This window comes from Microbispora sp. H13382 (assembly GCF_014161445.1).
Classification (GTDB): Bacteria; Actinomycetota; Actinomycetes; order Streptosporangiales; family Streptosporangiaceae; genus Microbispora.
The window spans coordinates 1-57123 of record NZ_JABBXA010000011.1; the positions used below are offsets into that span (position 1 = coordinate 1).

Genomic DNA, 57123 nt, shown 5'->3' on the forward strand with positions numbered 1-57123 from the left:
CTCGCTGGTCCGTGAACTCGCCGACGACGGTATCCCGGTCGCGGTGGCCTGCCGAGTCCTCAACGTATCGACATCGGGATATTACGACTGGCGGGGCCGGCCCGAGCCACCGCGACAGCTGCGCAACGAAGAACTGACGAAGATGATTCACCGCATCCACGCCGAATCGCGGGGCAGCTACGGGTCTCCGCGGGTGCATGCCGAACTGACGTTGGGTCTGGGCGAGAAGGTCAACCGCAAGCGCGTCGAGCGGCTGATGCGGGCGGCCGGCCTGCAGGGCGTCTACCGGCGCAAGGGCCGCCGCAACCTGGTGAACCAGGCCACCGAGGAGGACCTGGTGCAGCGCCGCTTCACCGTCGAGGCCCCCGATGTGCTGTGGCTGACCGACATCATCGAACATCCCAGCCGCGAGGGAAGGCTGTTCTGCGCGGCCGTCATGGACGCCTATTCACGGCGCATCATCGGCTGGTCCATCGATTCGCGTCAGGATACCGATCTGGTAGTCGGAGCGCTCGCGATGGCCGTGGCGAGGCGTAATCCGAACCGGGAATCGACTATTCTGCATTCCGACCACGGCACGCAGTACACGTCCTGGGCGTTTGGAAAGCGTCTGCGGGACGCCGGGCTGCTCGGCTCGATGGGCACGGTCGGCGATTGTTACGACAATGCCATGATGGAATCGTTCTGGGGGACGATGCAGCTCGAACTGCTCGATACCCGGACCTGGGAAACCCGCGAAGAGCTCGCCAACGCCATATTCGAATGGATCGAATGCTGGTATAATCCATACCGTCGTCATTCCAGTATCGGAATGCACAGCCCCGTCACGTTCGAGAGCCTCTACCTGCACTCAGACACCATCGAGTGACCACACCACAGGTGTCCGTGCTACGGGGGGAACCTCATACAAGGCCAGGTGTGTGGGACACGGCCACATACGACAGGTGGGACAGGTCTTCAGGTCGACGAATGCGCAGTCGTCGCAGCCGCGGGGCATTCGCCTGTGCGTGACATGGCGAGAGCAAGGACGCCACTCGAGTCGCGACGACGCTCGGTCTGCGCTCTCGGTCAGGCCGCGCGGTGGCGCCGGGGAGAGCCCGGCCCTACCGAGGCCGAGCCGGGCCCGTCATAGTGGAGCGCCGCCGAACCCGATCTCGTTCCCGTCGGGATCGCGGTACGTGGTCTTGCGCACGCCGTTCGAGTAGGTCTCCTGCTCCACCGGGTCCAGTCCTCGATCGGCGATTCGCGCGACGAGCGCATCGAGGTCATCGACGATGATCGTGTGCATGGCGTAGCCGGCACGCTCGGGCCGCTGCTCGATGAACATGTATCGATGCTCCGCCAGCTCCCACACAGCCTCCGTGTCGTTCGGGAAGAACCCAGGCGGGGAACCCAGCAGCTGTTCATACCACCTCAGGGCCACCGCGTAGTCGGCCACCGGGATTCCTGCGAACAGATCAAGGGTCATGACGTCATCCTATGAATAACACCTCGGGTCAATAGCGCCGAACTTTGATCACCGTCCTTGACTATTGAGTTCGTCGCCGGCCCTGCGCGCTCGCTGACACTGGTGCCGTGATTACAGTCGGTGGATAGGTCGCGTCGAAAGCGATGTGCAGGCGCTGAGAGCGGCATTTCGCTGGGATGACCCACTATGGTTGGCCTGCTCGACGAGCATTGCCCAGGCCTCGCCGAGATGGGACCCTCCGGCTTCTTCACGGGAGCCGGCCTGCGCGATATGGCCGCGGTTTTGCCCCGCGTGCTCCGCGTGTCGGCGGGTAGAGCGTAGGCAGTGATGGACCGGAAGAAGGCAGGGCGGCGATGATGCGGCATCTGCCGAGCGCGTATGGCCATGTCGGGCTACCCGATCAGAGGTTGCTGCAGGCGGCCTTCGACAGCGCGGGGGCGGGTATCTATATTGCTGATCATGCCGGGCGTATCACTATGGCGAATCGGCAGGCCGCGGCGTTGCTGGGCCGTCCCGTGGCGGAAATGCTGGGCGCCAATGCCCACGATCTGCTGCACAGGAGCGCTGACGACGGGCTGACTCCTCGCTCCACCTGTCGGCTGATGGGGGTGCTGGTGCACCATCGTCCGGCGCGTGGCGAAGAGTCGACTTTCTTACGGGGTGACGGCAGCCTGCTGCCGGTCTCCTTGTCGGCCGCTCCGATACTGCAGGGCGGACAGGTACTCGGGTTGATCGTCGTCTTCACCGACATCACCGAGCGGCTGAACCTCTCTCGTCAGCAGGCCGGCCATCTGGCGATGTTGGAGGACTTCAACGCCCGCCTGACGCTGGTCACCGAGATCACCTCTGTGCTGACCCAGACTCTGGAAGTCGACGAGGCCTTGCAACGGCTGGGCAGGCTGATCGTCCCGCGACTGGCCGACTGGGCGGTGGTGGATCTGCGTATCGATCATGACGAGGTGGAGCGGGTGGTGGTGATCCCTCCTGCGAATGAGGCGCAGGGCTTCCCGCTGCCCGAGCCCTCCAGTTCCCTGCTGGCGCGGGTGCTGGATCGGGGCGAGACCGTCTTGCTGGGGCCCGGCGACATCGCCGGCAAACCAGACTCCGGCATGGCCGCCGCGCAGCGTGAGCTGTTCGCTGCCCGGGGGGCGGTCTCGGCGATCATCACGCCGTTACGCACCCAGCGGCAGGTGCTGGGGGCTCTCACCGTGGCGCGCACCGACCCGGCCCGCCCCTTCGACGCCACCGATGTGACGCTGGTCGCCGACATCGGACGGCGCGCGGGGTTGGCAGTGGGCAATGCGCGCCTGTTCGGCCGGCAACGCGAGGTGGCCGAAATGATGCAACGTCACCTGTTGGCCCCGCTGCCGCAGGTGGGCCACCTTGAGATGGCCGCGCGCTACCTGCCGGCCCCGGTGGGGTCTCAGGTCGGGGGTGATTGGTACGACGCATTCCTGCTGCCCGACGGCGTCACCGCCCTGGTCATCGGTGACGTGGTCGGCCACGACATCACGGCCGCCGCTGAGATGGCCCAGTTGCGCAGCATGGTGCGCACGCTGGCGTGGGACCGCTGCGTGTCGCCCAGCCTGGTCGTCAACCGCGTGGATGAGGCGATGTCGGCTGTGACGGACGTGCCCATGGCGACGATGATCTTGGCGCGTGTGGAGGGCACCGAAGACGGTCCCTGGCAGTTGCGCTGGAGCAACGCCGGGCATCCGCCGCCCCTGCTGGTCACCCCTGACGGGCATGCCCGCTATCTGGAACACAGGCAGGACCTACTGCTCGGGCTCCGGCTGGGTATCGAGTCGACCAGGCGCGACGCCGTCGAGCCGATGCCCGCTGGGAGCACCCTCGTGCTCTACACCGACGGCCTCGTCGAAAGTCCCGGCAGCGACCTGGCCACCGGACTGGCCCGGCTGCGGGCGCAGGCGGCGGCCATAGCCCACCTCCCACTGGAGGACGTGTGCGACGAGATCGTACGACGCATACCCCACGGGACCACCGACGACGTCGCCCTTCTCGCGTTGCGCTTTCCCACGGTCGGCGCCGGCGGCTGATCGTGTACGGGCCCGGCCTACGGCCTGCTCCCGGTATCCGACGGCCATCCGGCCCCGACTCTGGCCGGCCTCGGGGCTTTGTCATGCCACAGGTTGAACCGCCCGCGCTCACGCCGCAGCCTTGAGCATCCTCGCCGGCGGTTCGGCCGCCGATGGCCCGCCCGGCCCCGGCAGGGCCATCCGCAGGACACGCTTCCAGACCGAGCCGGCCTGCCGGGCCAGTGAGCCGGACGTGTAGGGGAGGCCGAACCGCTCGCACAGCGCGCGGACCCGCGGCGCGATCTCCGCGTACCGGTTGCTGGGCAGATCGGGGAACAGATGGTGCTCGATCTGGTGGCTGAGGTTGCCGCTCATGATGTGGAGGAGGCGTCCGCCGTCGATGTTGCACGAGCCGAGCAGTTGGCGGACGTACCACTCGCCGCGGGTCTCGTTCTCGAGCCGGTCCTCGGTGAAGACCTCCGCGCCCTCAGGGAAGTGGCCGCAGAAGATGATGGTGTGCGCCCATACGTTGCGTGCCATGTTCGCGGTCAGGTTGCCGAGCAGGACGGGCAGGAAGGCCGGACCGGCGAGCAGCGGGAAGGCGACGTAGTCCTTGACGATCTGACGTCGTATCTTGGCCGCCACGGCGCGGAGTTGGGCCAGCGCCTCCTTCGGATCCTTTCTTCCCGACGGGATGCGCTCCAGCTCCAGATCGTAGATCGCTATGCCGTACTCGAAGAAGAGGGCCAGCAGCGCGTTGTAGAACGGCTGGGCGAGATAGATCGGATGCCATCGCTGCTCCGGGCTGATTCTCACCACCGAATAGCCGATGTCGCGATCCTTGCCGAGGACGTTCGTCCAGGTGTGGTGGACGAAGTTGTGGGAGTGTTTCCACTGGTCGGCGGGGGAGGCGGTGTCCCACTCCCATGTGGTCGAATGGATTTTCGGGTCCCGCATCCAGTCCCATTGGCCGTGCAGGACGTTGTGACCGATTTCCATGTTCTCCAGGATCTTCGCGGCCGCCAGCGCCGCCGTCCCGACGGCCCAGGCGGGAGGCAACCAGGAGGCGAACAACAGCGCTCTTCCGCCCAGCTCCAGCTTGCGCTGGACGGCGATGAGACCCCGGATGTAAGCCGCGTCCCGCTCGCCGAGGCTCGCGAGCACCTCGTCGCGGATCTTGTCCAGCTCGCGGCCGAACCTTTCGGTGTCGGCAGAGGCCGGATGGAATGTGGCAGACATGTCTGTTCCCTTCACAGCTCGATCTCGACAGGGCCGGCCGCCACCGATACGCAGGGCTGGATCATCTCCCCTGCGTCTCCGTGCACCTGGCCGGTTCGTACGTCACGTACCTGACCGGAGCGAAGGCGCGCGACGCATCCGTAGCAGATGCCCATGCGACAGCCGCTCGGCATGAGCACCCCCGCGCTCTCACCGACGGCCAGCAAGGGCGTCTCGCCGTCGGCCTCGGCTTCTCGGCCGCTCCTGGTGAATCGGACGCGTCCCCCCGAACCCGCTGCCGCCGCCGGCACCGGACTGAAGCGCTCGACATGGAGCCCGCCCGCGGGCCCGGTCCAGTACGCGGCGATGTCATCGAGCATGGCCGGCGGCCCGCACGCCCAGACGGACCGCTCCGTCCAGTCCGGGCAGAGCCGGGCCAGATCCGCGGGCCGCAGCCGTCCCTCAGAGCGCGTGTGCCGTTCGTACAGGCGCAGCCGCGGACACCGTGCGGCCAGGCTCCGAAGCCGCCCGCCGAAGATGACGTCACCGGGTGTCGGCGCCGAATGGACCAGCACGACGTCCGGCCCCGTCACGGCCGGAAAACCGGGCAGCAGGCTGTCCAGCATGGCCATCACGGGGGTGACGCCGCTCCCGGCGGTCACGAACAGCAGGCGCGGGGGCGGTGGCTCCGGGAGGACGAACGTCCCCTCGGGCCGGCCCAGCCTGAGCACCGTCCCTGGCGCCGTCCGCTGTACGAGGTGACTGGAGACGAGCCCGCCGCGTACGGCCTTGACCGTGACGGTGACGCGACCACCGGATCTGCCTGGGGCCGACGACAGGGAGAAGGTGCGCCAGTGACGCCGCCCGTCGATGTCGACGCCGATCCGGACCCACTGGCCGGGGCGGTGCGTGACCCAGCCCCGCCCCGGGCGGATCACCAGGGTCACCGTATCGGCGGTTTCCGCATGCACCACCTCGACCCGGCCGCACAACTCCCCGGCCGCCCAGAGCGGATTGATCAACTCGAAGTAGTCTTCGGGAAGCAGTGGCGACGTCAGCCAGTGCGCGGCTGTCGCCAGCCGGCGCAGGAGGACCGCAGGGGATGCGGACGCACGCATAAGGATCACAGACAGAGCCTTCCGAGGGAACGGCAACGATCGAGGACCCAGGCCACGAACGGCTATCCGTACGACGTGTACCCGGTGCCCGCGTCCGGGACCCGCAGACAGGGGCCACGAAGGCACAGCAAGCGATCCAGGACAGGTAACGGACTGGTAGGCGGCCGGGTCCCGGTGCCCGAACCTGTGACGCGCGGCTCCAGAAGCCTGGGAAGCGGCGACGCGGATTCCCGTCGCAGGCACGGCGCTGGGATCCGGCTACGCCCGGGGAATCGCGGGAATACCGATGCGGACCGGGCCGCCGTCCCTGATTCAAGGAGGATCGTATGGCCATGGACGCCCCCTCGGGGCTGCTCTACTTACTCAGCGTCGGCAAGGAAAAGGAACTGATCCTCCGCGTGCACGGCACGATGCCCACAGCCGAGAAACTCATCAGCTGGATGGAACAGGGCACTGTGGTGTCCCTCCAGATTTCCCACGAGGGAGAGCCGGGCACATTCACCTACTTGGTCAACTTCAGGCATGTGGTGGCGGCTCGGCTCGCCCCGTACACCACGACACGGATCAGCAGCTTCTGAGCCATCGCGAAGGGCCCTGTTTGAACCTGTAGCTGCGCGGCGGCGGATGACCAGGGGCCGGACCGGCAGGTAGCGCACCCCGTGCTGGAGCGCGACTCATCCAGGCGGACAGCGGCGGGGTATGCGTATCACGCCTCACGTGTGCTAGCTTGGACGCAGTTGCAGTTGTGGTACCCATAATGAACTTGTGTGCACCTGACGGTATGTAGCCTCAGGTGCATTTTTTGTTTGCCGGTCTTCTCCGGGTGTGGGCCTATCGCGACAACGCGGAATTCGTGACAGTGCGGATTCCGGCTACGCCTATCAAGAGGAGATCGAAATGGCTACTGGCACCGTGAAGTGGTTCAACGCCGAAAAGGGCTTCGGCTTCATCGAGCAGGACGGCGGCGGCGCCGACGTCTTCGCGCACTACTCGAACATCATCTCTCAGGGCGGCTACCGCGAGCTGCGCGATGGCCAGAGGGTGGCCTTCGATGTCACCCAGGGCCAGAAGGGCCCGCAGGCCGAGAACATCGTTCCCGAATGACAAATAGCGCGACGTATCAGGGCTCGCACCTTCACTGGTGCGGGCCCTGATTCGTTTCCGGCTGCTGCATCCCCTGCTGCACGAGAATCGGCAGCAGGGGATGGCAACCACAGCCGCACAGCTCCTCGCTACCGGTGATCGACAGCGTGTGAGACGACATCACGCCTGGTAGAAGGCGCAAAATCCCGGAAAGCGAGGCCGGCGGCAGAAGGCGCGACCACCCTGATCACCTAACAAAGCACTACTGGTGTCCGACCGGACGGTCGCGCCCGTTGTTGATGCGCAGCGCCTCGGCGAGCTGGTCTTCCAAGATGATGATCCGGCAGGCGGCTTCCACAGGAGTGCCCTGATCGACGAGTTCCCGGGCGCGCGCGGCCAGCCGCAGCTGGTAGCGGGAGTAGCGGCGATGGCCGCCGCTGGAGCGTTTCGGCTCGATCAGTTTCGCGGCGCCCAGTGCCCGCAGGAACGCGGGGCTGACACCGAGCATCTCCGCGGCCGCGCCCATGCTGTAGGCGGGGTAGTCCTCATCGTCGAACCGGTCTTCGGCCCTCAATCCAGCACTGGAGCCGGCCGTGTCCGCAGTCCTGCCGTGAGCGAGTGTGTCATCCTCGGGAGCCGAGCGAGGTTGATCCATACATTCCTTTCCATCACGCGCACAGGGGGCCCCGGCACCTGTCGCGCCGGGGCCCCGAAGAGTTCAACACCATCTACCGGCCATCTGGCCGGCTCACTGTTTTCCGCATCCGCCGTACTGAGCGGCGGTGATGCGGGGATCGCGGATGCGTGACCGTAGACCACCTTCCTATCTGTGGAACTGCGGTACCCGAGCGGCGAGACTCAGCCGGCAACGGGCGATCCCGATGGCGTCAACACTCCCTTCATTCTGTCCTCGACTTCCAACTTCGTCTTGTTCCGGGCAGTTCATCGTGGTGCCAGTACTTCCGCTGCCCGGCCGAACCCTTCCTTACGATGCGAGAAACAGTAGCCTCAGCGACCACGATTGTCTACTGCGGTGAACACAGATTTTCGGTGTCGGGCGCGGCAGGCTTCCGGTGGCGCCGTCGACGAGCGGGAACGCCGCGGACGCCGGGCCTTGTTTCTGCCGCCCTCGCCTCTTGTGCTGATGGGCGGTCCCCACCACGTTCTGCGGGCCAACGCAATGGACCAGATCGACACCGTCACGGTGCCCAACACGCTGCCCCGCTCCGCCGCAGCGGCGGACATCGGCAAGGTGCTGGCCGCGATCTGCACCCGACGGCCCCGAAAGGACGTGCCGCTGGACCGGATGTGTGATCGAGTGCTGTTCGAGACCGCCTACGTCTGCGCGCCCGCGCATCCGAGGTGTGCAGGTTGTACGTGGAGGACTAGACCTTGCGCCTGGACGACAAGCACGCGCGGGTCCACGGCAGGGGCGGCAGCGTGCGCACCGTGCTGTTGGATGACCGCGGCCACGCCACGCTGTGAACGACAAAGTCGCTGACGCCGAGATCCGCGTGCTCCCCGCAAGGCCCATCTCAACCCAGAAACCTCAGGTCAGATGGGGTGTTAAGTGGTGGGGCGCCAGGGACTCGAACCCTGAACCGACGGATTAAAAGCTCGGCTGATCATGGTTCCAGACAGTTCAATGCAGGTCAGCGGGCCTACGTGGTCCGTCTAGAACCGTCCTGGACGGCCTCGTACTGCAACTCAAAGTGCAACCAACGGCGCTCCGTTGGGCCGGGGCTGAGGAACGAGGCCCCGGACCGCCGATCGCCCCCAGCCACCGCACATCATCAGCCACTTAACAGGCGATCGTGACACGGAACCCCATGACTGACATCCTGCTTGCAAAGACGCACGCCAATCTCGCTCGATCTGCGGGAACGCTGCTTACGGCGTTGATCGTGTGCCCTGTGGCTTCCCGCTGTTTCCCCTCCTCTCCCGCCTCATCGGGCATAGTGATGTCCTCACTGAGGCGGTCTTCGGTAGAGCGCCGCGCCTCCCCACATGAGTACAGCTTTGTTCAGCCATGCCGCTCACGCGGCCGGTGACCGCTGGCCGCCGGGACCGGGTCCCAGGCCGATGCCCGGCCGTTAACGGGATTTGGCTGCCGGATGATGGAAGCCGCCACTGTCGCCATGCAACCCACGGGTCACCGCGGTGCAACCATTGAGTATCAAGGATGTCACGGCTTAGCCCGGGGGCGAGGGTTACTCGGACAGGTTGTCCCGGAAGTCAAGGCAACCTATATTTAGGGGAGGCATGGAGTTCGGAATTGGGTCTGAGCCACCGCCGACATGCTTGAAGACGCTGGTCTCGTCATGCGCGGCCAGGCACCGCATCCTCTTCTCCCCGAGCCGATTGGACCTGATGCGTCCTTTCTGGCGAAAGGACGCATCCCTATGACTATCTACTCCCAGCACTCGAATCGCGGAAAAGTGCAGATCCTGGCCACCTATCGCGCGCCGGCCGGCGTCCGGTCGGTGACTGTGACGAGCGTGGAGAACATCGCGCTTGCTGCACCTTTGGTGAGTGCACTCAACGACATCTCCGCCTACGCTGCCGTCCCGATCGCTGTGCGGGACGAGCGCGGAGCGCGTGTGGCGCGCTACCCCGTCGACCACCTTGCCGTGCTCGTCGATCAGGGCGCGCGAGAGAATCTGCTGAAGGGCGCGCACAGCCTCTGGTATGAGTACGTGAAGCTGCTGCTTCACCAGGCGCTGATCGATCTGGACGCTGCAATGTCTTCGGTGCCCGTACCGGTTCGGACGGCAGTAAGAGCCGAGATCGAAACGGAGGGGTACGCACTGATCAGGGCTGCAGAGAATCTCGACCCTGAGGAGGCGGAAGACGCGCGCTTGTGCGAGTTCGACAATCCGTTCGTCACTTTCGAAAGCCGACGTGGGAACGTCTACCTTGGCGATCCCTACTGCCTAAAAGGTGAACGCTACCGTCTGGATCGCCTCGAACAAGGCGCTTCCCGCAGACGGCTTGAACAGGCAGTCGATGATCTACGGCTTCTCTACGACGCCTATGCTCGATGCAACAACGGGCGGGCGAACCTGATCATCGACAGCTCGCTCTTCATCGAGTATGAGCCAGAGGACGAGCTGGGCCGCTACTTCCTCAGTATCTTCGCCCCTATGCCTAGCGATGATGACGACGCGTGGCAGTTGGAAATCGCGCAATGGATACCCGAGGACCCAGAGGAGGAGGACGGTCCCGCAACTGGAGAACCAGTCCTTCGCTGCGTTCGAGCAGCCCCACCTAAGGCCTCAGAGCTCATCGAAGTGCTGAATCTTAGCCAAGCGCGAGCCCAACTGGCTGATTGGGCGGTAACTCCCATTGGCGAGGCGCTCGACGGTACGACGTTCATGGTGACCCGTCGCTATGACGACCAGTAGAGAGTCGGGTGACGAGCTTCGTTGATGCTCCGACGGGATCACCCGGGATTCGTCATCTCGCTGCTCGGCGGTTTCGTGAACACTCTGGGGCGCAAGCGGTCTCCGTCGGCTGTATTAGCTGCTTTCTCGTTGGTTGCCCGTGAGCATCCGCGATTCCTCCCGTGTTCCCGTGGCATCTGGCACGGGAACACGGGCTGTTGCCCCTGCGGACGCACGCACCTCTCTCGAAGGGAAGAGTCGGCCGCCCTAGCGGACTGGCCAGGGGAAGCTTGTCGTGATCACCGCGTAGCCAGGGTCCCCGAATGTTGCAGTAGGTCTTCGGACCCCGCACACCACCAGGGAAGCGACAACTAAGGCGTCTTGTCGGAGATCCCTAGTTACAGAAACAGTCTCCGTGAGATGATGCCTTAGCCCGACGAAGAGAGGTTTCTATGATGGCCAAGTCGCCCAGTAACGCACAGACGCTATTGATGCGCATTTTCGACACTTGGCACGCAGAAAATCTGCCCGGCGCGTCAAGCGGAACTGCGTTTGAAGTATTTGCTTCAGAGCTCGTCCTCCGTTCCTATGGGCTATCACTTGAAGAAGTGAGGCTCGGTATAGTGGGAGGCGGACAAGATGGCGCTATTGACTCCATCTACGTGTTTTTTGATGACGCACTGCTGGATGAGGACTCCGAGGTAGTATCCGACAGTAGTAAGCCGAGCGACTTTGGTCAAGATAGGTCACTAGAACTTTGGGTAATTCAAGCCAAGAGGACGGCCGCATTCTCCGAGGAGGCAATCGATAAGCTTGAAAATTCGCTGCGCCGCCTGCTTGACCTTTCTCAGCCGTTGGACGAACTATCGTCACTCTACAACAGCGACGTTCTCGCCCGCATTGGCATCTTTCGTTCCACTTGGGAGAAGGTCCTCACGCGTCGTCCCCGAATTAGCGTCAACGTTGTATATGCAGCGCCCGGCGACCGCAAGGGTGTAAACCCGCAGGTTGAAGCCAAGCTGCTTGCGCTAAAGCATGTCGTTCTGATGGCGGTACCTGACGCGCGCCATTTAACTGTAGAACTGCTCGGAGATGTGGAGCTTCTGGCGAAATACAACGAGAGGCCGTCATACACACTCCCAATGCGCTACCAAGAAAGCGTTACCAGCGGACAATCTCACATAGCACTTGTCGGCCTAAAGGACTACTACGACCTTATCGTAGACGAGAATGGGCGCCTGCGACGACATCTCTTTGAGATGAATGTGCGAGACTATCAAGGAAATGTCTCGGTCAATCAGGAGATCCGAAAGTCTTTGGCGAATCCAGGGAGTCCCCAATTCTGGTGGCTGAACAATGGCGTCACTATCATCTGCAGTGATGCCACGAGTGCCGGCAAGACATATTCGCTGTCGAACATCCAGATTGTTAATGGACTTCAAACCAGTCACGAAATCTATGACACGCTGAAGGTGAATCCGCCGGAGCACATCGAAGACCGTATGCTTCTCGTGCGTATTATCGTAACCACCGATTCACTCACACGCGACCAGGTCATCAGGGCCACAAATAGGCAAACAACTGTCACTGACGCGTCACTAAGAGCGACCGACGAAGTGCAACGTAACATTGAGAACTACTTTCTTACCAAAGGGTGGTACTATGACCGTAGAAAGAATTTCTACAAGAATGACGGCAGAGATACTTCGAAGATTGTTAGCATCTCACTCGTGGGCGCGGCAATAACAGCCATGGGACTGTCCCGGCCAGACAAGTCGCGCGGGAAGCCGTCGTCACTACTTAAGAACGATGACGACTATAGATCTGTGTTCAACTCTTCAATAGACCTGGAGATCTACTTCTGGGCGGCAAAAACTCAGCGACAGATCGACGCTTTTATCGTGTCAGAAGCCGCTGACGCGACAGTTTCCCAGAAGAGTAACTTGCGATTCCATTTGTCCATGCTTGTAGCCGAACATCTTTATGGCGGGCCACTGAGAAGCCCTCAGCAACTTCGTAGGCTTGCTCTAGAAGACGCTTCCATGTCAGGCGAGGAAGTATCCGTGCTATTTCAAGCCTTGAAAGACTGGTCAGCTGGTTACTTGAAAGCCAACGGAGTTATTCTGGAAAGGGCCACGAAGGCTCAGCGTTTCAGTGATTTCCTGCTAAGTCGCGCCGCGAAGCATAGGGCCAGCATTCAGGAGTCTTGACCGATCTCTTGAGGGTGATGCACCAGGCCAGTCGACGGGCAACGGCGATGAGAAGTAGGAGGGAATCATCTCTGGCAGCGGCCTGGAGCCGGCCGCGCGCGAGAACGGCCTCCAGGCCGCACGCGCAGCGTGCGGCCGGGCGTAGGGCCGCGAGGCGGCGCGGAGCGCCGCCCTTGATACCTACAAGCACAACTCGGCAAAACTGACGTGTGCAGGCTGTCCTGTCCCGCGACATGCTTGACACATCAGTCCCAGGACATGTTTGACGGGTGCCGTTTTCGGTCGATCTTTCGTGCGTCGTTTGCGGGTGGCGCGCGTCGGGAGGCCGGGATTGGCCCTGGTCGATTTGTCCGTTGTCGAGCAGCGTTATCGGGCGGTTTTGGCGGTCCTCGCCGGGGCGAGTGTGAGCGAGACCGCCGCTCAGGTCGGGGTGTCGCGGCAGACGATGCATTCCTGGCTGCGCCGCTATCGGGAATCCGGTTTGTCGGGGTTGGTCGACCGTTCCCGCCGTCCGAAGTCGTCGCCGTCGCAGTTATCGGCGGAGGTGGAGGTGATGGTGTGTGAGCTGCGGCGCGAGCATCCGCGGTGGGGTCCTGTCCGGCTGGTGCACGAGGCAAAGCGCCTGGGGGTGGATCCGGTGCCGTCGCGGATGGCGGTGTATCGGGCGCTGGTGCGTCACGGCCTGGTGAATCCGCGGCAGCGGCGCAAACGCCGGGAGGACTACCTGCGGTGGGAGCGGCCTGCGCCGATGCAGTTGTGGCAGATGGACATCGTCGGTGGGGTGTTCCTGGCCGACGGCACTGAGGCGAAGGTCGTCACCGGGGTCGATGACCATTCCCGCTACTGCGTGATCGCCTCTGTGGTGGCTCGTCCGACCGGGCGGGCGGTGTGCCTGGCCTTCGCCCAGGCGCTGCAGAGGTTCGGGGTGCCGGAGGAGGTGCTGACGGACAATGGCAAGCAGTTCACCGACCGGTTCGGCAAGGGCGGGGAGGTGCTGTTCGACCGGATCTGCCGGGACAACGGCATCGCGCATCGGCTGACTCAGCCGCGTTCGCCGACCACGACGGGGAAGGTCGAGCGGTTCCATCAGACGCTGCGCCGCGAACTGCTCGATGACGGGGTGCCGTTTGAGGACCTGGCGGCGGCGCAGGCCGCCTTAGACGCGTGGGTGATCGAGTACAACACCCGGCGGCCGCATCAGGCGATCGGCATGGCCTGTCCAGCCGAGCGGTTCACCCCTGCGGCCGACCCCTGGGAGGAGCTGCTGCCGCTGCGGCTGCCCGGCGCGCTCAAGGCGGTCGACGGGCAGGCCGCCCCGCCGCAGCCGGCACCAGCACCACAGATCCCCGCACCGGTCCAGGTTCCGGATCAACGGGACACTCCTCCGGTCGCCGGCCAGGAGCCGCCCAGGCGGTGGTCGGGCGGGCCGGTGGAGTTCGATCGCGTCGTTCCGGCCAGCGGCAACATGTTCGTGGCGGGACGCCAGTTCTGGCTCGGCCCGGACCGGGCCGGGGTGATGGTGACGTTCTGGGCTGGCACCGACGTCATCCACCTGCTGGTCGCCGGGGTGCGGATCAAGAGCTTCCGCTCGCACCTGTCGAACGCCGACCTGGCCAAACTCGCCGCCGCCGGGGGACGCGCAGCCGGGCCGGCGCCGCTGCCGCCCGCCGAGCCGGGAACGGCGGTGGAGGTGGATCGGACCGTCAGCCGCTCGGGCACGGTCAGCCTGGCCGGACGCGTCGTGCTGGCCGCCGAGATCCTGGGCGGCCGTCGGGTGACCGTCCGGATCGAGGAGCACACGTTGATGTTCTTCGACCCCGACACCCGGGAGCTGCTCCGGACCCGGCCTAATCCGATCAGCTGGGACCGGGTGCGGCATCTACGCGACGCCCGCCCGGCTGGGCCGCCACCGAGGCCCTCGGCCGAGCCGGTCACGGTGCAGCGGGTCGCCAGCAACAGCGGCGTCATCATGGTCGTCGGGCAGAAGGTCGCCCTCGGACGCATCCACGCCCGCGCGATCGTCACGGTGCACGTCAGCGACACCACGCTGACGATCGAACTGCCCGACGACACCCGCGTGGTCCGCCGCACCACCACTCAACCCGTCCGCAGCGTCAAAGCGGCCCGGCCCCGCAAGGCCGGTCATGTTTCCTAGGGTGCCCGTCAAGCATGTGGTGGGACAGAACTGTCAATCATGTTGTGGGACTAGACATGACGTGTGCAGGCTTCCGTATAGGTCGCAGAACGACAAGCGCGGGCCCTTGCGGAGGTGCTTGAGCCTACGCGGGATCGCGCCACTCATCCGGGGGAACTATCTTTGCCTGTACTCCAGCGTGTTCCTCAAGTAGGTAGAGAAGGTTGGCGCCGTCAATCAGCTCGATCGGCTTATTCTTTGCAAATTCGAATGACGCTTGACCATATCCGGCTGTCGTCACAAGGATGCCCTTGCTTGCACCCTCGTTTTGTAGTGTGCCAAACAAATCGCGGACCGCCGATACTCCCACGGTGTTCTTATAGCGCTTCGCCTGAATCACTACCTTCCCTCCGAAGATGGGGCGAGGGTCGTAGGCAATGCAATCGACGCCGCCATCTCGTGAAGCTCGTGTCTGTCGCGCTTCGAGGCCCATCTTTGTGAAAAGGTTTTGGATCAGCGCTTCGAACTCTCCGGGGGAAAGGTCCATGAGATTGGGCCTACTGTCAACAATCGACAGAGCGTCAGACTCCTCCACGAAGCGGGCATCCACCATGTTGAACTCGAGCACCGGGCGGACCGGCGTAAGTTCTACGGGGCTCTTGGAAACTCCTGCAGACAGGTGCTGAAGGCACTTGAGCGGGTCAACATGCGCAAGGTCGAGCGCTCCGAAAGTGTCACGGGTGGTGCGAAGCGTGATCAGGCACGGACGGATCTTCTGTCCCGAGGCTGGATCGATCGTGTCAACGACGCCATTGAATACAACTACGTCCAAGTGCCGTCCACGATCAGCTTCGAATAATTCGTGGACTGTCCTGAGCGCGACCTGAGCGATTGCGGCTGCATAGGTGCTCTTGATTTGCGTAGCTGGGCGGGGTGATTCGTTGATGGAGTCTGTGCTCTTCACGTACCGGTGCTGCTTAACTGCAGGCACGATGTCTACAGTTGGTAGCTCATACTCGACGACCAGTTGCCGCGACTCCGGAACAAAAGCAATCTTGAAGTGCTGAGGGAAGCCGTCAGGGTAGCTCGAACGCTGTAAGACCATGTCGTAGTAGGAGACGACCGCGTCCGGGTCGCCCGACTCGTATTCGTTACGAAAGGCATCGATCTCGGCGTGCTGTCGAGCGGCGTCAGCCTTCCTGGCGCTCACCATGCCTTCATAGGCGGCCCTCGCTTCCGCCAATGCCTGGGTTCGGGCGCGCTCCTGTGCCTGATGCTGTGCCGTGGCCTGCTGGAACTTCCCCTGCGCAGCGGTTAACGCCTGCTGGTACTTCGACTTACCGAATAGCTTTCCCACGCCCGTCGGCTCAGCTGGCGCGAACTGCTCCCACTGCGGTGCCGGAGTGGGAACTTCTAGGTGTCTATGCTGCCAGGCTGGGATCGTGGCGGGTCTTTTGAGCGACTCGAAGTCGATGTGGTCATCGACCTGCAGGGTAGCCTGCAGAATCGTGGCGAGCGCCTGCATGCGGAGCTCCAAGGCCTCGTTCATCGCTGCGACATCAGCAGCGCGGGACTCCTGGTAGAGCCGCTTGCGTTCCTTCTCCTCCGCAGCTTGGGCACGAGCGTAGGCGGCTCTGGCCCGTTCGGCGTTGCGTTGGGCTGCCTGCTGAGCTCTGATCTGCTGCGCCTGAGCGCGAGCTGCCTCCCGCTGCATCTGTGCAATCGTTGCCGCGAGGGAACGCCGCCGAGCCACTGGTTCTCCCTACGTTCTCTGAAATCCGACCGCCCCGACTAGCAGAAGCAGTGGCAAGGGCATTCCAGGCTCCTGCTCCTTATCGCCTTATATCGTTCCAGAGCGTACACCGCAGGCCTCAGTGCAAAAGTGTCGCATATGCACCAAAACGCCCGTTGCGTACGTTTATGTATCCTGTTGAGGCGTACAGTCTGCGGCAGCGATCACAAGGCCGGCAGGCTAGGCCGTACGGTCTGCGTCCTTCTCGGCTCCTGCGACCAGTTCGACGAGGTCGGCGAGGATTTTCGGGGCTGCGGCGATGGTGGCTCGGGCCCTCATCGTGTGGGGGGTGCCGTCGATGTCGGTGACGGTGGCTCCGGCTTCGCGGGCGATGAGGACGCCTGCGGCGGTGTCCCAGGGGTTGTTGGACAGCATGATGCAGGCGTCGGTCTTGCCTTCGGCGACCCATGCGAGATCCACGGCGGCGGAGCCGAACATGCGAACGCGCTGAACGCGTGTGGCGAGCTGGTAGTTGAGTGGGAGGCGGACGCGGTTCTTGGCCTCGGCGCCCTTGCCTACGGCGTAGTCGCCGACGGAGACGATGGCGGCCTCCAGGGCGTCGGTGGTGCTGGCACTGATGGGGTGGCCGTTGGCGGTGGCGCCGGCCGTTTCGGCTGCGGCGTAGCGGGTGGCGAGGAAGGGAAGGTCGATCACGCCGAGGATGGAGCGGTCGTGGTCGATCAGGCCCAGGGAGGTGCCGCAGAGGGGGATGCCGTGGGTGAAGTTGGCGGTGCCGTCGAGTGGGTCGAGTGCCCACATGAGGCCGTCGCCGGCATGGGTGATTCCTTCCTCTTCGCCGAGGAACCCGATCTCCGGGGTCTCTCGGGATAGGAAGTCGCGTAGGGCGTGCTCGACGGCGTAGTCCACTTCGGTGACCATGTCGCGGTCGCCTTTGGCGGTGACGATGCCGGGGAGCTTGGTGGTGATGATTTGGCTGGCGATGGTGACGGCCTGCTCAGCTATGGGCAGTAGCGCGCGGGCGTCAAGGGTCATACGGGTTTGCTCCGCTCCCACATAGAGGTGAAGACCTGGTCGAAGACGGGAAACAGTCCGTCGGCGGCGGTGTTGTCGGTGATGACGAGCGTAGGTGAGTCGACTCCGCGGGCTGCCGGTAGGTAGGGCTGTACGACGCAGGTCGAGCCGTCCACGATCAGGATGTTGAAGCGGATCGTCTCGTCGTAGACGTGGATCTCTAGCCGTTCAGCGGCCTCGGGGTCGAGCCGGTCGCGGAGCCGGGTGAGCATGCTGATGTTGAGCGCCGTCAACGTCTGGAGGGTGCCGTCGGTGTAGTGCTCTTCGCGTTCGCGGGCCTTGATGGCCTCGCCCTTGGGGTCCAGGAACAGGCAGCGGATGCGGGTGCCGTTCTCAAGTAGCCGGGTGAGCTGGTGGTCGGGGTAGCTCTGGCAGATCACATTGAGCGATAGGCCGCAGGCGTTGATCTCCTTGGCGTCGTCGAACAGGGACGCGGGCGGGTAGGCGGCGCTGAACGCGGACCGGCTGCTGAAGACGGCCGTCACGTCGGCGAAGCGGGCGTCCTCGCACGGGTCGGGCGCGGGAGCGGTGTTGTCTTGGGTGCTCCTCGGTGCCGGTACTGCCGCTGCCGCTGCGGTTTCGGCGGAGAACAACTCCTGGGCGGTCAGGCCGGGGAACATCGCCTCCAGGACCCGGCAGTGATCGGCGTAGGGCAGGCCCTTGAGTTCGCCGGACAGCCAGCGGTGGAGCTGGGCGCGGCTGGGCCACCTGCCCGCGAGGGCGGGGTCGACCTTCTTGGCGGCCTTGTCGTACTCGCGGCAGAAGGTGCTGTAGGTCTGCCAGTGGCGCTGGCGTAGGAGCGACTTCAGCATGATCGGTTGCTCGGTCATCATCCGCGCCCTCGGGGTTGGGGAGCCCTTGTAGGCCCAGGTTAACCAGGGATGCGGATCACGGGGAGACAAAGACGAGACGAAGCGAGACAGGACGCGCCCAGGCGGGACATGCACGCGGTCGAGACGCGACAGGCCGCCGGGCAATCGTTGGATCATGGCTGGTCAGTGTGGGTTGTGCGGAGGGCGGGGCTGGAAATACGCCAGTCCCCGGCGCGGTGTCGTCGCGGCCGAACAAGGGGCCGGCGAGACCGTGGCGGGTGAGCGGGTCACGGTCGAGTGCCTGGGCTGCCAGGGCTCCGGCATGGTGCCGGAGGAGTGAGGCCGATGGCTACCCGCTGGCTCGACCAGATCGCATCTCCTTCGCTGCCGCCCGAGGTGCCGCTGACCGCTGAGCGCGCGGCCGGGCTGCTGTCCGCCGAGTTGTCCATCGGGCACGGCATCCCCACTGACGTTCATGCCGGACACGGCGTGGCGTTCCTGTCGGTCTGGGTTGACCTGCTCGTGTGGACCAACGGCCGGTGGTTCCGCTGGTCGACAGGGCGGCGCTCGGCCAGCGGCCGACTCGTGTTCGCCTTCGCCCCCGTGCACGACATCGTCACCACCGCTCGGCGGGTGGCCCTGCTGCGGGAGGAGTTGCGCCGCACGCACCCCTACTCCCGGTACATCGAGGACGGCGGCGCATGACCGCCCGGCATCTGAGTCCACACCTGCCGCGCCCCCAGGCCGACGCCGAAGCACTCGTATGGTTCGCTCCCATGCCCACCAGCCGAGAGCTCGTTTTGGCCTGGACCTGCGACTGCCTGGCGATCTTCTTCGAGCTGATCCAGTCGGGCGGGGTCGCCTTCATCAGGAAGACGATCCAGGACGAGCGTGCGCCGGTGATCGCCGAGACGCACCGGTGGCCGCTGCGACAAGCATGGCTCACCTGGGCGGCGATGCTGGCCGGTCAGGTGCGGGTGAACGGGCGCGGCGGCGTGGTCGAGTCCTCAGGGCAGTGAGGAAACTCCCGCGCCGTCGCGCCTTCAGCTTTCCACGGGGCAGACAGAATCAGGACGGATAGCTAAGCTGACGACAAGTCGAGTTGTAGGGAAGTCGTCATGTCGTCCGAAGAGTACGCCCCGCCGAAGTACGCGCAGATCGTCCAGGCCATCCGGCGACGCATCGCGGACGGCACCTATCCTCCCGGCTCGCTCCTGCCGTCGGAGACGCAACTCATCAACGAGTTTCACGTCAGCCGGCCCACCGTCGTTCGCGCTCTCCAAGTGCTCCAGCTTCGGGGCGTGATCGAGCGCGAGCACGGCAAAGGCTCCTTCGTGAAGACCACGCCGCCGGCCGCAGCTGAGGAAGCCTCCCGACCCGGCCGGGCCGTACTCGACCGGGCGGAAGCCGACGAGAACGGGTGCCCGGTAAGCGTCGGTGAGCACCCGGCCCCCGCGAGCGTCGCCAAGCTCCTCGGCATCGCCGAGAAGTCGCCGGTCATGATGCGACGCGTCCTGTTCCGCGATGCTGACCGGCCGGTCGACCTCGTCACCATCTGGTGCCCGGTGGAACTGGCCGAAGGTACCGACCTGGGCCAGTCTGAACCGCTCACCGCCGGCATCCGGCAGCATCTCCAGCACACCAAGGGCCTCAAGCTCGAACACGTCGCGGAACGGCTCAGCGCACGGCACCCCTCAGCGGAAGAAGCCAAACTCCTGGAACTCCGTAAGACCGCACCCGTCCTCGGCGTGCTGGCCAGCGTCTACAACGGCGGCGGGCGACCCGCCCTCATCGTGGACCTGGTCCTCCCCGGCGACCTGCACGAACTGGAAGACGCCTACTCCCTCTGAGCTGCAGCGGCTGCGGACAGGTTCAGCCGTACGAGCACAATCTGCTCTTCTGGCAGTTCGACGTAAGCGGCTCGGACCTTGTACTGGCCGGGTATCAGGTCGATCCACAGATGGTCCTCGGATGTGACGTCCTCATGCCCGTAAACGGAGTCGAAGAGAATCAACGGCTCTTCCACCGTCCACGTCACCTCTTCGTCCTCAGGCACGGTACCCGCATCGATGATCTCGACGACCGCCTTCGCGAGGGCGCTCGCCTCCTGCGCGTAGCGTTCGGCTGATCGCGTCTGTACCCATTGGATGATCACGTTTCTTTCCGGCAGGTAGGTCGTAGTGCCGAGTACGCCTGCCACGACCAACGATTGGGACGGGCCGACGTCGATCAGCCCGATGTACGACTGGACGGAGCAGGCACGGCCGTAGTCGCCTTCGTCCTCGGGGTAGTTCCTGGGTGTTCCGTGCCAGTACGGGAGTGCTGACTGCGGCACGAGGATGTGCGGGCCGCCCAAGGTGCTCACCCACGTGAGGCCGCTGGATTCCGCCTGCTTCGGGTCATTTGCGGTCATGCCGCTGAGCGTACGCAGGCAACACGCCAAGATTCTCAGCAACTCGACTTGTCGAGTACGGAGAAGGTGGGTACTCTCAAGACAGCTCGACAATACGAGTTGTCGAGAAAGCGAGAGAAGGAGATGTCTCATGGCACTACAAGGACCCATCCCAGTGACCTTCGACATGGTCTTCCCCCACGGCTGCTACGTCGTCGGGGAAGTCGAGCAGGTCAAGGACTTCGACGCATCGACCAACGGCCGGTTCGTCCAGGCGCGGGACAAGCAGACGGGAGAACTCGTCTGGCAGGTCGCCGTGATGGACGCCGACCCGACCCTGAAGCCCGCGCAGAAGACGGTGGCTGTCAAGATCCTGGCCCCCGTCCAGCCGGCGCCGCCGGCCCCCATGGCGGGCCTGCCGTTCACGCCCGTGGAGTTCGACGGGATCAGCGTCACGCCGTACGTCAACCAGGCGGGTCGTCTGGCCTACTCGATCCGGGTGCGGGAGATGCGGGCTCCCCGCACTGTCGGTGGCCGGGCTGCTGCTCAGGCGAAGGACGCGGCATGACGGGGCGGCGTACCGTGCCGCCGGTCAGCACGATCAACCTCAAGACCGGGCCGGGCGCGTCGGCGGCCAACCATCCGTACCCGCAGCGGTCGCCCGTCCTCGGGCTGGTCTTCGGCGGCGTCCAGGTGCTCGTCACCACCTCCGCCGGAGACCGAATCACCGTCGATGACCTGGAGTTCGCCCGCTGCCTGGCGCGTGAGGCGGCCTCGTTCGCCCGATCGGTGGAGCGGATGTTCCACGGTCTCCCGAACGGTGAGGGGGTGGCGGTCCGATGACGCCGGATGCCTACACCTACCTCACCATCGCCATCACCTCGGACGAGCGGCCACGCGTGAACGTCGGGTTCTACACCCCCGGCCTTCGCGCCGACGTTCGAAAGCTGGAGTCGGGGCGGCCGTACCTGGTCCTGGAGTCCGACGAGGCGTATGTCTCGGTCTCCACGACCGGGGCCGGACCGGCCACCGCGAACGATGTGGAGACCGCCCGGCGCATCTTCGATGCTGCCGCCCGGTACCTGGCCGACTGCGAGCGCATGCACGCCGAGCAGGTGGCCGACTCCGACCAGCTCGCCCTTCCCGTCGTCGGCGAGACGGCGGCCTGAGATGCAAGCGGGGCCGCAGGAAGCGGCAACTTCCGGCGGCCCCTCAACTCTCCCTGACTGCGAAATCACGAGAGGACACGAAGTCTAATGTTCCGAAAACTGCCTGGCGACGAGGCGCGTAACCTCGTCTCCACCACGCCAGACACGGCCGTGGTCTTCCGCCCGGCCGTCATGCAGACCCCCGCCATCGTCACCATCGTGATCTGGCTGTCGCGGCTCGTCGCGGGCTTGGTCCGCCTGGTCGTGCGGCATCCGGTCGCGGTGGCCGTCCCGGTCGGCCTCGGGGTGATCTGGACCCTGTACGGCTGGCGCCTGGCCCTGGTCATGGCCGGATTCCTACCCTCGGCGGGCCTGCCCTGGGCGCTGCTGGATCGCGCCTCGTTCCTAAGGTTGGTCGGCTGGCCCCTGCTGGCCTGGTGGCGGCTCGTCGCCGTCTACCGGCGGCACTGGCAACCCGTGATGGTCGTCTCCGGCCTCGGACGGCACATCCGGGGACGCGACTACCTGCCCCGCCTGATGCGGGTGGAGTGTGACGGCTGGGCCGACCGCGTGAGCGTGAAGATGCTCAACGGCCAGGCCGTCACCGACTGGGCCGACCGCATCGAGCACCTGGCCCACGGCTTCGGCTCCCCCTCCTGCCGCGTCGCCGTCGCTCGGGCCGGGCGGCTCGTGCTCACCTTCCCCCGGCGCGACCCCCTCGCTGAACCCCTGCCCGCCGTCCCTGTCCCTGAGGTTGCCTCGGTGGGGCCGGTCGAGATCGGACGGTGCGAGGACGGCACACCGCTGCGGCTCAAGGTCCACGGCACGCACGTCCTGATCGCGGGCGCGACCGGGGCGGGCAAAGGCTCCTACCTGTGGTCGACAATCCGCGGCCTGCTTCCCGCGATGCGGGCGGGCCTGGTGCAGGTGTGGGCGCTCGACCCCAAGCGGATGGAACTGTCCTTCGGCCGCGCCCTCTTTGGCAGTCGGTACGCAGCTGATCCGAAGGAGTGCGCCGACCTGCTCGATGAGGCCGTGTGCGTGATGCAGGAGCGGGCCGACCGGTTCGCCGGCCTCCAGCGCTCCCACACCCCCACGCCCCCTGACCCGTTCGTCCTGGTGCTCGTCGACGAGGTGGCATTCCTGACCGCCTACCAGCCCGACAAGCAACTTCGCCAGCGGATCACGGCGGCCCTGGCCACGCTCACCACCCAGGGCCGGGCGGTCGGCGTCGGGGTCATGGCCGCACTCCAGGACCCCCGCAAGGAGGTCATGAACATCCGCAACCTGTTCCCCGACAAGATCGCGCTCCGTCTCGATGAGTCCGAACAGGTGGACATGGTCCTCGGCGACGGAGCCCGCGACCGGGGCGCACTGGCCGACCACATCTCACCGGTCCCCGAGCTGGGCGCGGGCGTCGGCTACGTCCGGCTGGAGACCTCCCCTGATCCGGTTCGCGTGCGCGCGGCCTACGTCTCCGACACCGACATCCGGGCGATGGTCGCCGAGTTCGCGGGGGAGGGCCGATGATGCGCCTGGCTCACATCCTCGACGGCCTACGTTGCTCGGGCTGCGGTGCCCTCGATGTCCTGTGGCTCGACCCCGTGCGCGGGATCGTCGAGTGCCACGAGTGCGGTGAGAAGGCCACCGTCATCGTTGACGGCCTCGACCTGGTCGATGCCCTCGACGGGTGCGGAGGTGACTGGTGACCAACCCGCACGACCGCTCGACCCCTCGCGCGGTGCGGATGACACAGCCCCTCGCCCGTGAGGTCGTGGAAGAGATCGCCAAGCAGTACGGCGTGTGCATCCGCCCGGTGCCGCTCCGGCGGCAGGACATCCTCACCGGACAGGTTGAGGTCATCGACGTCCCCTGCGGAGCAACGCTGGAGAACAAGTGCCCGCCGTGCGCCAAGCGCAACCGGCAACTCCGGCGGGCGCAGTGCCGGGAGGGCTGGCACCTTGACCACGAGCCGGTCAACCTGCCCGACAACGCCGACGACTATCAGCGGCATCTCGTGGAGCTGCGGGCCGACGCCCAAGCCTGGCGGGATGAGGTGGAAAAGGCCGGCGGCGACACCACCGACCTGGACGCCGCGATCGTCGAGTTGGACGAGGAGATCAACCGGGCGGGGATGCGCGGGAACGTCCTCGGCCGTACCTCCGGCAAGCGCTCGCGGTCCACGAAGCGGCGGCAGGATGCTCCGGATCTGCCCAAGCGGCAGATGACCAAGACGACGCTCGGGCGGACCTTCACTGGCTCGGACGGCAAGACCTACCGGCCGTCGATGTTCGTCACGCTCACCCTGCCCTCCTACGGGCGGGTGCTGGAGGGGGCTCCGCTCGACCCGGACCGGTACGACTACGCGCGGGCGGCCCGGGATGCGCTGCACTTCTCCAAGCTGGTGGACCGCTTCGTGCAGAACCTTCGCCGGGTGGCCGGGTACGACGTGCAGTACTTCGCCACCGTCGAGCCTCAGAAGCGGCTCGCGCCGCATCTGCATATGGCGATCCGCGGCACCCTGCCCCGTGCGGAGCTGCGGCAGATCATTGCCGCGACCTATCACCAGGTGTGGTGGCCCTCGACCGATGTGGTGCGGTTCGAGGGTGACCACGTGCCGGTCTGGGAGGACGGGGCCGGCTACCTCGACCCCGACACCGGGGAGGTCCTGCCGACCTGGGCACAGGCCCTCGACTCTCTTGACGCCGACGAGGACGCCGAACCCCTGCACGTGCTCCGCTTCGGCGACCAGGCCGACATCCAGAGCGTGCTCGCCGGAACGCCGGACGCCGACCAGCTCATCCAGTACCTCTCCAAATACTTGACCAAGTCCCTCGGTGACGCCCTCGGCACCGACGACCCCCGCCGCAAGGCACACGCCGAAAGGCTGCTGGAGGCCCTGCGGTTCGAACCGTGCTCACCGACCTGCCCGAACTGGCTGCGCTACGGGATCCAGCCCAAGGGCGCCAAACCGGGGATGGCTCCCGGCCGGTGCAAGGGCAAGGCGCACAAGCCGGACCACCTCGGCTACGCGGGCCGACGCGTCCTGGTTTCAAGGAAGTGGTCGAACAAGACCCTCACGGAGCACAAGCAGGACCGGCGTACCTGGGTCCTGGAAGCGCTCGGCGTCGAAGACGAGCCGGTCGACCCACACCGCTACCTCTGGAAGCCGGTCAAGCCCGGTGATCCCGAACTCGCCCCGATCGGCGTCCGGCTGCTCCGCTCGGTGCATGAGCGCCAGCGCTGGCGCAACCACATGAACCAACTCCAGGCACTCGGAGACGGCCAAGATCTTTCGGCAACTGAAGGGAGGGCAGCGTGATGGACAGACTCTTCTACCGACCCAAAGACGCGGCGGTCGTCCTCGGCATGAGCCGTACGGCGGTCTTCCGGCTGATCAAGACCGGTGAGCTTCGCTCGGTGAAGTACGAGGGATATCGGCTGGTGCCTGCTGACGCTCTTCAGGAGTTCGCGCGGGCGCTCGAAGTGGGCTCGACGCCGGAAAGGGCGGCGTGATGTCCCGTAAGCCCAACGGCCGCTCCTCGATCTATTTCGGCAAGGACGGCAAGTGGCACGGCTGGGTCACCATGGGCGTGAAGGACGACGGCACGCCCGACCGCCGGCACCGCATCGGCAAGACCGAAGCGGAGGTCACCCGCAAGGTCCAAGAGCTGGAGAAGGCGCGCGACTCGGGGAAGATCGACAAACCGGGCAAGGTGCCGACGGTCAAGGAGTGGATGCGGGTCTACCTCGACGAGATCGCCCCGTTGAACGTCAGTCAGTCCACCCTCGTCAGCACCTACCGGCCAAAGGTCGAGCACTGGATCATTCCCCGGCTCGGTGCTCACCGGCTCGACCGGCTCCGGCCGGAACACCTGGACGCCTTCTACGGCTGGCTGAACAAGCAGGACCTCCGGCCGAACACGATCTTGCAGATCCACCGCATCCTGTCGCGCGCTATCAAGCTCGCCGTACGGCGGGAGATCGTCGCCCGGAACGTCTGCGGGTTGATCGACGCGCCGACTGGGGAGGAGGTGGAGATAGAGCCGCTGTCGGAGGATGAGGCGCGCGACATCCTCGACGTCGCCAAGGATCGCCGGAACGGTACGCGGTGGTCGGTGGCGCTCGCGCTCGGTCTTCGGCAATGTGAAGCGCTCGGCCTGCGGTGGAAGTACGTGGACCTGAAGCGGGGACAGCTCCGGATCTTCTGGCAGATCAAGCACCAGCGTTACCGGCACGGCTGCGCAGATCCACACGCCTGCGGGGCCGCCCTCCACCGGTATCCGTGCCCGGCCGACTGCCCCAAGGCGAAGCGGACGTCCGGACGGCGGCACACCTGCGTCAAGCAGCGGTGTCCGGCCTCGTGCGACCGGCATGGCGGCAAGTGCCCGACGTTCTGCGAACCCGGCTGCACGAAGCACGCGCCGTCATGCCCTCAACGCGTCGGCGGGTGGACCTTTGTGAAGCCCAAGGGCAAGAGCAGGCGAGTGGTCCCGCTCCCTCCGCCGTTGATCCCGCTCCTCAAGCTGCACCGTGAAGCGCAGGAGGCCGAGCGGGCGGCGGCGGGGGAGAAGTGGCAGGACCGGGATCTCGTCTGGTGCGAGCCGGACGGCAGTCCGATCGACTCCCGGCAGGACTGGGAGGAGTGGAAGGAACTGCTTCGCCTGGCCGAGGTCGAGAAGGACGCCAGGGTCCACGACGCCCGGCACACGGCGGCGACGCTGCTCCTGGAGCAGGGGATAGACATGCGGGTCGTTCAGGTGATCCTCGGCCACTCCCAGCTCACCACGACGAAGCGCTACACCCACGTCACCGAGAACCTGGCCGGCGACGCCATGGCGCGGATGGGCCGGGCGCTGTGGGACGAGTGAACCGGCAACTGCACAACTGCAACCAGAAATGCAACCGGGCAGGCTTCCGATCGATCAAGATTCGGGAGTCTGCCCAGCTCATTGAGGGTGGGGCGCCAGGGACTCGAACCCTGAACCGACGGATTAAAAGCGCCCTTGATCAATGCCGCCGCGTGCCGCATTCTACCATTTCGTCCGCCGTTGTCCCCGGGAGTCTGCCGCCTAATCACGCTGGGTGCCGCGCCGTACCCGTACACACGAGCGACCACCGAGCAACCATGCGTCCTTGACCACTGAATTCGTCGACGACCCTGCGCGCTCGCCGACACTGGTGCCGTCATTACAGTCGGCACGTAGGTCGCTTCGAACGCGTGGTGCAGGCGCTCAGCGCGGCGTTTCGCCGGGATGACCCACTATGGGCCAGCCTCCTCGACGAGTATTGCCCACGCCTCGTCGAGATGGGATTCTCAGGCTGCTTCAGGGGAGTCGGCTGGCTCGACATGGCCGCGGGTTACCCAGTGTGCTCGGCGTGTCGGCGGGTAGGGCGTAGGCAGCGATGACCGGAGGAAGGCAGGGCGGCGATGAGGCGGCATCTGCCCAGCGCGCATGGCCATGCCGGGCTGCCCGACCAGAGGTTGCTGCAGGCGGCCTTCGACAGCGCGGGGGCGGGCATCTATCTGACTGATCTTGCTGGCCTTATCACTATGGCGAACCTGCAGGCCGGGGCGTTGCTGGGCCGTCCCGTGGCGGAGATGCTGGGCGCCGATGCCCACGATCTGCTGCACAGGGGCGCTGACGACGGGCTGACTCCTCGCTCCCCCTGTCGGCTGATGGGAGTGCTGGAGCACGGTCGTCCGGCGCGTGGCGACGAGTCGATCTTCCTGCGGGGTGACGGCGGCCTGCTGCCGGTCTCCTTGTCGGCCGCTCCGATAGTGCAGGAGGGCGGGCAGGTACTCGGGGTGATCGTCGTCTTCACCGACATCACCGAGCGGCTGAACCTCTCTCGTCAGCAGGCCGGCCACCTGGCCATGTTGGAGGACTTCAACGCCCGCCTGACGCTGCTCACTGAGATCACATCTGTACTGACCCAGACGCTGGAAGTAGACGAGGCATTGCAACGGCTGGGCAGGCTGATCGTCCCGCGGCTGGCCGACTGGGCGGTGGTGGATCTGCGTATCGATCACGACGAGGCGGAGCGGGTGGTGGTGATCCCTCCTGCCGATCATGCGCAGGACTCCCCGCTGCCCGAGCCTCCCGGTTCCCTGCTGGCGCGGGTGCTGGATCGAGGTGAGACCGTCTTGCTGGGGCCGGGCGACATAGCCCGCAAACCTGACTCCGGCATGGCCGCCGCACAGCGTGAGCTGTTCGCGGCCCGGGGAGCGGTGTCGGCGATCATCACGCCGCTACGCACCCAGCGGCAGGTGCTGGGGGCTCTCACCGTGGCGCGTACCGACCCGGCCCGCCCCTTCGACGCCACCGATGTGACGCTGGTCACCGACATCGGGCGTCGCGCGGGGTTGGCGGTGGGCAACGCGCGCCTGTTCGGCCGGCAACGCGAGGTGGCCGAAATGATGCAGCGTCACCTGTTGGCTCCGCTGCCGCAGGTGGGCCACCTTGAGATGGCCGCACGCTACCTGCCGGCCTCGGTGGGGTCTCAGGTCGGGGGTGATTGGTACGACGCCTTCCTGCTGCCCGACGGCGTCACCGCCCTGGTCATCGGTGACGTGGTCGGCCACGACATCAGGGCCGCCGCTGAGATGGCCCAGCTGCGCAGCATGGTGCGCACGCTGGCGTGGGACCGCTGCGTGTCGCCCAGCCTGGTCGTCAACCGGGTGGACCAGGCGATGTCCGCCGTCACGGACGTGCCCATGGCGACGATGATCTTGGCACGTGTGGAAGGCTCCGAAGATGGTCCGTGGCGGTTGCGCTGGAGCAACGCCGGGCATCCGCCGCCCCTGCTGGTCACCCCTGACGGGCATGCCCGCTATCTGGAACAAGGGCAGGATCTGTTGCTCGGGCTCCGCCTGGGCATCGAGTCAACCAGGCGTGACGCCGTCGAGCCGATGCCCGCTGGGAGCACCCTCGTGCTCTACACCGACGGCCTCGTCGAAAGTCCCGGCAGCGACCTGGCCACCGGACTGGCCCGGCTGCGGGCGCAGGCCGCGGCCATAGCTCACCTCCCGCTGGAGGACGTGTGCGACGAGATCGTGCGACGCATACCCCACGGGACCACCGACGACGTCGCTCTTCTCGCGTTACGCCTTCCCGCGTGCGGCGCCGGCGCCTGATCGTGTACGGGGTCATGCCTGCGGCCGGGGCGTACGGGGTCGTTCCGCAAGCAGGCCACACAGGCACGCCTTTCGGTTCTGGCCCATATCCGACGGGCATCTGGCCCCGGGCTCTCCGCGGGTCCGGGGCCGTGTCATGCGGCAGTGGATCCGCTCGGGCTCAGGCCGCCGCCTTGAACGACGCAGGCGGCCCGGCCGCTGGTCGCCGCGGGCTCGGTCCCGGCAGGGCCATCCGGAGGACGCGTTTCCAGACCGAACCCGCCTGCCGGGCCAGCGATCCGGACGTGTACGGCAGACCGAAACGCTCGCACAGGGCGCGGACCCGCGGCGCGATCTCCCCGTACCGGTTGCTGGGCAGGTCGGGAAACAGATGGTGCTCGATCTGGTAGCTGAGGTTGCCGCTCATGATGTGGAAGAGGCGTCCGCCGTCGATGTTGCACGAGCCGAGTAGCTGGCGTACGTACCACTCGCCGCGGGTCTCGTTCTCGAGCCGGTCCTCGGTGAAGACCTCCGCGCCCTCCGGAAAGTGGCCGCAGAAGATGATGGTGTGCCCCCACACGTTGCGGGCCAGGTTCGCGGTCAGGTTGCCGAGCAGGACCGGGAGGAAGGCCGGACCGGCGAGCAGCGGGAACGCGACGTAGTCCTTGACAACCTGGCGCCGAATCTTGGCCGCCACGGCGCGAAGTTGGGTCAGCGCCTCCTTCAGGTCCTTCTTCCCTGACGGGATGCGCTCGAGTTCCAGGTCGTATATCGCGATGCCGTACTCGAAGAAGAGCGCCAGCAGCGCGTTGTAGAACGGCTGAGCGAGATAGATCGGATGCCATCGCTGCTCCGGACTGATCCGCATCGCCGAATAGCCGATGTCGCGATCCTTGCCGAGCACGTTCGTCCAGGTGTGATGGACGAAGTTGTGGGAGTGCTTCCACTGATCGGCCGGAGAAGCGAAGTCCCACTCCCACGTGGTCGAATGGATCTTCGGGTCCCGCATCCAGTCCCACTGCCCGTGCAGGACGTTGTGACCGATCTCCATGTTCTCCAGGATCTTCGCGACCGCCAGTGCCGCCGTTCCGGCGGCCCAGGCGGGAGGCAACCAGGAGGCGAACAGCAGCGCCCTGCCGCCCAGCTCCAGCTTGCGCTGGACGGCGATGAGACCCCGGATGTAAGCCGCGTCCCGCTCACCGAGGCTCGCGAGCACCTCGTCGCGGATCTTGTCCAGCTCGCGGCCGAACCCTTCGGCGTCGACAGAGGCCGGATGGGATGTGGCAGGCATGCGTGTTCCTTTCACAGCTCGATCTCGACTGGGCCGGCCGCCACCGACACGCAGGTCTGGATCATCTCTCCCGCGTCTCCGTGTACCTGGCCGGTCCGTACGTCACGGACCTGACCGGAGCGAAGGCGGGCGACGCATCGGTAGCAGATGCCCATGCGGCAGCCGCTCGGCATGAGCGCCCCCGCGCTCTCGCCGACGGCCAGCAACGGCGTTCCGCCGTCGGCCTCGGCTTCTCGGCCGCTCCTGGTGAAGCGGACGCGTCCCCCCGAACCCGCTGCCGCCGCCGGCACCAGACTGAAGCGCTCGACATGGAGCCCGTCCGCGGGGCCGGTCCAGTACGCGGCGATGCCGTCGAGCATCGCCGGCGGTCCGCACGCCCAGACGGACCGCTCGGTCCAGTCCGGGCAGAGCCGGGCCAGATCCGCGGGCCGCAGCCGCCCCTCCAGCTGCGTGTGCCGTTCGTGCAACCGAAGCCGCGGCCATCGCGCGGCCAGGTTCCGGAGCCGCCCGCCGAAGATGACGTCGGCGGGTGTCGGCGCCGAATGGACCAGTACGATGTCCGGTCCGTCCGCATTGTCTAGACGCAGGCCGTCCAGCATCGCCATCACTGGTGTGATGCCGCTCCCGGCGGTAACGAACAGCAGTCGCGGGGGTGGTGGCTCGGGAAGGACGAACGCCCCCTCGGGCCGGCCCAGCCTGAGCACCGTCCCAGATGCTGTGCTCCGCACCAGGTGGTTGGAGACGAGCCCGCCGCGCACGGCCTTGACCGTGATGGTGAGGCGACCATCGGACCTGCCCGGGGCCGACGACAGTGAGAAGGTGCGCCAGTGTCGCCGCCCGTCGATATCGACGCCGATACGGACCCACTGACCGGGACGGTGCAAAGTCCAGCCCCTACCTGGGCGAATCACCAGGGTCGCCGCGTCGCTGGTTTCCGCGTGCACCGCCTCGACCCGGCCGCACAGCTCTCCCGCGCCCCAGAGCGGGTTGATCAATCCGAGGTAGTCGTCGGGAAGCAGCGGTGACGTCAGCCACTGCGCGGCAGCCGACAGCCGTTGCAGGAGAGTCGCAGGGGATGCGGACGTAAGGATCACAGAGCCTTCCCAAGGCAATCGAGAATCCCCACGAATGGGCCATCCGTACGGACATGTACCCGGCACCCGCGTCCGGCACCCGTGGGCCGTGGCCACGAAGGGCACAGGAAGCGGTTCAGGACCGGTAAGGCCGGCCCGGGCCCGTCGGAGGCCCGTCGGCAGCACGGCTACAGGAAGAGGTTCGAGAAGCCCGCCCGAAGCGGCGACGCGGATGCTACGCGGGGGGCTTTGTGGGGATACCCACGTGGACCCGGTCCCCTCCTTACGATGAGGAGCAGTGTATGACCATGGACGCTCCCGCCGGGCTGCTCTACTTGCTGAGCGTTGGCAAGGAAAAGGAACTGATTCTCCGCGTGCACGGCACGATGCCCGCAGTCGAGAAACTCGTCAGCTGGATGGAGCAGGGCACTGTGGTGTCCCTTCAGATTTCCCACGAGGGCGAGCCGGATACGTTCACCTACGTGGTCAACTTCAGGCACGTGGTGGCAGCCCGCTTCGCTCCCTACGCGACGACACGAATCAGCAGCTTCTGAGCCGTCGCGTAGGGCCCTGCGCGGTGCTCCGTCCCCGTCTCCCGGGTCACTGGCTCGTTCGCGGCCGCGCCTGTGGTGCGGCGAGGGCTTGCCGCCTGCGTCGCGACTCGAGGGCCTTCGGCTACGCCAGCATCGGGATGGTCCGGTCCAGGCCGTTCACATGCAGTAACCGAGACAGGTACGGGCGGGCTGCGGTCAGGGAGAGGGTGATCCCCAACGTCTTGGCGCGACGCTGGATGCCTACCAGAACGCCCAGCCCGCAGGCGTCGCATGCCGCCACACCCGACAGGTCGAGAATGAGCAGGCTCCTGCTGTAGCGCAGGACGTTCAGCAGATCCTCGCGCAGGCCGGGACTGGTGAAGATGTCGATCTCACCGGACAGCCGGATGGTCGTCGGAACCGACGGGTCGGCCCTGCCAAGTGGCGCGGGGTCACGGATGGCGATGGAATGCTCCGGTCGGCAACGAGACGGGTCCTCTGGCGGCAGGCTTGGCAGGTGGACGTCCGATCGGCGGTTTCGGCATCCGTGGAGCAGGTCCGCCGGCAGCGTAGTGATGTGCACTCCCTCGTTCTCCCCGTCCGCATCCCGCGTACCGATGGCGTGGTGGGCTGCGGTGGTGCGGAGGTCGACCGGGAGCGGGCCGAACGTGCCCTGACTGGCGAGCATGAGCGCCGCCCCGGCGGGACCGTCCGCGGTGTATGGCGGGACGACCAGCAGGATGACAGGCTCAGCCTCCGCGAATGTCAGGGTGACGAGGCGAGGATCGGCACTGTGGAACCAGCCCACTTTGACCTGGCGTCCACCGGCCTGGACACGGTGGGGGATGTGGTCCCATGCGTCGACGTGCACGCCGACGCGCAGCGTCGTCAGGCCCAGTCGCTGGTCGACGGCGGCGATGAGACCCGGCAGCTCCACCGTGGCGTCACGGGAACGCGGCCACCACGCCCCGTCCACGGTGCCCCGCAGGTCAAGGACGGGAGCCAACCGCAGCCGAACGTCGGAGCCGATGACGGGGGCTGTGCCGGCAGGGGGGCTGGGCGGTGTGATGGAACGAGAGAGCAGCGTCGGTGTCATGATCGCCTGGCCTGTCGGGCCCTCGAAAGGACCGCGTCCTGATATTTCGCCGCGGGCGACGCCGACCTGAGTGCCAACGCACGGAAAGTCCTCGGTGCTTAAACATTACCTCCGGGTTTTATGGAATGGCGCTGTTTCGGAAGTAAAAATGTCCCCCCGGTTTTCGGAGACGCGGAGGCGCGGGTCGACCACTGTCGCATCGGGAATTCCATGTATGAGATCACGAGCTTGGGTCACTCGCCGGAGCGACCTTACTAACGGCCGTCTCCAGGTTCATCGCCGGGTGCGACGTCGCACTCCTCTCCCGTATCGGGCCGCCGCATGCGGCGACCCGGTTCGCGATCTCCACCCTGTCTGCCGCTGTCCCGCCTGGACGGGGGACGCCCTGAACGAACTGGCCGGAGACTGCCCGGCCGCGCTGGCCGGCGCCCCGCCTGCCCGTGACCGCTCATGGTGGCAGTGTCCATACTCATGCCCGTAGTCGCGTGTGCGTACAACCGAGAATCGTGAGGGATCCGGTGGTGGCTTATGGAGCGGCGATGGGCAATTGGAGGATGAAGCAGGCGCCGCCGAGAGGGGACGATTCGACCCAGACGGCTCCGTGGTGGGCATTGGCTATGTCGCGGGTGATGGCCAAACCGAGGCCGATGCCGGGCCTGCCCCGCTGGGAAATGCTTTTGAGCTGGTACATCCGGTCGAAGATGCGTTCCCTGTCCTTCTCCGGCACGCCAGGGCCATCGTCGGACACCATCAGGCGCGCAATGCCGTCGCTGCGGCGTATGTGGACCTGCACCTGGTTGATGGCGTGGTGCTGAGCATTGTCCAGCAGATTGGTGAGGATCTGGCAGATCCGCGTGCGCATGGCTGTGACCCGGACACCGGGAGCGCAGATGACTTCGATCGAGATGGGGTCGTTCCGGTCTGCGACCTCCTGCCTGACCAGTTCACACAGGTCGACCCGTTCCCAGTCGGCTTGGGCTGCGCGGGAACGGGCGATCAGAAGAAGTGCTGTAGCCAGCGCCTCCAGCCGATCCACTCCACGGAGTACCGCCTCCAGCACACGCGGGTAGTCCGCCTCGCCGGGACGGGCAGTCGCTTCTTCCACCGTGACGCGTATCCCGGCCAACGGGGAGCGGATCTCGTGGGCGATGTTGGAGGCGAACTGCCGCTCACGCTCCAGCATGTCCAAACTCGCATTGATGTTATCGACCAGCTGCGTCACCTCTCGCGGGTCATGCTGCTGAGTAATCTGAGCGTGTTCGTCGCTGACGTTGATCTCGGCGAGGTCACCGGAGATAGTACGCACGCGACGCAGCAGCCGACGGATGAACATCCGGCCTGACACCGCGGCAGCCAGCATCATCACGAGGTTCCACCACCTCTTGTGAGAATCGGTGTCTCTCCTTGGACCTGCGCGTTCCAGCCGCTTCAGGATCGATCTGCCCATCGGATGCTCCCCGAAGAACCATCCCGCCGTAGGTCCCTTACCCTCCAATCAGGCTTTACCTCGATCGAATAGTCAGTAAGTGGGTCAAGGGGGGCGACCTCGTCGGCCTGGTTGCGTACATCGAGCTCGGCGCACGACCTGACCGCCGTCCGCACAGCAGATCGGATCGACGCTCGGCGATCGCCGGCCGTGACAGGGCAAGAGCACGGGGCGTTGCCAGACGGTCAGCCGGCAGCCGGGCTTCTTTTGCGCATGTTGATCAGCGGGACCGTGTCAGCTGTCCTGCTGGGGGTTGATTTCGGCGATCAGATCCTGGATGCGGGTTTTGATCTCGTCACGGATCGGGCGGACGGCCTCAACCCCCTTGCCGGCGGGGTCGTCCAGATCCCAGTCGAGGTACTTCTTGCCCGGGAAGATCGGGCAGGCATCCCCGCAGCCCATGGTGATGACGTAGTCGGAGGCCTGAACGGCCTCGGGAGTGAGCACCTGGGGGGTCTGGCCGGAGATGTCGATGCCCACCTCCTTCATCGCCTCCACGACGGCCGGGTTGACCTGCTCGGCGGGCAGCGACCCGGCGGAGCGGACCTCGATGCGGTCGCCGGCCAGGTGAGAGAGGAATCCAGCGGCCATCTGCGAGCGACCGGCGTTGTGCACGCAGACGAACAGCACGGACGCGAGGGGAGCAGCGGTAGCGGACATCGTTCTTCCTTGCAGAGTGCGGCGGGACTCAGGCCCGGAGCAGGGACCGGGCAGAGGTGACGGGGGCGTGCAGGAGATGACAGCCGGGCGTCAGGTTCACATCAGCACCAGCTGATGTGACAGTATCAGTACATGCTGATGTCAGTCGACACTGATCTGTTACGCGTGCTGGCCGATCCCCTGCGGCTGCGGATCGTGGCCCTGCTCGCCCGGGAGACGCTGTGCACCACGCACCTGGTGGCCGAGACCGGCGCCCGGCAGACCAACCTGTCCAACCACCTGAAAGTGCTGCGGGACGCCGGAGTGGTGGATACCGAGCCGTGCGGCCGGTTCACCTACTACCGGCTCAAGCCTGACGTCATCGCCGCTCTGGCCGGGCAGTTCGCCGAACTGGCCGAGACCGCCCGCGCCACCGCCGCCGCCGACAGGAAGAGGGCCTGCTCATGACGACCACCGAGCCCGCACGCGCCGCACCCGGCGGCGTGGCGGGCAAGCTGTCGCTGCTGGACCGCTTCCTGGCGGTCTGGATCCTGGCCGCCATGGCCCTGGGCCTCGGCCTGGGCCGCGCAGTCCCCGGCCTGAACGACATGCTGTCGAAGGTCGCGATCGGCGGCATCTCCCTGCCGATCGCCCTCGGCCTACTGATCATGATGTATCCGGTGCTGGCCAAGGTCCGCTACGACAAGCTGGACGCCGTCACCGGCGACCGCCGCCTGATGATCTCCTCGCTGGTCGTCAACTGGGTCATCGGCCCGGCCGTGATGTTCGCCCTCGCGTGGATCTTCCTGCCGGACCTGCCTGAGTACCGCACCGGTCTGATCATCGTCGGCCTGGCCCGCTGCATCGCCATGGTCATCATCTGGAACGACCTGGCCTGCGGCGACCGCGAGGCCGCCGCCGTCCTGGTGGCACTCAACAGCGTGTTCCAGGTCCTGGCGTTCGGCCTGCTCGGCTGGTTCTACCTGCAGGTGCTGCCCGGCTGGCTCGGACTCGGCCAGGGGCAGCACCTCGACATCTCCGCCGGGAAGATCGCCCTCAACGTCGTCATCTTCCTCGGCATCCCGCTGCTGGCCGGATTCCTCACCCGTCGCCTGGGCGAGCACTGGCTCGGCCGCCAGCGCTACGAGAGCGCGTTCCTGCCGAAGATCGGCCCCTTTGCCCTGTACGGGCTGCTGTTCACGATCGTGATCCTGTTCGCCCTGCAGGGCAAGACGATCACCTCCGAGCCCGGCGACGTGGCCCGCATCGCGCTGCCGCTGCTGGCCTACTTCGCCTTGATGTGGTTCGGCGCCTTCGCCCTCGGCAAGACCCTGGGCCTGCCGTACGACCGGACCGCCACGCTGGCCTTCACCGCGGCCGGCAACAATTTCGAGCTGGCGATCGCCGTGGCCATCGCCACCTTCGGCGTCACCTCCGGCCAGGCCCTGTCGGGGGTGGTCGGGCCGCTGATCGAGGTCCCCGTGCTGGTGGCGCTGGTCTACGTCTCCCTCGTCTGGCGCCGCCGCCGGGCGGTGCGGGTGGCGTCCCGGCCCACCCCGCGCAGCGAGTCGGACGACAGGCTGCGCTGCCATTCCAGCCCGACGTAGGCGAGCAGGGGGTGGGTGAGGGAGGCGCCGTCGCGGTGCAGCGGACGCCCGGCCGCGTCCAGGGCGCCGAGCCCTGCCAGATAGGGCAGGTCGGGGCGGTAGCCGGTCGCAAGCAGGATGGTGTCCGCCTGCTCGGTCGCGCCCTCGGCCCGCTCGTGCTGGAGACGGCAAGCCGCCGGATCCGCCGCCCGGGAGTGGCCGGTCACACGTGCGCCTGTTCTCCACCTGGGGCGAGATCGTCGACCACGCTGCCGAAAAGCTGCTCACCCCGACCGGTTGGGTCCGCCCGGACACGGCCACGTACCCGACCGGCGGAGACTGGGCCGAGCAGTACCTTCAACCGCTCGTCGACGCCCTCGGCGTCCAGGCCTTCGCTGCGCTGCAAGCCTCGCCCGGCGCCCGCGTCTATCACGACGAGCTCAGGGCCCGCGAGGTCGGCCAGTACGCCGCGCTTCGCCGGCTCGCCAACCGGCTCGTCGGTATCCTGTACGGCTGCCTCAAAAGCGGCACTCGTCTACGACGAAGCGACCGCTTGGTCGCATCGTGTCGAGAAGCTCGTCGCTTGACATTCAGGCTCCTGGGCTGTCTTTCTGCCGGTCGGCAGGGGCTTGCGGCAGGGCCTGGTGGGCGCTGAGACCACGTCGTCCAGGTGCAGGACGGGCGTGCCGGCCCAGCCAGTGAGCGCGGACAGCCGGCGCCTACGCGGGGACACAGAAAACCGGAGTCCGGGCCTGAGCGGGAACGCTCGGTCCCCCATCCTGACTGAGCGTCGCCATCAGCAGGGGTGATCGCCTCATCTGGCATTGCCGGTTTCTCAGTTGAGCTGACCGGAGCTTGAGGGTGAGATGGGCCCCGGTCCGGGGGATTCGGACCATCCCCGAGCGGCCTCCGGGGTGCCCAGGCCGGAGAGACGTGTTGCTGGCGGGTTCGGCGACCCGTCGACTCCGCCGGGCGCTCCGGCCGAACGAGCCCGATCCCAGCAAGCCTCGTCATCGGCTGTGATCGCCGGCCGGAGGTTGAGTGATGTCGGGTTCGCCGTGGATGACGGCATACGCCGCCTCGGACAGGCGCAGGCTGCGGCTGCGCGCGTAAATGCGCAAGGAGTTGAAGGCGTCGTCCATGTCGCTGTGGTGGCGCTCGGCCAGCACCCCTGTGGCCTGCTCGATGAGCGTGCGGCTGTTCAGCGCGGTCTGTAGCTGCTCCGCGGCTGCCTCCTGCTGCTCCAGCCCGCGATGGTGCAGGATGCTGATGGTGGCCACATTGGCCAGCGCCTGCCCGATGTGCAGCTCATCCGTGGTCAGCCGGCCGGCTGCCGTCCGTAGCAGGGCGAGCGCGCCGATGACCCTGTCGCGGTGGCGCATCGGCAGTGCCTGGATCGCGACGAAGCCGGCGAGCTGCGCCGCTGCGGCGAAACGAGGCCAGCGCCCTCCCTCGGCGACCAGATCGGCACATGTCACCGGCCCGCCGGTGCGGTAACAGTCCAGGCCGGGGCCGTCCACGTCTTGGAGTTGGAGGAGTTTCAGCATGCGGGCCTGCTCGGTGGAGGCCGCCATCGGGCGCAGCCGACCTTGTTGGTCGGCCAGTAGCAGCCCGGCCGCATCGACATCCAACAGCTGCACACAGCGCATGGTGAGCTGGTGTAACAGGTCGACGACGTCGAAGTCTCCGACCAGGGTGTCCGTCAACTCGGCGAACGCGTCGGTCAGTTGGCGTTCCCGCGTCACGACTGCCTCCCGGGAGGGACCTGCCGGATATCGACTCCCGTCCGCCTTGGCGAAAACCGCAGCAGACGAGTCTCGGCCGCGCGCGTTGCCGCTGGCAGCAGGCATGGCGTGCCTACGCGTGGCCGGACTTGAAGGTTCTTACCTAACTGCACCGAGGTCATGCCGATGGCCTGGCGCATCTGATGAGTCCGGTTCCGCAGATCCCTGATGACCCCCACGCGCTCGGCCACCTGCTGCTGAGTCAGGCCACGGCTGCGGCGGATCTCCGCCAGCCGATGTGGGGCGGTGACGTCCCCTCGGGTGGTGTAGTTTGCGTCCACGGGAGTGGTGTAAGAGTTTCCGCTGGTAGAGGCGTGGCGTCGTGAAATGAGGACGGCCATCGCGTGATCCTTCGTGATTGCAAGTCAAGATCGAAGGAGAACGAAAGCGATGGCCCTGAACGACAGTGTGGACCCTGGCGCCTGGCTGGCGAAGCAGATCGAGGCCGGAGATCCGGATCTGTTGCGATCCATGGTGAAGACCATGGCCGAGGCGTTGATGTCGGCCGAGGCCGACAGCCCTGATCAGCGTCGTGGCTACCAGCTACCTGCTGGGAGTCTCCACGCGCCGGGTAGACAAACTGGTCGAGCAACTGGGTATCACCGGCATCTCCAAAAGCCAGGTCTCCCAGATGGCCAAGGTGCTGGACGAGCAGGTGGAGGCCTTCCGCACCCGGCCTTTGGACGGCGGCCCCTACACCTTCGTGTGGCTGGACGCCCTCACCCAGAAGGTCCGCGAGGGCGGGCGTACGGTCAACGTGCACGCCCTGGTCGCCACTGCGGTCAACGCCAACGGCCAGCGGGAGATCCTCGGCTTGGATGAACCACTCCGACTTTCGTGGAGGCCCTGAAGCCAGCATCATCTGCTGGCGGAAGGGAGAATCACGACACGATGCCAGCCCCGAGGAAGTACCCCCAAGAGCTTCGCGAGCGCGCGGTCCGGATGGTGTTCGAGGTCCGCCGGCAGACCGGCGGCGCCCCCGGCGCGATCGCCCGGGTGGCCGACCAGCTCGGCGTTCACCGCGAGGCGCTGCGCGGGTGGGTGCGCCAGGCCGAAGTTGACGAGGGGCAGCGGCCCGGCACCTCGACCGCTGATGCGCAGCGGATCGCCGAGCTGGAGCGCGAGGTGCGCGAGCTGCGCCGCGCCAACGAGATCCTGAAGGCCGCGGCCGCTTTTTTCGCGGCGGAACTCGACCCACGGCCGCTCAGGTAGTCGCCTTCATCGACGCTCATCGCGACGCTTTCGGCGTCGAGCCGATCTGCCAGGTGTTGCAGGTGGCCACGTCGACGTACTACGCGGCCAAGTCCCGCCCGCCGTCTGCACGGGCGGTGCGCGATGCCCAGCTCATGGCCGAGATCACCACGGTGTGGAACGACAACTTCGAGGTGTATGGCGTGCGCAAGATGTGGAAAGAGCTGAACCGGCACGGCACCCGCGTGGCCCGGTGCACCGTGGCCCGGCTGATGAAGCGCCTGGGGCTGGCCGGTGCGGTCTGCGGGGACCACAAGCGGCGCACCACAATCGCCGAAGCTCTCACCGAACGGCCCGCCCACCTGGTCAAACGCGACTTCACCGCCCCCGCCCCGAACCGGCTGTGGGTCGCCGACCTGACCTACATCCCCACCGCGTCGGGGTTCGTGTACGCGGCGCTGGTGATCGACGCGTACTCGCGGATGATCGTCGGCTGGCGGCCGGCCGATCACCTGCGCACCGACCTGGCGCTGGACGCGCTGGAGATGGCCATCTGGTGCCGCGGCGACGGCCGGCGACTGGACGGGCTGGTTCACCACTCCGACCGCGGCTGCCAATATCTGTCGATTCGCTACACCGAGCGCCTCGCGGGCGCCGGGGCGGTCTGCTCGGTCGGCTCACGCGGGGACAGCTACGACAATGCCCTGGCCGAAAGCACCATCGGGCTGTACAAGACCGAGCTGATCCACCGGCGCGGCCCCTGGAACGGCCTGGACGACCTCGAGATCGCCACCATGGAGTACGTCGACTGGTACAACAACCGCCGACTCCACAGCGCCTGCAACGACCTCCCACCAGCCGAATTCGAGACCCACTACCGAACACAGATCGACCCGGCTATCCTCACCCCAGCCAGCTAACCCGGCCTCCACGAAACTCGGCGCGGTTCACCACCCAGCGCAACGGCTACCGCGACCGGCTGCTGACCACCGCCGCCGGCGACCTGGAACGGAAGATCCCCAAGCTGCGGTCCGGGTCGTTCGTCCCCTCCCTGCTGGAACGCCGGTATGGGTCGAGCAGTCGTTTCAGCCCTACGGATTATTCGCGCCCTTGATCAGTGTCGCCTGGTGTCGTTTCGCGTCGTTTTATCCGCCATCCTCCCTGCCGCTCTGCCGGGTGACGACACCGCGTGCCGCACCGTATCAGGGACAGGCGAGCAACCAGCGAGCAAACAGGGATCGCTTGACCATCGCCGGGTTGCTCACGCCCCCCATGCGGGGTGGTCGCCGAAGTCGGCTACCGCGCCCAGCATGACGTTCTGATCGAGCTGATCAAGCGATCGCGGCGATATCACCGTCATCGAAGTAGATCGACTGGTGGAGTCGGCCTCCGAGAGCGGCCGCGTAGCGGGCCAGGATGTCCTGGCCGGAGATCTTGCCCTGCTCGATCTGGGAGATGCGCCCTTTGGTGACCCCCATGCGCTCGGCCACCTGCTGCTGGGTCAGGCCACGGCCGCGGCGGATCTCCGCCAGCCGATGCCCCTGGACCTCGGCCAGAAGCTCCCGCTTACCGGCTTCGACCGATTCCTCCCCGCCAGCCCGCTCGACATGCTCCGCCCGGATGTCCTTCCAGCGAACGTATCCGCTCATTTTCCCTCCTCCTGCTGAGCGCGCTCCTTCAGGTAGACCTCATACCGGTGCTCGGCCAGCGGAATGGCCTCCTCGTACCAGGTTTTCCATCGCCCGGCCTTGTCACCGGCGACCAGCAGGATGCTGGAGCGCCATGGGTCGAAGGCGAACAGGATGCGTACCGTGCCGGGCCGGAGTTCCTTGAGGTTCTGAATCGACGATCCTGTGATCGTGTCGACCAGCGGCCGTCCCAGCCCGGGGCCACCTTCGGCGAGCGCGTCGATGGCCTGCACCACCCTGGCGTGGGTGCCGTCGTCGAGTTGCTCGATCCATTCGCGGACCTCAGTTACGACGTAGACGTCCCATTCCTCTCCGGCCACCTATGAAGTATAGCAATAGGTATACCTCGGGTCCATGAGGCCGTTTCCTGTCTCTACATTGCGTGAGCAGGCCCGGTGGCTCCGGCCATCGTTCTGGCGGCTTCCGGCACCAGCGCGGGCTTGAGCGCACCACCTGCAGTGACCGCACGTCCGTTCCCCACCCACGATGCCAAGGCGCGAGCGGCGGCGAACACGGCACAACCGATCGACATCTCCGTCACCATGACGGGGACGGTATCGCCCGGACGGCACGACACGGATATCGATCGTTCGGGTCGCCGTTGACACGCCGACCGGCCCGATAGATCATCAAAGGCCACGCCGCTGGAGTTCCGCCATGAAGTTGCGTTTGCGCTTGTGGGTGATCCGCAGCCGCTCCACATAGGCGCGCCCGTCGGCCTCGCGACCGAGCCGGTCGTAAAGCTTCGTGATGTGTGCGACCAGGTCGGCAGCCTCGGCGTAGGCGTCGTTCTTCATGAGCGAGATCTTGCTGTCGGCCAGGCGTTCGTAGACGGGAATCGCGTCGGCGGGGTGAGCCTCCGCCCGCAAGCGAGCCAGCCGCGACCACTGCCCGTCGACGGCGCCGAACTCCACCGCCGCCTGCCACGCCTCCTCGTTGCTGTTCTCCCATAACAGTACGTCCACGAGCATGGAGGGCGGCTGCCACGCGGACGGACCACGCCGCGCCGTGCTCGCGTCCTGACGTAGCAACTCCAGCGCCCAGGCGCGCAGTTCGGGCCAGTGGTCCGGCGTCGCCGCCGCGTGCAGCACCTGGTAGACCGTCAGGGATCGGTCGCGTTCGAACTGGGCCCGGCGCAGTGCCAACGCCTCATCGCCACGACCGGCGGCGGCATGGGCGGTCGCGGCGAAATCGGTCAAGCGCCGATCGTAGGCGCCGTCGGCGGCGGCCAGGCCCCGTTCGGCCCACTCCAGCGCCTCCCGGTCGCGCTCCGCCTCGGTCAGCACTTCGACGATGCCCGGATAGTCGGGACGGCCACCGTGACCGAGCACTGTGACCAGGAGGTCGATGTCTCCCCGTGCCCTGGCGTACTCGCGCATCAGCGCGTCCGTGCGCCAGCCCGTGCGGGGCGAGCGCTTCTCCCAGATCCGCCGCAACTGTTCGCCATAGGCGGCCACCCCAGCCTCGCCGAGTGCGTCCGCGTAGTCGTCGATCGACAGTTCGGGCACGTCGGCATCGCCAAGCTGCCGCTGCAGCAGCCATGAGGCCAGCGCCACGGGATCGCCGCCGGTGGCGGTGCAGGCTGCGGCGTGGACCGCGACCAGCACCCGGCTCGCCTCGCCGATCTGGCCGTCGGAGTCGTCGAAGAACTCGTAGTTCTCCGCCACCCGTTCCATAGCCCGCTGGGCCAGGGAGGCCGTAGCGGCGCTCTGCCCAGCTTGAAGCAGCCGTTCCAGCTCGTCGGCGATGCCGCCGATCGTGTCCGCGTAGTCCCAGCTGCCGTCCCAGCCGACATGACCACGGACCCGAAGCATGCGGTCGATCCGCTCGCGTAGATTCTGCGCGTCGACCGCTCCGACCGGATCGTCCGCGGCGCGCGCCTCCAGCCGGCGCCTGATATTCCGGTCACCCTCCGCGAGCTCCATGAGCAGGGCCACCAGCTCCTGCGAATCCAGCGACGTCAGATAGGAACGCAGATCGAACCGGTCGGGCACGGCTTCGCCGCGTTCCCGCTGGAACAGGTAGACCAGGCCGACCGCGACGCAGTGCTTGCAGAAGTTGCCCTCCTGCCCCCACGGGCAGTCACACGCACCGTCCAGCCCACGACGGCCGACGGTCAACTCCACCTCATACGGCTCCGTGCCGTACACAGTCGCGAAGATCTTTCCGCCGTCGACCTGGAGGTCTTCGACGGCGTCGACGTAATCGACACCGCGGTCATAGGACTTGGCTCCGGCCAATGCCCGCAGGTCATCTTTGGTGAACCCGGTCATGATCTACCGCGGAAACAGCCGGCCCGGCACGTGCCGTGCCCGTTCCGGAAGCTCCGCGCCGACCTCACGGGCGAAGTCGTGGAACTGTATGTGACCGGGCAGTTCGTCCAGACAGTCGCGGATCAGAGTACGCGCCGCGTCGGTCTGTCCGCGTCGATGGGCGAGCCGCGCGCGTAGATATCGCAGTTCGGGACCGGTCAGAGCCGGGTGGGTCACCAGTCTCTCCAGCCGGTCGTCGGCCTCGGCGTCGGCCAGCCGGTCCAGCACCATCAGGTGCCAGCCGGCGAGATTCCTGGCCCGCTCACCGTGTTCGAAGCCCGTGTCCCGCCAGGGCACCCGTGTCTTGGAGCCACCATCGGCCGCCTGATCCAGTGCGGCGAGATATCGGTCGGTGAAGTCCAGCCACGCATCGATCCCGCGTAGCAGCCGTGCCAGTACATCGGCCAGCGTGGTCTCCTTCTCGGCCGTCGGCCCGTCCCCACGCCGGTTCATCCGTACGCCCGCTCCCAGCGGATCAACTCTGGCGCCGCCCGCACGGCGAATCCCGAGAAGCCGTACAGGTCGAGATAGGTGGCCCAGAGCAACGCGACCGCGTCCGAGACCACGAAACGCGCGGCGGCCATCGGATCGTCGGAGCGGAAGTAGTCATAGTCACATGTCTCGTCAGCCAGGTCGATCAGCAGCTCCAGCGCCTGCGCCCCGGTGGCCGCGTCCACCGCGAGCGCCGCCTTGGCGTCCTCGGCCAGCCGGGTGAACGTGAAACGCCACCGGGTCCGCTCCCTGGGGGAGACACGCCGATCACCGGCCATGTAGGCCCCGGCCCGCGCCAGCTCCACGAACCGGCGTACGTCGTCCAACACCGACTGGGCGTCCACCGGCTGCTGGGCGCTCTTGGCCGCGGGCTTGCGCTCCTCTGGAGTCAGCTCTGCCGCGATCCTCTCCCTCAGCTGAGCGGATCCGCGCCAGTACAGCGTCCAGAGCGTCTTCTTCAAGCGCTCCTCGTCGAGTGGAGCCAGCGTGGCATAGAACTGCTCGCGATTCATCCGCTGCGGACCCATGGGCAGCGATCGTAGCCCGGGGCACTGATCACCATCCGAATCCGGCATCGGTACGTGGCCGGAGGGCGCGGGCCCGTAGTGCCGTCTGCGCGGTGGCGCGCCCGGTGTCGGTGAGGCGGTCGCCAGGATCATCCAGGCTGTGCTGCCGGTGCAACAGGCCGAGCAGATCCAGGCGGCGGTGGAGCGCGCCCATGAGCCAGCCGACGTCATTCACCGGGATGGGCGTTCCACTGGCGGGGGCATGCCAGCCCTCACCGGCCATGGCCTCGGTGACGGCGGCGCGCTGCTCGAAATAGCCGTTAGGAGCCTCGGTGAGGTGCAGCATCAAGACGACCTCCGCTGCGGCGCCCTCGGCGGGATCGAATGGGATCAGGGCGGCCGCCACGGCTGACCACAGTGTGGCGGTATCGGCCCTTGCCAAGCGTTTGCCCGCCGGAGTCAGTACCAGGGTGCGCTTGCTGCGCCGTACGGCGCCGAGCTGCCGGACGAGCTCTCGCAATGTCCAGGCTTCGGGGATGTCGGATTCGGAGCGCGGTCTGCCGGTCAGCGTGAGCCAGTCGAAGCGGTGGCAGCCTTCGGCGACGACGGCCCTGGCCAGAGTGTGGTTGGCGGTGAGAGGGATGCCACCGTCGGTGGACGCCAGGGTCAGCAGCCAGCGGACCGGTGCCAGCCGCGCCTCCGCGTCCTCGGGTACCGCCGCCGGCGACATGATCCGCGAAGCGATCATCTTCGTCAGGCGGGCGCGGGCCGCCCCACGGGAGGTGGCCCAGCTTTCCATGCGTTCGGAGTGGATGCGTTCCAGCCGGCTCTGCTCGCCCACGGCGGAAGGAGAGGTGAGGAACTCGCCGGTGATCCGCTCGGCGTCTGCGCGCCATCCGCGGGCGCCGGGAGCGAGGTGACCCGCCGCGATCGCCATCTCCAGATGGGCCGCCGTCGCCAGGAAGGCATCGTTTTCCTGGAGGCCCATCACGCGTCCCCAGGTCAGGATCTCCTCGACATCGGGTGGCTGTACACCGGAGGCGTTCATAGCCTTCTCCAGCGCCTTGAACCCGGCGTCGCGGCCTTCGTGCCAGGCTGTCAGGACCTGCATGGTTGTCTCGGAGGTGCAGGCGGCCGCGTATCGGGGCATCTCCAGCAGGTCGAACATCGCACCGAGCGTGGCGGCGAGCTGCTGGTGTTCGGTCAGGTCGGTGCACCACTTGGTCGGCAGCAGGTACCACAGCCAGTATTGAAGCCCGTACAGGGTGACGGTCTCGACTCCTTCCCCGAAGGTCAGCGAATCGAACGCGGCACGCGCCTGACCGGCCTCCCCCGGGTTGCGACGGGCCAGCTCGGCGAGAGCGTCCTGCACCTCGTCGTCCCCGCTCCTGCCCACCATCCCCTCCTTCTCATCCACAGGACGGGCCTACGCCACCTGGGCTATCCGCATGACTGATTGTGGAAGCTTCTCACGGCGTCGACGTCATAGCGGCGCTTGACCGCTTCGCACACGCGCTCGATGCGATGTGTTTAAGGCGGCCCACGTCGTTCCCTTCTTCGGGAGGAAGGTGACGGCCATGCGTGAGAGCCATCCAGTGGTCTACAAACGGTGCGGGTGCACCAGCCGGAGTGGCCGGTGCCCGAGGCTGACCGAGGACGGGCACGGCTCGTGGTACTTCGCGGTGCAGATCCGGGGCCTGTCCGGACACCGGGAGCGTGTCCGGCGAGGAGGCTATGCCAGCGCGGGCGAAGCCGAACAAGCCGGGCGGCAGTTGATCGCAGCCGAGCAGGGCGGCCCGATCGGCGCGGGGTGCACGGCGGCCCAGTGGCTGCGCTACTGGCTGGCGACCGATCAGGGGATCCGGCCGAGAACGCGTCAGGGATACGCGGATCACGTCCGGCTGTACCTGGTCCCGGCGCTGGGGCGAATCATGCTGTCGGAACTGTCTCATTGCGATGTACGGCGCATGTTCACTGCCTTGGCCGGGCGCCCGAACCGGTACGGCAGACCACTGGCGACCGCGACACTGGAGCGGATTCGTGCCACGCTACGGGCCGCCCTGAACGAGGCCGTCCGGGAAGGTCTGATCGACAGCAATCCCGCCCGAAGGCTACGGTTGCCCGCGGCGCCACGTCCGAGGGCGCAGGTATGGACCGACCGGTGGGTGGCGGCGTGGAAGGCCACCGGGGAGAGACCCACGGTGGCGGTCTGGACGATCCCGCAACTCGTGGCCTTCCTGGACGGCGTCCGCGAAGATCCTCTGTTCCCGCTGTGGTGGCTGGCCGCGCTTCGCGGGCTTCGCCGGGGCGAACTGGCCGGCCTGCGCTGGGTGGATCTCAGCCTGGAGACCGCCGAACTCAACGTGGTCCAGCAGTTGGTGCACGTCGGCGGGAAGCTGGTCCCGTTCCCGCCGAAGAGCGCGGCCAGCAGGCGCACGGTCGCGCTGGATCCGCAGACGGTACGGCTACTACTCCGTCACGAACGCGACCGGCGGGCGGAGAAGATCCGTCGCGGGGAGGCCTGGGACGATAGGGAACACGTCTTCACCCGTCCGGACGGCGCGCCGGTGGCGCCGGACTACCTGACCTACCGGTTCCATAGGCTGGTGCGCAGGAGTGGGCTGCCGCCGGTGCGGTTGCACGATCTGCGGCATGGTGCGGTCACGCTGGCGCTGGCCGCGCACGTGGATCTGCGGGTGGTTCAGGACCAGGTCGGCCACGCCAGCATCGTGTTGACCGCCGACACCTACACCTCGGTGCTGCCGGAGCTGCATCATCGGGCAGCCGGGGCGACGGCGCGGCTGGTGCTGTCGGCGGCGCGCGGGACCGCTCGGAAGGTGCGCAGGGGGCGATGCGGCTGGATGACCCAGGTGTGACCCATCCGTGTCCCAGGCCATGATCGAGTGATCTCCCGTTGAGGAGAACGCCCAGGTCAGAGGTGGTGGGGCGCCAGGGACTCGAACCCTGAACCGACGGATTAAAAGTCCACTGCCACCGTGTGCCGCCTTCTATCATTTCGTCGTCCATTGTCCCCCGGGGTCTGCCGCCCAATCACGCTGGGTGCCGTGCCGTATCCCGTACACACGAGCAACCACCGAGCAACCACGCATCCTTGACTGTTGCATTCGACCCAGAAATACAACTTCGTCCCCTTGAGGGGTCGCCAGTGGATCTACAGATGTACGGAATGGTGAGGGGCTAGGGCGGTGATGATGACGGTCGTCGAAATGTCGGACCGGAACGGCATGATGGAGACCATGATGACAATCGGGCGTTCGGTGTGGTCGTGGTGAAGAAGACCCGGCCGTCGGGAAGAGGCGTTCCTCTAGGGCGTCGCCTGGCTACTCGAGACGCGGACCAGTTGTGGTCGCTGGTCGTTGCAGCTGGAGCTGCTCCAGGCGTACGGCACCGATGGGCTTCAGTTGGTCACTTAATGCATGCGGCGGCGCAACTGGGAACGAGGAGTAACCGGCTGGTTCCCGCTCTCGAGCTCGAACGCCTCCTTGCGGCTTGTCTCCGTGATGAGCCGGGTCTGGTGACACTTGAAGACTTCGTGGCTTCTGATCCTCGTGACATAGTGCTCGTTCGCTTGGGTGACAACGTCGTCCGGCTCTTCCCAGGGAACGTGGAACGTCCGGTCGCTGACGTAGACCGAGCACTCCTGGTGGCGGATGCTATCGATGATGTTTTGGTTGCTCGCCTCGGTTTCGGCGTCCGAGACCTTGTTGAGGCAGCGCTGGGCTACGTCGACGCGGCGATCAGGGCGATGGCGCCTTCCTGGCCGGAGGGAGACTTCATCGACGAGGCATCGGTGACATTGACGGCAGCGGAGGTGAACGCGGCAGCGGAACTCGTAACCCTTGGCACACCCAGCGAACTGTCGAAATCTCCAAGACTGGCACGGGCCTTAGAGTGGGCAACATGCGATGCCGCCGCGCTGCCGTACATGATCGGCCACCCCCAGAGCCCGTTTGGCCGATTTTTGCGGGTCAGGCGACCCAACCACGGCGGTCGCGCGGACTGGCTGCCGCTTGCCTTTCTACCGGAGATAACCGGGTTCGGCGTGACCGAACTCGCGGCGTCCGTGGCGGATTCGCCTGAGGCGAACCGTAGGTTCGCTCAACTCGTCGCTGCCCAGGTGAGGCACGCTCTATGGCGCTTCAGCACCACTGTTATAGGTCCTAATGACTTCCCTGATGGTCCGGCGGTCACCCCAGGCAACGCGGTTCAGTGGGTGGCGATGCTTGGACCCCGTCGAGCTTTGGCTGTGCAGGTAGTCGCCCGCCTCCATTTGGCTGCCTTGCCATTCGATGGGCCGCCGGTCGCGTTGTCGATAGCCGACGCTGCTAGGGCGAACCCAGATGAGCCAATTTCCGTGCCGATGGCCGGGCGAACCCTGCAACTGCCCACGGGTACAGAGGTGGTTCCGCTGCTCGTCCTCGCGACTGCCGGGCATGTCATGGCACCGAGCTATAAGGGAATGGCGGGAATTTCGTTAGATGAACTCCGCTGGGCGGCCACTAGCGCTGATGAGGACAGTGATCTATTCATGTTTTGCCGGGAGATGGCGCGTCCGGATCGGCCGCATCTGTTCGGTTGGGAAACGATCAACGTGTGGGAGTGGTGGCGGGCCAACGGCAAAATCCTTTTTGTGGGAGGGGAAGATCCTGCCTTTATGTCTATTGCTCCTCACCTCGGAGATGCGGAGTGGAAGCGCGCAGTCCATCTTGCTGGGCTTGAGCGGGCGCTGGCAACGCTCCAGTTGCCAGCGCTGCGAGACATCGATGGAATCGATCACGCATCTTCCGGGCCGCCAGTGGTCTACCATTGGAGATCCCCTGGGCCCAGCGACAGCGGCGATATGACTGACGTAACTGAGGCGGTGCCTGGGAGCGCACTTTGACAGAAACGACAGCCTCTGTGCCCTCTCCACCCCTTTATCATCGGAGACCGTCTATGGGCGGTTGGACCATCCATGTCAGCAGCGTGCCCGTCGCTATCACAGCCGCAAACCCAGCATGGCCATCCGATTATGCGCTTCTACTTCATAAACTGGCGAATGCATTTGGCTTCGGGCTCCGGCAAATCGACGACGTCTGGCGCTCATGCCACGATGGTGGCGCAATTGACGGTTATATCCTTGACCTGTGTTTCCGTGCCGAGCACTCGCTGGGCGCAGCAACGTTGCGCCTTGAACGCGTGGAGGTCATGCCTGGAACCCATGGAAAGCAGCTAGTGCACGCTGTGATCGGTGTCGCCTGTGAGGCTCTCGCCGAAGAAACAGATCGTGACATCGGCGAGACTCGCGCGAGCATGGCCGAGGCTGTCCGCGGAATCGTGCAGGAAGCCGGAATCGCTCCGGATGCCGCTGGCATGGTTGCTCATGCCTGGATGAAGGCTCCAGCGACGCTCGCGGTGCAGATCCAGAATACGCCGACGGTCCGTAACGACCTTCGCCGGCCAGTCCATCTCGATGCAGCGCTGATATCCGAAACTGACCGGCAGATCGCGCGGATGGTGCGGGAGGCTGGTATTGAACCTGGAACGTATCGCGGCGATGGAGCAAAAACCCTCGACCGGGACACGCTCGCGCCAATTGCTCTCGGCGTGCTGATTCGGCGGCTGGCGGCTCATGATATGAATGAGCTCGTCCTATTCGGCATGCAGGAATTGGAGCGGATTACCGCCTACCGGGACAAGATGCTTCGTGGCATCGGGCAGTCTGCGCGACTGCTTTATCCCAATTGGGACCCCGCCAGTCGATACCAGGAGCAACAAGCAGAGTACCTGATCCTACGACGCTGCGCCGAAATGGGGGTAGAGGCTGCGCTGCGGTTGGCTCCGGTGGGGAATGCTCCGGTCGACGATGTTGCCTGGAGCGAGATCCTCGCGGGCGCACATGCGTATTTGTCTGCAACAGCTCGCAGCGAGAACATCCATCACCAGGTCACGCCAACGGCGCTGCACATCAGCGATTCCTTCGAGATGAAAATCGTCCCCGATAACGACGCCGCAGTCGCGATCGGTGACGAACGAAGCCGCATCTATGATCTCGACACCAGGGGCTTCGGTGCAGCAAGGGCGGCTCTAGAACTTGTGGAAGCAACAGACCATGCGTTGACGAGTAGCGATCGAGATGACGAATCCATGGTAGCGCCAGAGCTCGATGCCGCAATGCGTGATGCTTACGGTGTTTCAGCCTCTGACATCTACATAACTCTATTCGCGCTGGCGGGTTGGCCGCTGCGTCATAATGAGAGGGATGTTGCGACAGTAACACCGCGGCAGGTCACAGATCACGTCCTGAAGGCTACGATTCTCGGTGGCGAGGCTGATGGAATGACCCGGGTCGCCGCCGCAGTTTCGATGCTCAGCAGCAACGCCGCCGAGTTGCGCGCCGCAGACTGGAAACCGTGGCATGCGCGTACCCGTAAACGCAGGCTACTTATCCAGCCGCTACCCCAGCTGTCCGACGGATCCATTGTAGTAGCGCCACATTTTTGCTTGTGCAGCCTGAGCGTTTACCGGAACTACTTGTCGCAAGGCCAGCTCCCGTGGAGCCAGCCCCCGGCGCCCCGAAAGGTGGAGAGGGCGCTAGAGGGAGTCCGTAACGGCAGAAACAAGGCCTTAGAAAGGCAAGTCGCGCAACTGCTACGAGACAGCGGATGGTCTGTTATCGAGGCGGTGAGCGCAAACAAGCCTCAGCGACTCAATGTGCCGTCACTGACCACCGAGATCGACGCGGTCGCCGGACGAGCAGACCTAGGTACGCTGTGGCTGCTTGAAGTGAAGGACCCTGTCGATACCTTCGCGGTGCCCGAGATTCGGCGACACCTCGACCATTTCTACGTAGGTCTCCAGAAGCCCTCCTATACCGCCCAGTTGCATAGGAAGGTTGCAGATATAGCGCCCCACGCTAACGCTGTAGCACAAGCACTGGGTCTTCCGCCCCGCACAACTGGTAGTCCCTTCGTTGTAAAGCCACTATTTGTGACTCGCAAGCCTATCCCGGCAGCGTTCGTCACAAGTGACTTCGAGTTCGTCTCGATCGAAAGCCTGCTCTCACGACTAGCGGACGGGTGACGCGTCAGAAAGTCGCTTGTATTCGAGCGTAATATATGGCTCCGGACATGGCGTCTGTTGTCGAGAATCCGCGCACAGCGGTGACGTTGCATACGTGCCGCTGGCGGTGCGCTCCTCGCGTGTACCGGGTACGGTGGGGCGATCTGTTGCCGAGCTGACGACGATCGTGCACCTGGTTGTGTCCGCCTCGGTACAGGCTCGGGTCCGGAAGGGCGCGGCGGTGTTGTCGAGAGTAGACCATGATGACGCTATGGACTATGACCTCGCCGGGCTGGGGCCGAAGGCATTCGAGCGTTTGTGCCAGGCCCTCGCGATCAAGATCCTCGGTGCCGATGTGCAGGTATTCGGGTCTGGTCCTGATGGGGGGCGTGAGGCATCCTTCGACGGCCAGTTGACTTATCCTGACCCAAGCCCCAACGGGCCCTGGGGCGGGTACGGAGTACTGCAGGCCAAATACAAGGAGCAGCTCTCGAGTGCCGGCAACGATCTGGCCTGGCTCCGTAAGCAGATCAAGGCTGAACTGGATGCTTGGGCGGATCCGACCAAGCGCCGCCGCAAAGAAGGCCGCTCTCCTCAGTACCTGATCTTCGCCACGAACGTTTCGTTGTCCGCCGTCCCCGGCGGCGGAGGAAAAGATAAGATCTCAATGCTGATCACCCAATCTGCGGATGTGATCGGCCTCAAGGACTGGCGGGTATGGGACGCCAATCAGATCAAGAGCTTCCTGGATGTCCACCAAGACGTGGCCACCGGCTTCGCGGCGCTCATCACCCCGCACGCGCTGATCGCTGCCCTCCGCGAGAAGGTCATGCAGTCCGCGCCTCTGATCATGCCCACCCCGATCAAAGTCGGGGAAGGGCTGCCAGGCAAGGAGGCGGCCTTCCGCGCTGCGTTCGAGGCTGCTGGCGGAGTTGCACGACTGGGACACCCGACCGGACAGGCACACGAACTCGGCCCGGGCTTCGTGCAGTACCTACGAAACGCCGACAGCGCACACGACAGCGTCCTTTGTGCTTTGGACAACCACCAGTCGGCCGTAGTCGTGGCCGGGCCGGTGTGGAAGGCTCTCAGCAACCTCGGTGATCCGTCGCTCGGCGGTGGCGTCGTAGACGCCGGTTTCCCATCGGCGGAGGAAGGCGGCGATACGTGTTACATCGGTGAGGACCTTCCGCGCATCGAGCTGTCCGGCGGTCGCTGGGGTCCCGGATACATCATCCGTGTCGGGCCCGAGCGATGGAAGTGGCGCCCACAGGTCCGCTTCGACTCCCTGGCCTTCCGCGATCGCACTATCTGGGCCGGTGTAAAGGCGGACCTGCGGATACGGGTCGCCGCCCGCATCCCCTGGCCCGTTGCCATGATGCGCATCGACTCGGCCGGTCGGCGTCGGGTCGAGGCCGCTCTGGCCGCCTCCGAAGCTATCGAGGCTCTTCACGTTCTGGGGCATCCGCGGGGTCTTACCGCCCAGAATCCCGTGTGGCAAAGGACCAGTGACTCAGATGGTCGCAACGACTCGTATGGGGTCAGCCAGCAGTGTGGGCTGAACGGTCCTGACGGCCGGCACGCGATTACGGGTCGCGCGCTGTTCCAGCTTCCTACGTTGCCAATAGACGACACCGCGCTTTCCCTCGTTGATGTGCGCGTGGACTTCGACGCGCTGCGGCAAGGCACGACGGATACCGCCGTGCCAGCCGAGCTACGGATCACGATTCCCGAACTGGCCAATATCTTTACCGCCGCCTGGACGCTGGCTACGACGGTCCTGCCTCTCGCAGTGACGGCGGACCCCACGACGGTCACTCCTACCGGAGCGCCTCGCCTGGAGTTGTACGTAGTCAACGAACGCCCCGTTACTGAAGGCGGAGACCGAACGCTACGAACGGACCAACTGCTCGACCTCACCGCCTTCGGTACGACCACGAGGACACACCTATACGACCTGGCCATCGGGGTCGCAGCCCCGCTTGACCTTACCGATGCCGAGATCGACTCCACGGTGAAGTTGGCCATGGTGCGAATGGCCGAAGATTACGGATTCACCGACGCGGATCGCTTATTCCTGCAGTGATCCGACATCATGTATTGCACCCTAGGGATTCTTCCGCGGCCGCCCTCGGTTCGACTTCGGGGGCCGCCACGCCCGCAACGTCTCATCGGACAGGGAATGACGGACATACAACTGATCAAGGCAGCTAAGAACCGAGCTCGCGGCGGTCGCGGGGCGATGACTGCCATACGGGTGCGTTAGCCACGGCACCAATTCGAGCAGACCTGCAGCGAGGGGGATGATAGCCTCTGCTGCCGACGGAGCCTTCTCCTGCTCTTCAACGAGACCGATCAGGACATTGGCCCGATCATCGAGATCCCAACCGCTCCAGCCGATCAGAGGGTCTTTCCCCTGCCGGATGGTCGGATAGGAGATAAAGCGCTCATTTGGGAGGTCGAATTTTCCCCGCTGGCGCCAGTAACTGCCTTTGAGGAAGTCACTCGACGTGTACTTGGGTGGCACCGGGATTGAGTTGCGGAGGCGATCCGCCTCATCGTCGCTGGAAGTACAGCGCAGGTCGTCCTCGCGCTGCTGAAGGCGCCATACTTCCTCCCAATCAGCGCGTTTACGCAGCCCTGACTCGCGCAGGCGTAGAGCTGAGAGATAGGGGACGTCCTGGTCGGCGAGGACGTCTCGCAGGACCTGTTCAACGCTCTTGCCCGGAGCGTAGAAGTGTGCAGCTCTGACGAACTCGTGGTCCTGCCGCAGTAGTTCGGCCAACTGTGGGATGGTCAGCGGGCGCGGACGGCGCTGTTGATCCCGCAGCTCGTACCAAAGCTCGGGTGTTTCACACCGGTCGAGCAGCCACGTGTGCAGTGCGGAGGAGAGGAGATCGTCCCAGCTCTCGCTCATCCATCGTCTTTTGAACTCTGGCCGTTCGAGGATCCCCAGACTGGCGTTCTGCTCTATCGCGTCGATACGCCTCAGGACGACGTCTTGATACGTATCCGGCCAATGCTGGGGCACTGTGGTGAGGGGCTGCAGGCCGTGGCGCGCAAACCAACTGGTGGTGACGGTGCCCGCTGCCAGTTTTCTGGCCAATACGATCTCAAAGGCGCGCTCTCCGGCTTTCACGAGGGGGATGTCCTCGGGCCTGGCTAGTAGTCCGCCGCTGTCGGGCAATAGTCCGTACCGGTCGTAGATCTCCCAGTCCAGTTCCTCCTGGAGACCGATCATTGTCTCTCTGATCCGGGTCCAGTTAGCGTGGGCCTCGTTCAGCGCTTCCAGTGAGGGTGGAAGAGACCTGCGGATGACCTTGGCGGGCGTGGCCTCCGTCAGAGCCTGGGCGTGATCATCCAGGGCGATCGCGTGACGCGACCACCGGTCACCGGACCAGCGATCAGGGGGGAGCGGAAGGCCTGCCAGGCGGGTGGAGGTGAACTCGTAGAAGTCGGTCCACGGCTCGCCGCTTCCCAGTTGATCGGCGCTCGGCTGACCCTTGCTATGACTGTGCTGTTTGAGCCAAAAGCAGACGGCTGAGCTGTTGAGCAGTGCCGCCAGTTGCTTGTGGTCCACATCCCACGCAGTCGCCGGCAGCTTGATCACGGGAGCGGAGTGCAGGGGGACAATAGGTTCACGCAGTATGGCGAAATGCGTGTGGGTAGCCACCCAAGGAAAGACGATCGACCACGGATGGGCGTCCTCTGTCTTAGTGACATGGTGCCAGCCGTACCAGGCCCGCTGAGCTTGGAAGTAGGAGCCGCCGGAGTAGTTCACCCGGTGTCCCAGAATCGTGCGATAGGGCCAGAGTCGTTGGAGGTGGTGGGGAGACTCGGTGGTGTACAGCGGCCTCCTGCTGCTCTCGTTGGGGAGGAAACTCTCCATTACGGGGGTCACGGTCCAGTCCCGGACCTCCGAGCCAGTGATCACCTTGACGAGTGATTCGTTCCCAGCGCCCATCCGACGGAAGGAAGCTGGCGGTGCGGTGAAGATGTCATCGGCTCCAGTGGTGGCGACATATCCGATTCTCACAACCCTGCCCCCGAGCCGATTGCCGTCTTCCATGCTCCGCAGGATCGCCATTGTCGTGGAATCGGTGAGATTCCAGGGGAAGTCCCGCAGCACTTTCCGGTCGAGCTTCAGCAGCTGCGTCCACTCGCTCTCCGTGGTCCAGCCGGAAACCTGGTCGCGGATCGATTGCCACACCTGCCCTTCCGCGGGGTCGGCAGGGTATGCGGGCTCGCCCTGAACACTGACGACGGTGACGACGGGGGTATCAGCCGCAGGCCGATTCCTTCCGAGCAGGATGACGGTTGGAGTGCCGTGTCCGGGGATGAACGCCCCTGACGTGTCGATCACATGGGTGAGGTCAACCTTCGATAGGAAGTTCTCAATCAGCCTCCGTCCGAACTCGCGTTTCATGAAGCTGTTCGCGGTGAGCTGGCCGACGTAGCCCGCGCCGGATCCTGACGAGTCAGCGGGGCGGGCGAGCTGGAAGAACCGTTGCGCGAACGGCACTGTCAGCGCGTACATTCCGGAGCAGACATCCGCATATGCCCTGCGGTACGTCTCGTTCCTAGTTTTGTCTTTGACTGTTAGGTATGGAGGGTTGCCCACGACCGCGTGATAGCTACCCGCAGCCAGCAGATCCACCTCCGGTGAGTGGTAGTGGTGCATGTCCTCTTCGGGGGAGAGCTGTGGATCCTCCTCAAGGATTACGGACTGGCCATCGTGCCCCCCGCGGCCGTTGAGAAGTGAGTCTCCGACGGCGATCGGCATGACAAGCCGGGGAAGATGAGTGAGATGGCGAACCCCTGCGGTCTTCATCGCGGCTATGAGAAGGCGGAACCGCGTGATGATGACGGCACTCGGGTGCAGGTCGACGCCATGAACCGACGCGGCGGCTCTGCGGATCAACTCCCACTGGTCCGCGCTAGGGTCGACCCTTCGCCACGCGGCCAGTAAGCGGTGGAACGCGCCGAGTAGGAAGCCCCCGGAGCCGCACGCCGGATCGATCAGCCTGAATCCAGCCGGCCCGAAGCTCTCGATCGCGGGATCAAGGGTGTGGTCAAGAATGAACTCGCTGACGAAAGCTGGTGTCCGGACGAGGGCGTAGGTGCTCCTGGCCGTCTCGGACAGGTCCTGATAGAGGTCACAGAGGAAATCCGTGCTCCACTCGGGGTCGGTGAAATCATGAATAAGCTCGCCGTCCTCGTCCCGGCGGCGCCAGAAGGCCAGCAGATCCGTCGCTGCCTCGTGCGGGATTGTGAGCTCTTCCTGTCTGGGGAAGAGGCTCACCGGGGCCAGCATGGCGGACGCCTTCGCGAACGCGGTCATGATCCAGTCGCGATCGCCGTCCCGCGGGTGATTGTGGAAATGCTCGCGCTGTCGCTGGATTGCCTGGTTGAACCGTTCCCCCGGGCCGGTGATGAACAGC

Annotated in this window: 51 protein-coding genes, 2 pseudogenes and 1 other annotated feature (1 of these 54 only partly in view); of the genes and pseudogenes, 31 read left to right on the top strand and 22 right to left on the bottom strand. The window is 65.7% G+C overall.

What is annotated here, in order from left to right:
• Positions 1-868 (top strand): IS3 family transposase (locus HHX41_RS21960; RefSeq protein ID WP_182907518.1); only part of this gene is annotated, 868 nt, incomplete at its 5' end.
• A gap of 258 nt (positions 869-1126) precedes the next feature.
• On the opposite strand, the gene HHX41_RS21965 is transcribed toward HHX41_RS21960, so the two are convergent.
• Positions 1127-1468, bottom strand: a complete 342-nt coding sequence (locus HHX41_RS21965) for a VOC family protein (protein WP_182907519.1) — start codon at positions 1466-1468, stop codon at positions 1127-1129.
• Positions 1469-1821: 353 nt separating this feature from the next.
• Between HHX41_RS21965 and HHX41_RS21970 the strand changes: the two genes are divergently transcribed.
• Positions 1822-3525: a SpoIIE family protein phosphatase gene (locus HHX41_RS21970; RefSeq protein WP_182907520.1), complete on the top strand. Its 1704-nt coding sequence runs from the start codon at positions 1822-1824 to the stop codon at positions 3523-3525.
• A 108-nt stretch (positions 3526-3633) separates the two neighbouring features.
• On the opposite strand, the gene HHX41_RS21975 is transcribed toward HHX41_RS21970, so the two are convergent.
• Entirely contained in the window at positions 3634-4743 is a 1110-nt protein-coding gene (locus HHX41_RS21975; protein WP_182907521.1) for an acyl-CoA desaturase, read from the bottom strand.
• Between the two features lie 11 nt (positions 4744-4754).
• Complete coding sequence (locus HHX41_RS21980; protein ID WP_182907688.1) at positions 4755-5840, bottom strand: ferredoxin reductase; 1086 nt, start codon at positions 5838-5840, stop codon at positions 4755-4757.
• Between the two features lie 326 nt (positions 5841-6166).
• Here HHX41_RS21980 and HHX41_RS21985 point away from each other — a divergent pair, with 326 nt between their 5' ends.
• Entirely contained in the window at positions 6167-6418 is a 252-nt protein-coding gene (locus HHX41_RS21985; RefSeq protein ID WP_182907522.1) for a hypothetical protein, read from the top strand.
• A gap of 319 nt (positions 6419-6737) precedes the next feature.
• Positions 6738-6944 carry a cold-shock protein gene (locus HHX41_RS21990; RefSeq protein WP_182907523.1) on the top strand — a complete coding sequence of 69 codons (207 nt, stop codon included), beginning with the start codon at positions 6738-6740 and terminating at the stop codon, positions 6942-6944.
• Between the two features lie 241 nt (positions 6945-7185).
• On the opposite strand, the gene HHX41_RS21995 is transcribed toward HHX41_RS21990, so the two are convergent.
• Positions 7186-7449 carry a MerR family transcriptional regulator gene (locus tag HHX41_RS21995; protein ID WP_182907689.1) on the bottom strand — a complete coding sequence of 88 codons (264 nt, stop codon included), beginning with the start codon at positions 7447-7449 and terminating at the stop codon, positions 7186-7188.
• A 1876-nt stretch (positions 7450-9325) separates the two neighbouring features.
• Between HHX41_RS21995 and HHX41_RS22000 the strand changes: the two genes are divergently transcribed.
• The 3 genes from HHX41_RS22000 (at position 9326) to HHX41_RS42360 (ending at position 14671) form a co-directional block, all read left to right on the top strand.
• Positions 9326-10327, top strand: a complete 1002-nt coding sequence (locus HHX41_RS22000; protein ID WP_182907524.1) for a hypothetical protein — start codon at positions 9326-9328, stop codon at positions 10325-10327.
• 434 nt (positions 10328-10761) lie between these two features.
• Positions 10762-12516: an AIPR family protein gene (locus HHX41_RS22005; protein ID WP_182907525.1), complete on the top strand. Its 1755-nt coding sequence runs from the start codon at positions 10762-10764 to the stop codon at positions 12514-12516.
• Between the two features lie 346 nt (positions 12517-12862).
• Complete coding sequence (locus HHX41_RS42360) at positions 12863-14671, top strand: IS481 family transposase (RefSeq protein ID WP_396795035.1); 1809 nt, start codon at positions 12863-12865, stop codon at positions 14669-14671.
• Positions 14672-14795: 124 nt separating this feature from the next.
• On the opposite strand, the gene HHX41_RS22015 is transcribed toward HHX41_RS42360, so the two are convergent.
• From HHX41_RS22015 to HHX41_RS22025, 3 genes are all read right to left on the bottom strand, one after another.
• Positions 14796-16364: a restriction endonuclease gene (locus HHX41_RS22015; RefSeq protein ID WP_182907526.1), complete on the bottom strand. Its 1569-nt coding sequence runs from the start codon at positions 16362-16364 to the stop codon at positions 14796-14798.
• Positions 16365-16622: 258 nt separating this feature from the next.
• Positions 16623-17435, bottom strand: a complete 813-nt coding sequence (locus tag HHX41_RS22020) for an inositol monophosphatase family protein (RefSeq protein WP_182907527.1) — start codon at positions 17433-17435, stop codon at positions 16623-16625.
• Entirely contained in the window at positions 17432-18304 is an 873-nt protein-coding gene (locus HHX41_RS22025) for a DUF5919 domain-containing protein (RefSeq protein WP_182907528.1), read from the bottom strand. Before HHX41_RS22025 ends, HHX41_RS22020 begins: the two co-directional genes overlap by 4 nt.
• 157 nt (positions 18305-18461) lie before the next feature.
• Between HHX41_RS22025 and HHX41_RS22030 the strand changes: the two genes are divergently transcribed.
• The 4 genes from HHX41_RS22030 (at position 18462) to HHX41_RS22045 (ending at position 20136) form a co-directional block, all read left to right on the top strand.
• The gene (locus HHX41_RS22030) at positions 18462-18626 is read left to right on the top strand and encodes a hypothetical protein (RefSeq protein WP_182907529.1); all 165 of its coding nucleotides are present in this window, start codon (positions 18462-18464) and stop codon (positions 18624-18626) included.
• Between the two features lie 5 nt (positions 18627-18631).
• A complete protein-coding gene (locus tag HHX41_RS22035; protein WP_182907530.1) occupies positions 18632-18991 on the top strand; it encodes a hypothetical protein in 360 nt (119 codons plus the stop codon).
• Between the two features lie 71 nt (positions 18992-19062).
• Complete coding sequence (locus HHX41_RS22040) at positions 19063-19305, top strand: hypothetical protein (RefSeq protein ID WP_182907531.1); 243 nt, start codon at positions 19063-19065, stop codon at positions 19303-19305.
• Between the two features lie 99 nt (positions 19306-19404).
• A complete protein-coding gene (locus HHX41_RS22045) occupies positions 19405-20136 on the top strand; it encodes a GntR family transcriptional regulator (protein ID WP_182907532.1) in 732 nt (243 codons plus the stop codon).
• On the opposite strand, the gene HHX41_RS22050 is transcribed toward HHX41_RS22045, so the two are convergent.
• Positions 20124-20699, bottom strand: coding sequence for an Imm21 family immunity protein (locus HHX41_RS22050; RefSeq protein WP_182907533.1), 576 nt, complete (start codon positions 20697-20699; stop codon positions 20124-20126). The genes HHX41_RS22045 and HHX41_RS22050 overlap by 13 nt on opposite strands.
• A 154-nt stretch (positions 20700-20853) precedes the next feature.
• Between HHX41_RS22050 and HHX41_RS22055 the strand changes: the two genes are divergently transcribed.
• The 9 genes from HHX41_RS22055 (at position 20854) to HHX41_RS22095 (ending at position 28964) form a co-directional block, all read left to right on the top strand.
• On the top strand, positions 20854-21246 hold the full coding sequence (locus HHX41_RS22055; protein ID WP_310742121.1) for a plasmid replication, integration and excision activator: 393 nt from the start codon (positions 20854-20856) through the stop codon (positions 21244-21246).
• Complete coding sequence (locus HHX41_RS22060) at positions 21243-21521, top strand: hypothetical protein (RefSeq protein ID WP_182907535.1); 279 nt, start codon at positions 21243-21245, stop codon at positions 21519-21521. The genes HHX41_RS22055 and HHX41_RS22060 overlap by 4 nt, the downstream gene beginning before the upstream one ends.
• Positions 21518-21847 (top strand): hypothetical protein, encoded by a 330-nt coding sequence (locus HHX41_RS22065; protein ID WP_182907536.1) that lies wholly within the window; start codon positions 21518-21520, stop codon positions 21845-21847. The genes HHX41_RS22060 and HHX41_RS22065 overlap by 4 nt, the downstream gene beginning before the upstream one ends.
• Before the next feature lie 87 nt (positions 21848-21934).
• Positions 21935-23356 (top strand): FtsK/SpoIIIE domain-containing protein, encoded by a 1422-nt coding sequence (locus tag HHX41_RS22070; RefSeq protein WP_182907537.1) that lies wholly within the window; start codon positions 21935-21937, stop codon positions 23354-23356.
• Positions 23353-23535: a hypothetical protein gene (locus HHX41_RS22075; RefSeq protein WP_182907538.1), complete on the top strand. Its 183-nt coding sequence runs from the start codon at positions 23353-23355 to the stop codon at positions 23533-23535. The genes HHX41_RS22070 and HHX41_RS22075 overlap by 4 nt, the downstream gene beginning before the upstream one ends.
• Positions 23532-25148, top strand: a complete 1617-nt coding sequence (locus HHX41_RS22080; RefSeq protein WP_182907539.1) for a replication initiator — start codon at positions 23532-23534, stop codon at positions 25146-25148. The genes HHX41_RS22075 and HHX41_RS22080 overlap by 4 nt, the downstream gene beginning before the upstream one ends.
• Positions 25148-25342 (top strand): helix-turn-helix domain-containing protein, encoded by a 195-nt coding sequence (locus HHX41_RS22085; RefSeq protein ID WP_169951410.1) that lies wholly within the window; start codon positions 25148-25150, stop codon positions 25340-25342. Before HHX41_RS22080 ends, HHX41_RS22085 begins: the two co-directional genes overlap by 1 nt.
• Positions 25342-26697 carry a tyrosine-type recombinase/integrase gene (locus tag HHX41_RS22090; protein ID WP_259401210.1) on the top strand — a complete coding sequence of 452 codons (1356 nt, stop codon included), beginning with the start codon at positions 25342-25344 and terminating at the stop codon, positions 26695-26697. Before HHX41_RS22085 ends, HHX41_RS22090 begins: the two co-directional genes overlap by 1 nt.
• Before the next feature lie 560 nt (positions 26698-27257).
• Positions 27258-28964: a SpoIIE family protein phosphatase gene (locus HHX41_RS22095; protein WP_182907540.1), complete on the top strand. Its 1707-nt coding sequence runs from the start codon at positions 27258-27260 to the stop codon at positions 28962-28964.
• Between the two features lie 160 nt (positions 28965-29124).
• On the opposite strand, the gene HHX41_RS22100 is transcribed toward HHX41_RS22095, so the two are convergent.
• Together HHX41_RS22100 and HHX41_RS22105 are read right to left on the bottom strand one after the other, a co-directional pair.
• Complete coding sequence (locus HHX41_RS22100) at positions 29125-30234, bottom strand: acyl-CoA desaturase (protein WP_182907541.1); 1110 nt, start codon at positions 30232-30234, stop codon at positions 29125-29127.
• 11 nt (positions 30235-30245) lie between these two features.
• On the bottom strand, positions 30246-31328 hold the full coding sequence (locus tag HHX41_RS22105) for a ferredoxin reductase (RefSeq protein ID WP_182907542.1): 1083 nt from the start codon (positions 31326-31328) through the stop codon (positions 30246-30248).
• A 281-nt stretch (positions 31329-31609) separates the two neighbouring features.
• On the opposite strand from HHX41_RS22105, the gene HHX41_RS22110 reads away from it, so the two are divergent.
• Positions 31610-31861, top strand: coding sequence for a hypothetical protein (locus HHX41_RS22110; protein ID WP_182907543.1), 252 nt, complete (start codon positions 31610-31612; stop codon positions 31859-31861).
• A 121-nt stretch (positions 31862-31982) separates the two neighbouring features.
• Here the strand turns inward: HHX41_RS22110 and HHX41_RS39755 are convergent, their stop codons facing one another.
• The 3 genes from HHX41_RS39755 to HHX41_RS22125 all read right to left on the bottom strand — a co-directional run bounded on the left by HHX41_RS39755 (position 31983) and on the right by HHX41_RS22125 (position 35082).
• The gene (locus tag HHX41_RS39755; protein ID WP_220504330.1) at positions 31983-32936 is read right to left on the bottom strand and encodes an STAS domain-containing protein; all 954 of its coding nucleotides are present in this window, start codon (positions 32934-32936) and stop codon (positions 31983-31985) included.
• A 526-nt stretch (positions 32937-33462) separates the two neighbouring features.
• Positions 33463-34383, bottom strand: coding sequence for a HAMP domain-containing sensor histidine kinase (locus HHX41_RS22120; protein WP_182907544.1), 921 nt, complete (start codon positions 34381-34383; stop codon positions 33463-33465).
• A 273-nt stretch (positions 34384-34656) separates the two neighbouring features.
• Positions 34657-35082, bottom strand: coding sequence for an arsenate reductase ArsC (locus HHX41_RS22125; RefSeq protein WP_182907545.1), 426 nt, complete (start codon positions 35080-35082; stop codon positions 34657-34659).
• 132 nt (positions 35083-35214) lie between these two features.
• On the opposite strand from HHX41_RS22125, the gene HHX41_RS22130 reads away from it, so the two are divergent.
• Both HHX41_RS22130 and arsB read left to right on the top strand, forming a co-directional pair.
• Positions 35215-35529: a helix-turn-helix transcriptional regulator gene (locus HHX41_RS22130; protein WP_182907546.1), complete on the top strand. Its 315-nt coding sequence runs from the start codon at positions 35215-35217 to the stop codon at positions 35527-35529.
• The gene (gene arsB / locus HHX41_RS22135) at positions 35526-36668 is read left to right on the top strand and encodes an ACR3 family arsenite efflux transporter (protein WP_182907547.1); all 1143 of its coding nucleotides are present in this window, start codon (positions 35526-35528) and stop codon (positions 36666-36668) included. Before HHX41_RS22130 ends, arsB begins: the two co-directional genes overlap by 4 nt.
• Here the strand turns inward: arsB and HHX41_RS41900 are convergent.
• Positions 36560-36874, bottom strand: coding sequence for a hypothetical protein (locus tag HHX41_RS41900; protein WP_220504331.1), 315 nt, complete (start codon positions 36872-36874; stop codon positions 36560-36562). The genes arsB and HHX41_RS41900 overlap by 109 nt on opposite strands.
• Positions 36875-36876: 2 nt before the next feature.
• On the opposite strand from HHX41_RS41900, the gene HHX41_RS41905 reads away from it, so the two are divergent.
• Positions 36877-37302, top strand: coding sequence for a hypothetical protein (locus HHX41_RS41905; protein WP_220504332.1), 426 nt, complete (start codon positions 36877-36879; stop codon positions 37300-37302).
• 355 nt (positions 37303-37657) lie between these two features.
• On the opposite strand, the gene HHX41_RS22155 is transcribed toward HHX41_RS41905, so the two are convergent.
• Complete coding sequence (locus tag HHX41_RS22155; protein WP_310742122.1) at positions 37658-38392, bottom strand: GAF and ANTAR domain-containing protein; 735 nt, start codon at positions 38390-38392, stop codon at positions 37658-37660.
• A 553-nt stretch (positions 38393-38945) separates the two neighbouring features.
• Here HHX41_RS22155 and HHX41_RS22165 point away from each other — a divergent pair.
• From HHX41_RS22165 to HHX41_RS40850, 3 genes and pseudogenes are all read left to right on the top strand, one after another.
• Positions 38946-39248: pseudogene (locus tag HHX41_RS22165) on the top strand (transposase); the annotation flags it as partial.
• Between the two features lie 74 nt (positions 39249-39322).
• A protein-coding gene (locus HHX41_RS22170) for an IS3 family transposase (protein WP_259401211.1) occupies positions 39323-40542 on the top strand; the annotation gives its coding sequence in 2 pieces (ribosomal slippage) (positions 39323-39608 and positions 39608-40542; 1221 coding nt in all).
• Positions 39601-39714: a sequence feature (AL1L pseudoknot), on the top strand. Its footprint overlaps the gene before it by 114 nt.
• Before the next feature lie 32 nt (positions 40543-40574).
• Positions 40575-40688, top strand: a pseudogene (locus HHX41_RS40850) (transposase); the annotation flags it as partial.
• A gap of 265 nt (positions 40689-40953) precedes the next feature.
• Here HHX41_RS40850 and HHX41_RS22180 read toward each other — a convergent pair.
• From HHX41_RS22180 to HHX41_RS22200, 6 genes are all read right to left on the bottom strand, one after another.
• Entirely contained in the window at positions 40954-41271 is a 318-nt protein-coding gene (locus tag HHX41_RS22180; protein ID WP_182907549.1) for a helix-turn-helix domain-containing protein, read from the bottom strand.
• The gene (locus HHX41_RS22185; RefSeq protein ID WP_182907550.1) at positions 41268-41630 is read right to left on the bottom strand and encodes a type II toxin-antitoxin system RelE/ParE family toxin; all 363 of its coding nucleotides are present in this window, start codon (positions 41628-41630) and stop codon (positions 41268-41270) included. Before HHX41_RS22185 ends, HHX41_RS22180 begins: the two co-directional genes overlap by 4 nt.
• 309 nt (positions 41631-41939) lie before the next feature.
• Positions 41940-43583: an SWIM zinc finger domain-containing protein gene (locus HHX41_RS22190; protein ID WP_182907551.1), complete on the bottom strand. Its 1644-nt coding sequence runs from the start codon at positions 43581-43583 to the stop codon at positions 41940-41942.
• Positions 43584-43586: 3 nt separating this feature from the next.
• A complete protein-coding gene (locus tag HHX41_RS39770; protein ID WP_220504333.1) occupies positions 43587-44075 on the bottom strand; it encodes a hypothetical protein in 489 nt (162 codons plus the stop codon).
• Positions 44072-44641, bottom strand: a complete 570-nt coding sequence (locus HHX41_RS39775) for a hypothetical protein (protein ID WP_220504334.1) — start codon at positions 44639-44641, stop codon at positions 44072-44074. The genes HHX41_RS39770 and HHX41_RS39775 overlap by 4 nt, the downstream gene beginning before the upstream one ends.
• A gap of 28 nt (positions 44642-44669) precedes the next feature.
• Entirely contained in the window at positions 44670-46037 is a 1368-nt protein-coding gene (locus HHX41_RS22200; RefSeq protein WP_182907552.1) for a hypothetical protein, read from the bottom strand.
• 160 nt (positions 46038-46197) lie between these two features.
• Between HHX41_RS22200 and HHX41_RS22205 the strand changes: the two genes are divergently transcribed.
• From HHX41_RS22205 to HHX41_RS22220, 4 genes are all read left to right on the top strand, one after another.
• A complete protein-coding gene (locus HHX41_RS22205; RefSeq protein ID WP_182907553.1) occupies positions 46198-47496 on the top strand; it encodes a tyrosine-type recombinase/integrase in 1299 nt (432 codons plus the stop codon).
• A 659-nt stretch (positions 47497-48155) separates the two neighbouring features.
• A complete protein-coding gene (locus tag HHX41_RS22210; RefSeq protein WP_182907554.1) occupies positions 48156-49523 on the top strand; it encodes a hypothetical protein in 1368 nt (455 codons plus the stop codon).
• Positions 49524-49576: 53 nt separating this feature from the next.
• Entirely contained in the window at positions 49577-51703 is a 2127-nt protein-coding gene (locus tag HHX41_RS22215) for a hypothetical protein (protein ID WP_182907555.1), read from the top strand.
• 250 nt (positions 51704-51953) lie between these two features.
• Positions 51954-53768: a hypothetical protein gene (locus HHX41_RS22220; RefSeq protein WP_182907556.1), complete on the top strand. Its 1815-nt coding sequence runs from the start codon at positions 51954-51956 to the stop codon at positions 53766-53768.
• Between the two features lie 21 nt (positions 53769-53789).
• Here HHX41_RS22220 and pglX read toward each other — a convergent pair whose 3' ends face one another.
• A protein-coding gene (gene pglX / locus HHX41_RS22225) for a BREX-2 system adenine-specific DNA-methyltransferase PglX (RefSeq protein ID WP_182907557.1) crosses the window boundary here: on the bottom strand, positions 53790-57123 show its 3' portion. Its footprint extends 197 nt past the window's final position; only the last 3334 of its 3531 coding nucleotides appear in the window; its start codon lies off the right edge, out of view — the gene reads right to left on this strand; the stop codon is at positions 53790-53792.

Bases quoted from the DNA above. Each gene is read 5' to 3' on its own strand.
- HHX41_RS21980 (WP_182907688.1), bottom strand. From the start codon at position 5,840: ATGCGTGCGTCCGCATCCCCTGCGGTCCTCCTGCGCCGGCTGGCGACA.
- HHX41_RS22095 (WP_182907540.1), top strand. From the start codon at position 27,258: ATGAGGCGGCATCTGCCCAGCGCGCATGGCCATGCCGGGCTGCCCGAC.
- HHX41_RS39755 (WP_220504330.1), bottom strand. From the start codon at position 32,936: ATGACACCGACGCTGCTCTCTCGTTCCATCACACCGCCCAGCCCCCCT.
- HHX41_RS21970 (WP_182907520.1), top strand. From the start codon at position 1,822: ATGATGCGGCATCTGCCGAGCGCGTATGGCCATGTCGGGCTACCCGAT.
- HHX41_RS22050 (WP_182907533.1), bottom strand. From the start codon at position 20,699: ATGACCGCAAATGACCCGAAGCAGGCGGAATCCAGCGGCCTCACGTGG.
- HHX41_RS22065 (WP_182907536.1), top strand. From the start codon at position 21,518: ATGACGCCGGATGCCTACACCTACCTCACCATCGCCATCACCTCGGAC.
- HHX41_RS22090 (WP_259401210.1), top strand. From the start codon at position 25,342: ATGTCCCGTAAGCCCAACGGCCGCTCCTCGATCTATTTCGGCAAGGAC.
- HHX41_RS21995 (WP_182907689.1), bottom strand. From the start codon at position 7,449: ATGGGCGCGGCCGCGGAGATGCTCGGTGTCAGCCCCGCGTTCCTGCGG.
- HHX41_RS39775 (WP_220504334.1), bottom strand. From the start codon at position 44,641: ATGGGTCCGCAGCGGATGAATCGCGAGCAGTTCTATGCCACGCTGGCT.
- HHX41_RS21990 (WP_182907523.1), top strand. From the start codon at position 6,738: ATGGCTACTGGCACCGTGAAGTGGTTCAACGCCGAAAAGGGCTTCGGC.
- HHX41_RS21985 (WP_182907522.1), top strand. From the start codon at position 6,167: ATGGCCATGGACGCCCCCTCGGGGCTGCTCTACTTACTCAGCGTCGGC.
- HHX41_RS22215 (WP_182907555.1), top strand. From the start codon at position 49,577: ATGGGCGGTTGGACCATCCATGTCAGCAGCGTGCCCGTCGCTATCACA.
- HHX41_RS22005 (WP_182907525.1), top strand. From the start codon at position 10,762: ATGGCCAAGTCGCCCAGTAACGCACAGACGCTATTGATGCGCATTTTC.
- HHX41_RS22000 (WP_182907524.1), top strand. From the start codon at position 9,326: ATGACTATCTACTCCCAGCACTCGAATCGCGGAAAAGTGCAGATCCTG.
- HHX41_RS21965 (WP_182907519.1), bottom strand. From the start codon at position 1,468: ATGACCCTTGATCTGTTCGCAGGAATCCCGGTGGCCGACTACGCGGTG.
- HHX41_RS22040 (WP_182907531.1), top strand. From the start codon at position 19,063: ATGCCCACCAGCCGAGAGCTCGTTTTGGCCTGGACCTGCGACTGCCTG.
- HHX41_RS22015 (WP_182907526.1), bottom strand. From the start codon at position 16,364: ATGCAGCGGGAGGCAGCTCGCGCTCAGGCGCAGCAGATCAGAGCTCAG.
- HHX41_RS22205 (WP_182907553.1), top strand. From the start codon at position 46,198: ATGCGTGAGAGCCATCCAGTGGTCTACAAACGGTGCGGGTGCACCAGC.
- HHX41_RS22085 (WP_169951410.1), top strand. From the start codon at position 25,148: ATGGACAGACTCTTCTACCGACCCAAAGACGCGGCGGTCGTCCTCGGC.
- HHX41_RS22100 (WP_182907541.1), bottom strand. From the start codon at position 30,234: ATGCCTGCCACATCCCATCCGGCCTCTGTCGACGCCGAAGGGTTCGGC.
- HHX41_RS21975 (WP_182907521.1), bottom strand. From the start codon at position 4,743: ATGTCTGCCACATTCCATCCGGCCTCTGCCGACACCGAAAGGTTCGGC.
- HHX41_RS22060 (WP_182907535.1), top strand. From the start codon at position 21,243: ATGACGGGGCGGCGTACCGTGCCGCCGGTCAGCACGATCAACCTCAAG.
- HHX41_RS22125 (WP_182907545.1), bottom strand. From the start codon at position 35,082: ATGTCCGCTACCGCTGCTCCCCTCGCGTCCGTGCTGTTCGTCTGCGTG.
- HHX41_RS22075 (WP_182907538.1), top strand. From the start codon at position 23,353: ATGATGCGCCTGGCTCACATCCTCGACGGCCTACGTTGCTCGGGCTGC.
- HHX41_RS39770 (WP_220504333.1), bottom strand. From the start codon at position 44,075: ATGAACCGGCGTGGGGACGGGCCGACGGCCGAGAAGGAGACCACGCTG.
- HHX41_RS22130 (WP_182907546.1), top strand. From the start codon at position 35,215: ATGCTGATGTCAGTCGACACTGATCTGTTACGCGTGCTGGCCGATCCC.
- HHX41_RS22020 (WP_182907527.1), bottom strand. From the start codon at position 17,435: ATGACCCTTGACGCCCGCGCGCTACTGCCCATAGCTGAGCAGGCCGTC.
- HHX41_RS22045 (WP_182907532.1), top strand. From the start codon at position 19,405: ATGTCGTCCGAAGAGTACGCCCCGCCGAAGTACGCGCAGATCGTCCAG.
- arsB (WP_182907547.1), top strand. From the start codon at position 35,526: ATGACGACCACCGAGCCCGCACGCGCCGCACCCGGCGGCGTGGCGGGC.
- HHX41_RS22030 (WP_182907529.1), top strand. From the start codon at position 18,462: ATGGCTGGTCAGTGTGGGTTGTGCGGAGGGCGGGGCTGGAAATACGCC.
- HHX41_RS22120 (WP_182907544.1), bottom strand. From the start codon at position 34,383: ATGGGCAGATCGATCCTGAAGCGGCTGGAACGCGCAGGTCCAAGGAGA.
- HHX41_RS22220 (WP_182907556.1), top strand. From the start codon at position 51,954: ATGGACTATGACCTCGCCGGGCTGGGGCCGAAGGCATTCGAGCGTTTG.
- HHX41_RS22110 (WP_182907543.1), top strand. From the start codon at position 31,610: ATGACCATGGACGCTCCCGCCGGGCTGCTCTACTTGCTGAGCGTTGGC.
- HHX41_RS22190 (WP_182907551.1), bottom strand. From the start codon at position 43,583: ATGACCGGGTTCACCAAAGATGACCTGCGGGCATTGGCCGGAGCCAAG.
- HHX41_RS22035 (WP_182907530.1), top strand. From the start codon at position 18,632: ATGGCTACCCGCTGGCTCGACCAGATCGCATCTCCTTCGCTGCCGCCC.
- HHX41_RS22180 (WP_182907549.1), bottom strand. From the start codon at position 41,271: ATGAGCGGATACGTTCGCTGGAAGGACATCCGGGCGGAGCATGTCGAG.
- HHX41_RS22070 (WP_182907537.1), top strand. From the start codon at position 21,935: ATGTTCCGAAAACTGCCTGGCGACGAGGCGCGTAACCTCGTCTCCACC.
- HHX41_RS22025 (WP_182907528.1), bottom strand. From the start codon at position 18,304: ATGACCGAGCAACCGATCATGCTGAAGTCGCTCCTACGCCAGCGCCAC.